A 56,360-nucleotide genomic window follows, 5' to 3' on the forward strand; every position below is an offset into this window, starting at 1 on the left:
AAGAGTTCCAGTCACCCCCCCATCCTCCCAGGAGACCGGGGGCTCCCTTCCGGGCGCCCGGTCGGCGAGGAGGAAACCGACCGTGTCCGGACCGGTACCGCACATGCACGGGACTCGCACAGAACGGTTCCCTACGATGGCGCGGTGACCAGTACCGCGTCCTCCATGGACCTCCGGCAGGGCCAGGCACCGCACGACCAGCGACCGTCGTGGCAGCAGCGGCTGCGCCGATTCGGGTACGCGCCGGCCAAGGACGCGCCCGCGGGCGACGTCCGCGACCGGCTGGTGCCGCCGTACGCGGAGCCGAGCCCCCGGCTGTGGCGGGCGCTCGGGGTGCCGCCGGTCCTCGCCGAGCGCATCACGCGCTGGTCGGGGTGGGGCGGGCCGCTGCTGGTGACGCTGATGGCGGGCGTGCTGCGGTTCTGGAACCTGGGCAGCCCGCGCGCGGTGATATTCGACGAGACGTACTACGCCAAGGACGCCTGGGCGCTCGTCCACCGCGGTTTCGAGGTCAGCTGGGACAAGTACGGCAAGAACGCCAACGACCTGGTCCTGCAGCAGCACGGCCATCTGTCGGTCCCGACGGACCCGGCGTACGTCGTGCACCCGCCGGTCGGCAAGTACGTGATCGGGCTCGGCGAGCTGATGTTCGGGTTCGACCCGTTCGGCTGGCGGTTCATGACGGCCCTGCTCGGGACGCTGAGCGTGCTGCTGCTGTGCCGGATCGGTCGCCGGATGTTCCGCTCGACGTTCCTGGGCTGTCTCGCGGGTGCCTTGATGGCGGTGGACGGCCTGCACTTCGTGATGAGCCGGACCTCGCTGCTCGACGGCGTGCTGATGTTCTTCGTGGTGGCCGCGTTCGGCTGTCTGGTCGTCGACCGGGACCGGGCGCGGGAGAGACTGGCCGCGGCGCTGCCGGTGGGGCCGGACGGGCGGGTCCGGCCGGACGCGCCCGTCGCCGACGCCTTCCGCTTCGGCTGGCGTCCCTGGCGCTGGGGCGCCGGGGTGATGCTGGGCCTGGCCGTCGGCACCAAGTGGAACGGCCTCTACATCCTGGCCGCGTTCTGTGTGATGACGGTCCTGTGGGACGTCGGCACCCGCCGGGTGGCCGGTGCCCGTCACCCGTATGCCGCAGCTCTCAAGTACGACACCGGCCTCGCCTTCGTGGCGACGATCCCGGTGGCGCTGGTGGTCTACGTGGCCTCCTGGACCGGCTGGATCCTCTCCGCGACCGACGGCACCGGCGGCTACTACCGCAACTGGGCGGCCGTCGACGGCAAGGGCGGCACCTGGTCGTTCCTGCCGGACTGGCTGCGCAGCCTGTGGCACTACGAGCACGAGGTGTACAAGTTCCACGTCCACCTCGACCAGCCGCACACGTACCAGTCCAACCCGTGGAGCTGGATCGTGCTGGGCCGTCCGGTGTCGTACTTCTACGAGTCCCCCTCGCCCGGCGTGGACGGCTGCCCGGCGGACGCGGGCCAGAAGTGCGCCCGGGAGGTGCTGGCGATCGGCACGCCGCTGCTGTGGTGGGCGGCCTGCTTCGCGATCGCCTTCGTGCTGTGGCGCTGGGCGTTCCGCCGGGACTGGCGGGCCGGTGCCATCGCGTGCGGGATCGCGGCCGGTTACCTGCCCTGGTTCCTCTACCAGGATCGGACGATCTTCCTCTTCTACGCGGTCGTCTTCCTGCCGTTCCTGTGTCTGGCGGTGGCGATGATGATCGGCGCGATCGTCGGCCCACCGGGCTCGGGCGACACACGCCGGGTGATCGGCGCGTCGGCGGCGGGCGTCCTGGTGCTGCTGATCGCCTGGAACTTCATCTACTTCTGGCCGCTCTACACGGGCCAGGCCATTCCGATCGACAGCTGGCGGTCGCGGATGTGGCTGGACACCTGGGTGTAGCCGGGCGGGCGGAGGGGCGCGCCCCCGCACGGGCGTCAGGGCCGCGTTCACCCCAACACCCGTGGACGCGGCCGGACTCCCGGTCCTGGTCACGGTTTCGACAACTGACGTCACAGCGGCCCCACAACCGCTTACAGTGCTCCCTGGACCTGTTTTGAACGCGTTCAACAGGCCGAACGGGAGGGAATCCGCGCCATGCGCAACGGGGTCAAGGCGGGCGTCATAGGCGGCGTGTGCGTCACGCTGCTCGGCGGGGCCGGTTACGGGCTCTACAACATCGCGTCCGCCCTGAACGGCGACGGCGGCACGGGGGGCGCCGCGGCCGTGAGGACGGGACCGCCCAGCGGCGCCGAGGTGAAGGACACGACCGGCGCGTTCTTCGCCGCCTGGGAGAAGGGCGACGCGGCCACCGCCGCCTCGTACACGAACTTCCCCGAGTCGGCACAGGAACTGCTGACGGCCTTTCACGGCGACGCGCACATCGGGAAGGTGCGGATCACGCCCGGCAGGGCCACCGGCGACACCGTGCCCTTCACGGTCAGCGCGACGGTGTCGTACGACGGCACGTCCCACCCCCTCTCCTACCGGAGCACGCTGACCGTCGTACGCGGCGAGACCTCGCACCGCGCGCTGGTCGACTGGCAGCCCTCCGTCGTCCACCCGCGCCTGCGCAAGGGGGACACGCTCGCCACCGGCGAGTCCGCCGCTCCGGAGATCGAGGCCGTGGACCGCGACGGGAAGGTGCTGACCCGGCAGAAGTACCCGTCCCTCGGCCCCCTCCTGGACGAGCTGCGCAAACGGTACGGCGCCAAGACCGGCGGCCGGCCCGGGGTGGAACTCGTGATCCGCCATCAGGACGCGGCCGACGGCACCCAGGCCGCCGACACCACGCTCCTCACCCTGGCCAAGGGCAAGCCCGGCAAGCTCCCCACGACGCTCAGCGCGAGCGCCCAGGCGGCGGCCGAGACGGCCGTGCAGAAGTACCGCGAGTCCTCGGTCGTGGCCGTCAAGCCGACCACCGGCGAGATCCTCGCCGTCGCCAACAACCGCATGGACGGCTTCGACGCGGCGCTGCTCGGCGAGCGCGCCCCCGGCTCCACCATGAAGATCATCAGTGCGGCGACCCTCATCGACAACGGTCTGACCACGGCGAACGGGCCCGCGCCCTGCCCGCCGTCGGCCGTCTGGCAGAGCCAGACCTTCCACAACCTCGCGGACATGAAGCCGAACGAACACGCCACTCTCGCCGAGAGCTTCGCCCGCTCCTGCAACACGGCGTTCGTGAAGTTCGCGGACGAGGTGAAGGTCGACTCCCTCACCCGGGAGGCCCAGGACCGGTTCGGACTGGGGCGGAACAACTGGCAGATCGGCGTACCGTCCTTCGACGGCCGGGTCCCCGCCTCCGGCGGTCCGGACACCGCGGCCGACATGATCGGCCAGGGCCAGGTCCAGATGAGTCCGCTGAACATGGCCTCCGTGACGGCGACCGCGATGACCGGCGCCTTCCGCCAGCCCGTGATCGTGCCGCTCACGCTGGACGGCCGCGAACCGGCACGCGCGCGTGGGCTGTCGTCGGCCACGGTCCAGCAGCTGCGCGCCATGATGAACCGCACCGCGCGCAGCGGCACCGCGGCGGGCGTGATGGCCGGGCTGGGCGAGGACGTCGGCGCGAAGACCGGCTCCGCGGAGGTCGACGGGGAGAGCAAGTCCGACAGCTGGTTCACCGGTTACCGGGGCGACGTGGCGGCGGCGGCCATGGTCCAGGACGGCGGACACGGCATCGACGCCGCCGGTCCTATTGTCGCAAGCGTGCTACGGAACGCGGGCTGACGTCACCCGCGGAGGCGGGGACTTTAAGGTGATTGCCGTCGTTGGGGATGGTGAGGGCCACGGGGACCCTGGGTGAAGGCGCGGAGGAACTGAGGCTGTGGGCAAGAGAAGGCGCGTCGCCGAGCGACGGAAGACCCGACCCGCCGTGCTCGGCGGGATGATCGCCGTGGTGGTCGGCGGTGCCGGGTTCGGCGTCTACGCGCTGTACGACGGCGGGGCCGCGGCCGACGAGGGAGCCGCCGCCTCCGCCGGCCACAAGACCGTCAGGACCGGCCCGCTCACCTCGGCCGAGGTCCATGCGGCCGCCACCCGCTTCCTCACCGCCTGGCAGCACGGCAAGGTCGGCGAGGCGGCGGCCGCCACGGACGACCCGTCGGCCGCCGGCAAGCTGCTCACCGGCTACGCCAAGGACGCCCGTCTGAAGGACGTCACGCTCACCCCGGGCGCGGCGAAGGGCGCGCGGGTGCCGTTCTCCGTGAAGGCGACGGTCGCCTACCGGGGCCTCGGCAAGCCGCTGGCGTACCGCAGTTCCTTCACCGTCGTACGCCGGACGAGCGACGGCAGTCCGCTCGTCGACTGGCACGCGGCCGTGCTCCACCCGGACCTGAAGGACGGCGACAGGCTCGTCACCGGCGCGTCCGGCACCCCGCCGGTCAAGGCGCTGGACCGCGACGGCGGCGAGGTGACGGCCGCCGCGTACCCGTCCCTGGGCACGGTGCTGGACGGACTGCGGGAGAAGTACGGCAAGCAGGCGGGCGGCACGGCGGGCGTCGAGCTGCGCGTGGTGCGCGGCAAGGCGGCCAAGGCCGCCAAGCTGTCCGACAAGACGCTGGTGGAGCTGAGCAAGGGCACTCCGGGCACGGTGAAGACGACGCTCAGCCCCACCCTGCAGGCGGCGGCCGAGCAGCAGGTGGCCAAGCGCACGCGCGCCTCGGTGGTCGTCCTGCGGCCGTCGACCGGGGAGATCCTCGCGGTCGCCAACAGCGGCCACGGATTCAACACGGCCTTCCAGGGCTCCCTCGCGCCCGGCTCCACGATGAAGATCATCACGTCGTCGCTGCTGATCGACAAGGGCCTGGCGTCGGTGGACAAGTCGCACCCCTGCCCGAAGACGGTCACCTACGGCGGCTGGAAGTTCCACAACGACGACGACTTCGAGATCAAGGGCGGCACGTTCAAGGCGAGCTTCGCCCGCTCCTGCAACACCGCGTTCATCAGCCAGGCGAAGAAGCTCGAGAACGACGACCTGACCCGGCAGGCCCAGCAGGTCTTCGGGCTGTCGCGGAACAACTGGGCGATCGGCGTGCCGACCTTCGACGGTTCCGTGCCGGTGCAGTCCGCGGCGCAGATGGCGGCCGCGCTGATCGGGCAGGGCGGGGTGCGGATGAACCCGCTGAACATGGCCTCGGTCGCGGCGACCGTGAAGGCGGGCTCCTTCCACCAGCCGTACCTGGTGTCGCCGTCCGTGGACCACCGCACGCTGGCCACCGCCTCGCGCACCCTGTCGGGCAAGACGCTGTCCCAGCTGCGCGAGCTGATGCGGTACACGGCCGGGTACGGCACGGCCGCCGAGGCGATGGCCGGGCTCGGCCCGGACTACGGCGCGAAGACCGGCTCGGCGGAGGTCGACGGACAGAAGAAGCCGAACGGCTGGTTCACCGCCTACCGCGGCGATCTCGCCGCCGCGGGCGTCGTCCAGGCGGGCGGGCACGGCGGTGACACGGCGGGCCCGATCGTGGCGAAGCTGCTCAAGCTGGGCGGCTGATCAGCTCCGTACGGGCGCGACGGTGTAGGTCCGGCGCAGAAATCTGACCAGCGCCTTCGACTCGAACTGCACCACCTCGACACCGTTGTCGGAGTGGAACTCGACGACCGCCTGGACCCGCCCGCAGGGCCACACCCGGACATGGCCGCTCTCGGCCGGTGCCCGCAGTCCCCGTTCGAGCAGCGCGCGGGAGAAGGTCCACTCGTGCGGCCCCGGCAGGCCGACCCGCACCGACCGTGGATCGCTGTCGGGGTCGTACCGCAGCACTACGGGTACGGCCCCCGGATCCTCCTCGTCCGTGACGATATGGGCGCGTGCGTACTGTTCGACTACAGACATCGGACCGCCCTCTCACGCTCAGTGACCTATGCGAAAGCTGTGCATCCGCTTCCACTCCAATGTCGCACATTTCCTGGTTCCCGCCCTCGGAGCCGCCCTCTTTCCCGAGCCGGACGACGACGAACTGGTTCTTGCGAATCCTTCGCAACAAGCCCCTAAAATTGAACGGTGCACGTACCTGACGGATTCATCGACGCCCCCACCTCCGCCGTCACCGGAGTGGTCGCCGCCGGCGCCCTCGCGGTGAGCCTGCGCGGCGCCCGCCGCGAACTCGACGAACGCACCGCCCCGCTGGCCGGTCTGGTGGCGGCGTTCATCTTCGCCGTACAGATGCTGAACTTCCCGGTCGCCGCCGGGACCAGCGGCCATCTGCTGGGCGGGGCGCTGGCCGCCATACTCGTCGGCCCGTACACGGCCGTGCTGTGCGTGTCGGTCGTGCTGCTCATGCAGGGGGTGCTGTTCGCCGACGGCGGGCTGACCGCGCTCGGCGTGAACATCACCGACATGGCCATCGTCACGACGGTCGTCTCGTACGCCGTCTTCCGCGGCCTGCTCGCCGTGCTGCCCCGCAAGCGGCGCTCGGTGACCGTCGCCTCCTTCGTCGCCGCGCTGGTCTCCGTGCCGGCCGCCGCGGTCGCCTTCACCCTGATCTACGCGATCGGCGGCACCACCGACGTCTCCATCGGCAAGGTGGCCACCGCGATGATCGGCGTGCATGTGCTGATCGGCATCGGCGAGGCGGTCATCACCGCGCTCACGGTCGGCGCCGTCATCGCCGTGCGCCCGGACCTGGTGCACGGCGCGCGCGGCCTGCGGCAGCGGCTCCGGCTGCGCGTGAACGGCGCACTGGTGGACGCCCCGGCTCCCACGGCGCCCGTGGCGGCGCGCACCTCGCGGCGCACGCTGTGGGTGACCGGCCTCGTCACCTCCCTCGTGCTCGCCGGCTTCGTCAGCTTCTACGCCTCCGCCGACCCCGACGGCCTGGAGAAGGTCGCGCACGACAAGGGGATCGACAAGAAGGCGGAGAAGCACGCCGCGTCCGACTCGCCGCTCGCCGACTACGGTGTCAAGGACGTCTCCGACGCCCGACTCTCCGGCGGCCTCGCGGGCGTGATCGGCGTCGGTGTCACGATCGTCGCGGGCAGCGCGGTGTTCTGGGTGCTGCGCAGGCGGCGCGACGCGGACGTGTCCCCCGTGAACACCGGCGTCTGACGTGGGAGCGGGCCACACGCACCGGCTCTACCGGCACGGGCACTCGCCCGTGCACGGCCTGCCGCCGCACACCAAGCTCGCCGCCGCGTTCCTGTTCGTGGTGGTCGTGGTGTCGACCCCGCGCGAGGCGATGTGGGCGTTCGCGGTGTACGCGGTGCTGCTCGCGGCCGTCGCGCGCCACGCGCGCGTGCCCGCCGGTTTCCTGCTCGGGCGGCTGCTGATCGAGGTGCCGTTCGTCGCGTTCGCGGTGCTCATGCCGTTCGTGGCGGAGGGCGAGCGGGTGCACGTGCTGGGGCTCTCGCTCAGCGTGAACGGGCTGTGGGGCGCCTGGAACGTGCTCGCCAAGGGCACACTCGGCGTCGCCGCCTCCGTACTGCTGGCCGCCACCACCGAGCTGCGCGAACTCCTCCTGGGGCTGCAACGGCTGAAGCTGCCGCCGCTGCTCGTGCAGATCGCGTCCTTCATGATCCGCTACGGTGACGTCATCGCCGACGAGATGCGCCGGATGCGGATCGCCCGGGAGTCGCGCGGCTTCGAGGCGAAGGGCGTGCGGCACTGGGGCGTGCTCGCCAAGTCCGCCGGCGCGCTGTTCATCCGCTCCTACGAGCGCGGGGAGCGCGTGCACCTGGCCATGGTGAGCCGGGGGTACGCCGGCGCGATGCCGGTCATCGACGAGGTGACCGCGTCCGGGGCGCAGTGGCGGCTCGCCCTCGCGCTCCCCTGTGCCGCTCTCGTCGTCTGTCTGCTGGGATGGGTCCTGTGAGTACTGCTGCGTCCGCACCTTCGCTGGAGGTCTCCGGCCTCGCCTTCGCCTACCCGGACGGGCACCAGGCCCTGTTCGGCGTGGACTTCTCCCTGGCCCGCGGTGAACGGGTCGCCCTCCTCGGCCCCAACGGCGCCGGCAAGACGACCCTGGTGCTGCACCTCAACGGCATCCTGGGCGGCGGCACCGGCACGGTGACCGTGGCCGGGCTGCCGGTGGGCAAGGAGCACATGGCGGCGATCCGGCAGAAGGTCGGCATCGTCTTCCAGGACCCCGACGACCAGCTGTTCATGCCGACCGTGCGGGAGGACGTGGCGTTCGGGCCGGCCGCCGCCGGGATCAGGGGAGCCGCGCTGGAGGAGCGGGTGCGCACCGCGCTGGAGCGGGTCGGGATGCAGGACTTCGCCGACCGGCCGCCGCACCACCTGTCCTTCGGGCAGCGCCGCCGTGTGGCGGTGGCCACCGTGCTCGCCATGGAGCCGGAGATCCTGGTCCTGGACGAGCCGTCCTCCAACCTGGACCCGGCCTCCCGCCGGGAGCTGGCCGACATCCTGCGCTCCCTGGACGTCACGGTCCTCATGGTCACGCACGACCTGCCGTACGCCCTGGAGCTGTGCCCGCGCTCGCTCGTCCTCAGCGACGGTGTGATCGCGGCGGACGGCCCGACCGGCGCTCTGCTCTCCGACGAGGAGTTGATGCGGGCGCACCGGCTGGAGCTGCCGTTCGGCTTCGACCCGAAGTCCGTGACAATGGGCGCGTGACGAACCAGGACCCTGCCGCCGAGGGCTCGCTGCTGCTGGACGACCAGCTGTGCTTCGCGCTGTACGCCGCGCAGCGCGCCGTGACCGCCGCGTACCGCCCGCTGCTGGACGACCTGGGGCTCACCTATCCGCAGTACCTCGTGCTGCTGGTCCTGTGGGAGCGCGGGGAGACCGGCGTGAAGGAGCTGGCGGGCGCGCTGCGGCTGGACTACGGCACCGTCTCGCCGCTGCTGAAGCGGCTGGAGGCGGCGGGTCTGGTGCGCAGGGAGCGTGCGGCCGAGGACGAGCGCTCGGTGCTCGTGGCGTGCACCGGGCGCGGGGAGGAACTCCGGGAGCGCGCGGCGCGCGTACCCGGCGCGCTGCTCACCGCCACGGCGCTCGACGCGTCGCAGGTGGCGAGGTTGCGCGAGGAGTTGCGGCAGCTCGCGGAGCGGGCGGAAGGCGCGGCGAAGCGCGCCCGCTGACCTCGCGCACCCCGAGCGCGTCCGGGGTCGTCCCCCGGCCCCGCCGACCCCGCGAGCCCCAGGCGCGTCCGGGGTTACCCCCGGTTGCTCCCCCCACTCCGCCCGGCATACCTACCAGCCAGTACCTTGTGCACGATGTACTTGTGCGCCACTTGTTCCGGGGGAGGCCGGCCATGACCGAGGGCACCGCTGCGGACACACGTCCGACGAAGATCGTGTACGTCGCCGAGGCCACCGCCCACGGCGGCCGGGACGGCTATGTCACCAGCCAGGACGGCCGGATCGAGCTGAAGGTCGCGATGCCTCCGGAGCTGGGCGGCGACGGCGACGGCACGAACCCGGAGCAGCTGTTCGCGGCCGGGTACAGCTCCTGCTTCCACAACGCGCTGATCCTGGTCGGCAACCGCGCGGGCTACGACCTGACCGGCTCCACCGTGGCCACGAAGGTCGGCATCGGCCCCAACAAGCACCGCGGCTACGGCCTCGCGGTCGCCCTCAGCGTCTCGCTGCCGATCCTCGACCCCGAGGTGGCGGCCGGGCTGGTCGACGCGGCGCACGAGGTGTGCCCGTACTCGAACGCGACCCGCGGCAACATCGACGTGACCATCGTGCTGGGCTGACCCGGGCCCTACCGCTGAGAGACAGGTCACTCCCGCCCCCGTTCCACCGAGGAATCGCAGGCGGGCAGCCGCTGTTGCACCCCCTGTCGCAGACGATCGGAAGGGACGGCGGGCGTGGACGTGAACGGCACTGTGGCCGAGGGCTTCGAGCCGGTCAGGGAGGCGTTCGCAGCGAACTTCGCGCTGCTCGGCGAGCGCGGCGCGGCCGTCGCCGTCTACCGCGACGGCCACCGGGTCGTCGACCTGTGGGCCGGCACCAGGGACGTGGACGGTACGGCGCCCTGGGAGCCCGGGACCGCGCAGATCGTGCGCTCCGCCACCAAGGGCGTCGCCGCCGCCGCGCTGCTGCTCCTGCACCAGCGCGGCGAGCTGGACCTGGACGCCCCGGTCGGCACGTACTGGCCGGAGTACAAGGCGGCCGGCAAGGAGCACACGCGCGTACGGGACCTGCTCGCGCACCGGGCGGGCGTGCCCGTGCTGGACCGGCCGCTGACCCCCGCCGAGGCCGCCGACCCCGACCTGGGCGCCGCTGCCGTCGCCGCCCAGGCACCGGTGTGGGAACCGGGCACGGACCACGGTTACCACGCCCAGACCTACAGCTGGCTCACCGGCGAACTGCTGCGCCGGATCACCGGCCGCCCGGTCGGCGCGTGGATAGCGGACGAGATCGCCGGGCCCGTCGGCGCCGACCTCTGGCTCGGCCTGCCGGAGTCCGAGCACGCGCGCGTGGGCCGCGTCGGCCCGGTGGACCCGCCCGAGAGCGCGGGCGGCCTGAAGACCCGCCCCAAGCGCGCGGTGGCCGAGGCGTACGCCGACCCGGACTCCCTGACCCGCCGCGCGTTCGCCGCGATCACCCCGCTCCCCGACGAGAACGACCCCGCCTACCGCGCCGCCGCCCTGCCCGCCTCCAACGGCATCGCCACGGCCGACGGACTGGCCCGCTTCTACGCGTCCCTCATCGGCGAGGTCGAGGGCGGCAGCCGCCTGTTCACCCCGCGGACCATGGAACTGGCCCGCACCGAGCGGTCCGCCGGGCCGGACCGGGTCCTGGTCGTCGGCACCCGCTTCGGCCTCGGCCCGATGCTGCACGGCGCCGCGTCCCCGCTGCTCTCCCCCGGCTCCTTCGGACACCCGGGCCGCGGCGGCGCCCTCGCCTTCGCCGACCCGGAGACCGGCATCGCCTTCGGCTACGTCACCAACGGCTTCCGGCAGAGCGTGACGGCGGACCCGAGGGCGCAGGCGCTGGTACGGGCGGTGCGCACGGCGCTCGCCTAGGCGCGGGCGCCCTCGGCACGCGCCGGTGAGGGTGTGTCACACGTTGATCGGATGCGAGATCCGCCCGGACTCCGCGTCGATCTCCCCATGGGCCTTGGTCAGCAGCTGCATGGCCAGTTCGTTGAGAGCACGGGCGCCGGCGATCTCCTCGCCCACCCGGGGCTGGTTCGCGTCGACGGTGTGCCTGCTGGCGCGGCCGTGCGCCCGGACCTCGGTGCCGTCGGGCAGACGCACCATGGCGACCGCGCGCGTGTGCTGATCGTCCTCCTCCTTGAACTCCAGCTCGACGTGCCATCCGACAGCGGTGTGCATCATGACGACCACCTCCGAGAATCGCTGCTTCCAGGGTGCGCCACGGCACCCCGGCCGTCATGTCGGCACCCGCGGCACCGCACGCGCTACCCCGCGCGCAGCATCAACCCGATCCCCACGACCACCAGCCCCGCCGCCACGATCCGGGACGCCCCGAACCGCTCCTTGAAGAACAGCGCGCCGATGGCCGCGCCGACGATGATGGACGATTCGCGCAGCGCCGCGACCGGAGCGAGCGGGGCCCGGGTCTGCGCCCACAGGACCAGGGCGTACGCGGCGACGGACAGGGCGGCGCCGAGGAGGCCGAGCACGGCGAACGGCCGGAGCAGCCGTACGGTCTCGCCCCGCGCGCGTGCGTACAGGAAGAGGGGGATGACGGCCCCCTGGACGACCATGAGCCAGGCGATGTACCCGAGCGGGGAGTGCGCGGCACGGACGCCCATGCCGTCGACGACCGTGTACGCGGCGATCGTCACGCCGGTCGCGAGGGCCGCGCCGATCGCCGCCCAGTCGGGCCGGTCGCCGCGCAGCCCCCACAGGCCGACACCGGTCAGGCCGAGGCAGGAGACGGCGATCCCGGCGCTCGCCCAGGCGCCGGGCACCTCGTGCGCGAAGACGGCGGCGAGCAGCGTGACGAGGAGCGGGGCGCTGCCGCGCGCGAGGGGGTACGCCTGGCCGAAGTCGCCCAGCCGGAACGAGGTCATCAGCAGGGCGTAGTAGGCGATGTGCACGGCGGCGGAGGCGCACAGGTACGGCCAGGCGGGCCCCGCCGGGAACGCCACGAACGGGATCGTCGCGAGCCCGATCAGCAGCCCGCCGCCGGATATCAGGGTGAAGCCGACGAGCTTGTCGGTGATGCGGTGCGCGATGGCGTTCCAGCCGGCGTGGGTGACGGCGGCGAACAGGACGGCCGCCGCGACGACCGGCGTCACGCGGTCTGCTCGCGCACGTCCACCAGTGCCGCGCCCGCGTGGGCGACGAGTTCCTTCGGTTCGACCGGGAAGACGGTGTACGGCGTTCCGGCCGCCGCCCACACCACGTCGTGCGCGAGCAGCGAGCGGTCGGCGAGGACTCGGGTGCGGGTGCGGTGCCCGAAGGGCGGCACGCCGCCGATGGCGTACCCGGTGGTCTCGCGGACGACGCCGGCGTCGGCGCGGGTGACCTTCCCGGCGCCCAGTTCCGCCCGCACCCGCTCCACGTCCACGCGGGAGGTGCCGTCCATCAGGACCAGCACCGGCACCCCGTCGGCGGCGAAGACCAGGGACTTGCAGATCTGGCTCAGCTCGCAGCCGATCGCGGCGGCGGCCTCGGCCGCGGTGCGAGTGGCCTCCGGGAACCGCCGGGTGCGGGCGAGGACCTCGTCCAGCCCGAGCGCCCGAAGCGCTTCGGCGAACCGGGGGTGGGCCCCGAACTCTTCGGCGTCGGTGGCGGCTGTCGTCGTCATGGTGAGCACGCTACGACATCGCCGGAGCCGTACTCATGGGGTTTTCACCCGTGCCGCCCATGACGGAAAGCAGAATGCCGGTGAGGGTGCAGCCCCGTCCCCACGGGCACCCTCACCGGCCGCTCTGTGTCAGGCGCGGTACGTCAGACGCGTACCAGCTCCTTCTCCTCGCCGAGGTCGGTGTGGGCGCGCAGCCCCTCGCCCTCGACGTCCACGTTGGGCAGGGCGCGGTCCAGCCACTTCGGCAGCCACCAGGCGCGCCGGCCCAGCAGGGCGAGCACCGCCGGGACGATGGCCATGCGGACGATGAACGCGTCGAAGAAGACGGCGATCGCGAGGCCGAAGCCGATCATCTTGACCATCGACTCGCTGGAGCCGATGAAGCCCGAGAAGACGGCGATCATGATGACCGCGGCGGCGGTCACGACCCGTGCGCCGTGCTTGAAGCCCGTCACCACCGCCTGGCTGGGCTTCTCGCCGTGGACGTAGGCCTCCCGCATGCGGGTCACGAGGAACACCTCGTAGTCCATCGCGAGGCCGAAGACGACGCCCACCATGAAGATCGGCATCATCGACATGACGGGGCCGGTCTCCTCGACGTTCATCAGGCCGGACAGCCAGCCCCACTGGAAGACCGCGACGACGGCGCCGAGCGCGGCGAGCACCGAGAGCAGGAAGCCGAGGGCCGCCTTCAGCGGGACCAGGATCGAGCGGAAGACCACGATCAGCAGCAGGAACGCCAGGCCGACCACCAGGGCGAGGTACGGCAGGAGCGCGTCGTTCAGCTTCTGCGAGACGTCGATGTTCATCGCCGTCGAGCCGGTGACCAGGAGCGTGGAGTCGGTCTCCGAGGCGATGTCCGCGCCCTTGTCACGGATGGCGTGGACCAGGTCCTCGGTCGTCGCGGACGACGGCTTGGAGTTCGGCACGACCGTGATGGTCGCGGTGTCGCCGGCCTTGTTCGGCGTGGCCGGCGTGACCGTGACGACGTCCTTCAGGCCCTTGATCTCGTCACCGACCTTGGTGAAGGCGGCCTTGGGGTCGGCGCTGCCCTTGGCGTCGACGACGACCATCAGCGGGCCGTTGAAGCCGGGGCCGAAGCCCTCGGACAGGAGGTCGTAGGCGCGGCGCTGGGTGGTGGAGGTGGGCTGGGAGCCGTCGTCGGGCAGGCCCAGTTCCAGGGAGGAGGCCGGGAGCGCCGCCGCGCCGAGGCCGAGCACGCCGAGCAGCAGGACGGCCACCGGGCGGCGGACGACGAAGCTGGCCCAGCGGGTGCCCATGTTGGCCCGGCCCGGGTTCTTCGGGGTACGGCCGCCGCCGAGCAGCTTGCTCTTCTCGCCGGTCGGCTTGACCTTGCGGCCGGCGTAGCCGAGGAGCGCGGGGATCATCGTCAGGGCGATCAGTACGGCGATGGCGACGGTGCCCGCCGCGGCGACGCCCATCTTCGTCAGCATCGGGATGTTGACGACGGAGAGTCCCACCAGGGCGATGACGACGGTCAGGCCGGCGAAGACCACGGCCGAGCCCGCCGTGCCGACGGCGCGGCCGGCGGCTTCCTCGCGCTCGCGTCCCTCGGCGAGTTCGGCGCGGTAGCGGGAGACGATGAACAGGGCGTAGTCGATGCCGACGGCGAGGCCGATCATCGTCGCCAGGGTGGAGGTGGTGGAGCCCAGGTCCAGGGTGGACGCGAGCGCGGTGATCGAGGAGACGCCGATGCCGACGCCGATGATCGCGGTCAGCAGCGGCAGCCCGGCGGCGAGCAGGGAGCCGAAGGTGATGACGAGGACGACGGCGGCGATGGCGATGCCGATGACCTCGCTGGAGCCGGTCTCCGGCGTCGCGCTGAGCGCGTCACCGCCGATCTCGACGGTCAGCCCGGCGTCCTGCGCATGCCGCGCGGCCTCCTTCAGGGCGTCCCGGGAGGAGTCCTCCAGTTCCATGCCGGAGACCTTGTACTTGACCGAGGCGTAGGCGACGGAACCGTTCTTGCTGACGGCGTGCCCGGTGTAGGGGTCGGCGACGGAGACGACCTCGGAGCCGCTCTTCAGCTCCTCGACGGTCTTGCGGACGGCGGCCTTGTTGTCCGCGTCGGTCATCTTCTCGCCGGTGGGCGCCTTGAAGACGACCCGGGCGGTGGCGCCGTCGGCGCTCATCCCGGGGAAGCGCTCTTCCAGCAGGTCGAAGGCTTTCTGCGCCTCGGTACCGGGGATGGAGAAGGACGTGTTGCCGGCGGGCGGCGCGGAGGCGGCGCCCACCCCGGCGAGGGTGAGCAGCGCGACCCATATGAGGGCGACGAAGTGGCGTCGCCGGAAGGCGAGCCGGCCGAGTTTGTAGAGGAACGTGGCCACGGAGGCGTACTCCCGGTCAGGTCGTGGGTTCATCAGGGCAGGGGTGATCAGCCCGACGACGTGAGCGGTGACGTCAGGTGGTGGGCTTGCCGGGGGAAGGCGTTCAGCTGGTGGGGACGCCGAGGGCGGGGAGGACCACGGCGTCGATGTACGACAGGAGGAAGGACTGCGTCGGGGGCTGCTCGTCGATGAGCGTGCGGGCGGCGAAGCCGCCGATCATCATGTGCATCACGTAGTCGATCGCGGGGTTGTCCGCACGGACCTCGCCCCGGTCGATCGCCCGTTGCAGCACGCGTCGGAACGCCGCCGTCTCCGGATCGATCAGATGGTCCCGGAACGCCCGCAGGAGGTCCGGGTTGCCGTGCATCGCCATGGCCAGGCCCCGCATCAGCGCGGAGTTCTGCTCCATCTCGCAGTCGTCCGAGCGCAGGGTGAGGGCGTGCAGGTCACCGCGGAGGGACCCGGTGTCGACCTCGTCGGCGGAGCCACCCGGCTTGTTGTGCCGCACGGCCTTCGCCACCAGCTCGGCCTTGCCGCCCCACTGGCGGTAGAGCGTGGCCTTGCTGGACCGGGTGCGGGCGGCCACGGCGTCCATGGTGAGGGCGTCGTAACCTACCTCGCGGAGCAGGTCGAGCACGGCCTCGTACAACTCGGCCTCACGCTCGGGCGTGATCCGACTGCGACGGGCCGCCGTGACGGCTTCGGCCATGTCAGTCACCTTCCCGCTCCGGATCCTTCTTCGTACCTCCATGAAGATACCCCGTCCGCTTGCGAAACGAAACAGTTTCGTACGTGTGTTGGGTCACGAAGGTGAAGGTCCCATAAGGCGCCCGTTCCCGACACCCAGAAGTTGCTGCCGCCGTTTGACCGGAAAAGCATGGGAAGGTGAGCTATCTCCGCCTTCCCCACCTCAACGGCGACCTGCTGTGCTTCGTGACCGAGGACGACCTCTGGGTGGCCCCGCTCGACACCCCGGGCCGCGCCTGGCGCCTCACGGCGGACCGCACGAAAGAGGGACACCCGCGCTTCTCCCCCGACGGCCGCCGCATCGCCTACACGAGCTGGCGCAGTCTCGTCCCCGAGATCCACCTCGCCGACGTCGACGGCGGACCCGCGCGGCAGCTGACGTACTGGGGCAGCACCGACACGCAGGTCTGCGGCTGGACCCCGGACGGCGACATCCTCGCGGTGGCCAGCCACGGGCAGCCGTTCTCGCACTTCACCTGGGGCTACAAGGTGCCCACCGACGGCGACCCGGGCGGACGCCTGCCCTGGGGCCCGGTCACCGACATCCAGGTCGCCGACATCGACGGTGAACGCAAGACCCTCCTGCTCACCGGCACCCCACCCCACGAACCGGCGTCCTGGAAGCGGTACCGGGGCGGCGCCATGGGCCGCCTGTGGCTGCACGGGCAGCGCCTGCTGCCGGACCTCGACGGCCATCTGGCCTCCCCGATGTTCGTCGCCGGCCGGGTCGCCTTCCTCTCCGACCACGAAGGCGTCGGCAACCTCTACTCCTGCGCCTACGACGGCACCGACCTGCGCCGCCACACCGACCACGACGCCTTCTACGCCCGGCACGCCTCCACCGACGGCGACCGGGTGGTCTACCAGTGCGCGGGCGACCTGTGGCTGGTGGACGACCTCTCCCCCGGCGGCGAACCCCGCCGGCTCGACATCCGGCTCGCCGGCCCGCGCACGGGACGCCGCCCCTACCAGGTGCCCGCCGCGCAGAACGTCGACGGCATCTCCGTGGACGAGACCGGCCGGGCCAGCGCGGTCGTCGTCCGCGGCAGTCTGTACTGGCTCACCCACCGCGACGGCCCGGCCCGTACGATCACCGACACGCCCGGCGTCCGGGTGCGGCTGCCCGAGATGCTGGGCTCGACCGGGCAGATCGCCTATGTCACGGACGCCGAGGGCGAGGACGCCGTCGAGATCGCCCAGCTCCCCCGCGCGAGCGGCGACCGCGCGCCCCGCCGGCTGGCCTCCGGCGCACTGGGGCGGGTCCTGGAGATGGTCGCCGACCCCCTGGGAGAACGGCTGGCGGTCGCGTCCCATGACGGACGGCTGCTGCTGATCGACGTGCCGGAGGAGGAACTCGCCGAGTCCGCCCCGGAGACCGGCACGGCCGAAGGGACGGGGGCCGACAGCTCCGGTGCCGAGGGGTCGGAGGCCGAGGGCCCAGGCACTGAGGGCCCAGGCACTGAGGGCTCAGGCGCCGAGGGCTCGGGGGCCGAAGAATCGGACGCCGAGGGCTCGGGGCCCGAAAGCCCGGGGCCCGAGGGGGCGGGCAGTGACGGGTCGGGCAGTGAGGGGGCGGGGGCCGACGGGCCGGGTACGGACAGCTCGCCTGCCGCTGAACCCGGTGCCGCGGCCGCCGGAGAACCCGGTGCCGACGGTGCGAACGGCGGGGTGACCGAGCTGATCCGGTCGCTCAACGGCCCCGTCCGCGACCTCGCCTTCTCCCCGGACGGCTCCTGGATCACCTGGTCGCACCCCGGTATCGGCCGCTCTCTGCGCCAGATCAAGCTGGCCCGCATCAAGGACCGCCTGGTCGTGGACGTGACGAACGGCCGCTTCGAGGACGAGAACCCGGTCTTCACCCGCGACGGCCGCTACCTCGCCTTCCTCTCCTGGCGCGGCTTCGACCCGGTCTACGACGTCCACACCGGCGACCTGTCCTTCCCCCTGGGCTGCCGCCCGTACCTCGTCCCGCTCTCCTCGGCGACCCCCTCCCCCTTCGCCCTCAACCCCGAGGGCCGCCCGGCCGCAGGCGGACTCGATCCGATGGAGGACGAGGAGCCCGGAGAGGCCGGCACGGTCATGGTCGAGGTGGAGGGACTGGCCAACCGGGTCACGCCGTTCCCGGTCATCGCCTCCAAGTACTCCGCGCTCCACCCGGTCGCGGGCGGCGGCCTGGTCTGGCTGCGCTGGCCGATCTCCGGCGCGCTCGGCGAGACCTTCGCCAACCCCGCCGACATCAGCGGCCGTCCGAGCCTCGAGTACTTCAACATCCCCAAGGCGAAGAAGTCCGAACTCGTCGACCACCTGGACTGGTTCGCGGTGAGCGGCGACGGCACCCGGCTGGTCGTCGTGGACGAGGGCGACCTGCGGGCGGTGCCGTCGACCGAGATCGGCGACGGCGACACGACCGCCTGGATCGACCTGCGCCGCATCCTGCACGTGGTCGACCCGCCCGCCGAGTGGCGCCAGGCGTACGACGAGGCCGGCCGTCTGATCCGCGCCTACTTCTGGGATCCGGGCATGTGCGGGATCGACTGGGACGCGGTGCTCACCCAGTACCGTCCGCTGGTCGAACGGGTCGCGTCCCCGGACGAGTTCGCCGACCTGCTCCGCGAGGTGCTCGGTGAACTCGGCACCTCCCACGCCTACGTCACCGCCGCCCGCCGCAACGAGGGCCCGCCCCACTACCAGCGCTGGCAGGGCCTCCTCGGCGCCAACCTGGTCCGCCGCGACGGCCACTGGACGGTCAAGCGCGTCCTGCCCGGCGACTCCTCCGACTCCAAGGCCCGCTCACCGCTGGCCGGCACGGGCATCCGCGAGGGCGCCGCCCTGACCCACGTGGACGGCCGCCCGGTCGACCCGCTCACCGGCCCCTATCCGCTGCTCGCCGGCTCGGGCGGGACGACCGTGGAGCTGACGTTCACCCCGGCGGAGGGCGGCAGCGGGCGGCCCCGGCGGGTCGCCGTCGTCCCGCTCGTCGACGAACGGCCGCTGCGCTACCAGGACTGGGTGGCCAAACGCCGCGAGGTCGTCCGCGAGTTGAGCGGCGGCAAGTGCGGCTACCTGCACATCCCCGACATGGGCGGCTCCGGCTGGGCCCAGTTCAACCGCGACCTGCGCATGGAGGTGTCCCGGCCCGCGCTCATCGTGGACGTGCGCGGCAACGCCGGCGGGCACATCAGCGAACTCGTCATCGAGAAGCTGACCCGCACGATCCTGGGCTGGGACCTGACCCGGGACGCGCAGCCGGTGTCGTACACCTCCAACGCGCCCCGCGGGCCGGTGGTGGCCCTGGCCGACGAGGCGACCTCGTCGGACGGCGACATGATCACCGCCGCGTTCAAGCTGCTGCGACTCGGCCCGGTCGTCGGCCAGCGCACCTGGGGCGGGGTCGTCGGCATGACCGGCCGGCACCGCCTCGGCGACGGCACGGTCATCACCGTCCCGATGAACGCGGCCTGGTTCGACGCCTACGGCTGGTCCGTCGAGAACCACGGCGTCTCCCCCGACCTGGAGGTCCTGCGCACCCCGCTGGACTGGGCGGAGGGCCGCCACGCCCAGCTCGACGACGCGGTCCGGCTCGCCCTGGACCTCCTGCGGTCCAACCCCGCGGCGATCCCGCCGGACTACAGCGAGGTACCGAACCGAGCACGCCCGAAGCTGCCCCCGAGACCCACGGGGCCGGCCTGACAACGCGGGCCAGTCCCGGAACGCGACGTGACCACACGACGCCGCTCCTGCCGCAGAGCGGCGCGGCCCGTCACCCGGAAATGCCACAGAGCGGCGCGGCCCGTCACCCGGAACGCGGCGCAGGGCGCCCTCCGCGAAGAAGGGCGCCCCACGTCATACCGGCCGAGGCCGAGCGCAGCGGTCAGGCGTCGTAGTCCTGATCGAACCGGTCCTCCATCTGCTGCTCCGTGTCCTCGATGTCGCGGTGGTTCTGACCGCCGCGCTGGGTCTGCTGCCCCTGGCGGCCCTGGCCGCCCTGGCCGCCCTGGCCGCCCTGGTGACCGCTCTGGCCGCCCTGGCCGCCCTGGCGGGTCTGCTGACCACGCTGGCCGGCCTTCTCGCGAGCCTGGTCCACCTTCTCCTTGGCCTGGCGCGACTTGTCCTGGAACTGGTCCTTCATACCCATGTGGGTTCACTCCCGTGGTGGGTGTGGGTGGGGATTCGGCCCCTCGGAGGGGCCTCGACCAGATTCACACGGGCGAACACCCTGCGCATGTCGATCAGTTACGGTGCGTAGCGCGAGCCGCCTCGTCGGCCGCACCCCCCGCGCCGACCAGCCCGGAACTCATCCCCTGGAGCCGGGGCGCGAACCGCTTCATCTCGCGCTGCCCGACCGTCCCGATGAGCGCCGGGAGACAGCCGCGCACGCCCTGCATACCGCGCAGCCACCACTGCCCGTACACATGCGCCGAGCGCCGCTCGATGCCGGCGACGATCCGGTCCACCGCGGGCCCCAGCGGGTACGTCTTGTTCGACGGCCAGGGCAGCCGCTGCCGCAACTCCCGCATCACGTCGTCCTGGTCGGCGCCGCGCACCATGTCGGTGTCGGTCCACGACAGGTACCCGACGCCCACGCGCACCCCCTGGTAGCCGACCTCGGCGCGCAGGCTGTGCGCGTACGCCTCCACACCCGACTTGGACGCGCAGTACGCCGTCATCATCGGCGCCGGCGTGATCGCGGCGAGCGAGGCGATCTGCAGCAGATAGCCCCGGCTCTCGACCAGCACCGGCAGGAACGCCCGCGCGGTCACGGCGGAACCGATCAGGTTCACCTCGATCACCCGCCGCCACGCCTGCGGATCGGAGTCGGCGAACGGACCGCCGGTCGCCACACCGGCGTTGGCGACCACGATGTCGACCTTCCCGAACCGCTCCTTCACCTCCTGCGCGACCCGGCTCATCGCCTCGTGGTCGGTGACATCGGCGTACCAGTGGTCGCTGTCGCTGTGCAGCCGCCCGGAGACCTCCTTGAGCGCCTCCTCCTCCAGCCCGACCAGCGCGACCTTCGCCCCGCGCGCGGACAGCTTGCGCGCCAGCAGTTCGCCGACGCCGCGCGCCGCTCCGGTGACGACCGCGACCTGTCCTTCGAGGCTGACCTTGCTCATGCGCCCTCCTTGATCTGCGCGGGGGTGGCACGGTGCTCGTGGTCCCGCTCGGGGCCGTCCCCCGTGACGTACGTGGTGACAAGCTCCCGGATCCTGCCGGTCACCGGCTCGGGAGCCTCGATCGGGGTCATGTGGCCGATGCCGGGCAGTTCGGTGAGACCGACACACTGCGGCAGCGCGGCGACCAGCGCGTGGGCGTGCACCGGGGGCGTGAGCCGGTCGGAAGCGCCGTGCAGCACCGCGGTGGGCGCCTGCAACTCCCGTACGCCGTGGTCGAGATCGAGCGCCTCCAGTACGGCCGCCCACGCATGGCGCACGGCGCGTGGACAGGCGTGCACGATCCGCGCGCACGCCTCCACCCGGTGCGGTGCGGAAGCGGCGCCCATGGTGGCGTACTTGAGGATGCTCTTCGCGACCGGCGTCACCGGACCGAGGGGGGCGCGTGAACCGAGAATGCGCCCGGTGATCCAGGTGCGTGCCCGACCGGCGCGCAACGGCACCACGCGCGCCTCGGCGACCAGCCGCGAACTGCCCGTGCTGCACAGCAGAACAGCGGCGGCGTGCTCCCGGAAGCGGGGGCGCCCGGCCGCGGCCATGACCGTCATGCCGCCCATGGAATGGCCGACGATCAGCGCCTTCTCCCCGTGCGCGAGTGTCTCCGCGAGTACCGCTTCGAGATCGTCCGCCAGCGCGTGGGTGGTACACGCCCGGCTCGCGGGAGAGCGCCCGTGCCCCCGCTGGTCGTAGGCGATCACCCGGTGATCGGCCGCCAGGTCCCGTATCTGGGCAGCCCAGAACGCCGTCGAGCAGGTCCAGCCGTGGGAGAGGACGACCGGGGGCGCGTCCTCGGGGCCGTGCACCTCGACGTGCAGTCGCGCGCCGTCGGCGGAGACCGCGGTCAGCGTGCGGGAGGGAACGGGCGGGGCGTACGGGCCGGAGGTGACGGAGGCGCCGCGGGGCACGGAGGGGCGCCGGCTCATGCGGTGGCCTCGCTGCGCTCGCGGGCCACCGAGGCCCCCGCCACCGGCTTGCGGACGACCTCGTACTCGCCGAGGTCCACCCGCCGGGTCGCGCGCCGGAACTCGGTCGTCGTACCGGGCCAGATGGTGGTGTTGCGACCGCTCGCGTCCAGGTACCAGCTCGTGCAGCCGCCGGTGTTCCACACGGTCCGCTTCATGCGCTCCTGGACCTCGTGGTTCCAGTTCTCCACGGCGGCGGGCCGGGCGTCGAGGGCGGTACGGCCGCCGAGGACGTCGAGCTGGCGCAGGTAGTCGGCCATGTAGTTCAGCTGGGACTCGATCATCAGGATCATGGAGGAGTTCCCGAGGCCGGTGTTGGGGCCGATGATCGTCATCCAGTTCGGGAACCCGGCCGCCGAGGCGCCGCGCAGCGCCTGCATGCCGTTCTTCCAGGACTCCGCGAGCGTGATGCCCTCGGTCCCGACCACGCGCTCGGCGATCGGCATGTCCGTGACGTGGAAGCCCGTACCGAAGATGATCGCGTCGACCTCGGCCTCGGTGCCGTCGGCGGCGACCACCGTCGACCCGCGGATCTCGGCGAGTCCGCTCGCCACGACGTCCACGTTGGGGCGGGCCAGCGCCGGGTAGTACGTGCTGGACAGCAGGATCCGCTTGCAGCCGATGCGGTAGTCCGGGGTGAGCTTGGCCCGCAGGGCGGGATCCTTGACGGAGCGGGCCATGTTGCGCTTGGCCAGCTGTTCGACGAGGCCGAGTTCGTCCGGGTGCTTGGTGAACGCCTGCACCTGCAGCTCCCGGATGCCCCACAGCAGTCCGCGCCGGGCCTGGGCGGTGAGGGGCAGCCGCCGGTGCAGCCACCGCTCGGCGCCGCTGATGGCGCGGTCGACGCGGGGCATCACCCACGGCGGGGTGCGCTGGAAGAGGGTGAGCCGGCCGACCTGCGGCTGGATGGCGGGCACGATCTGGATCGCGGACGCACCGGTGCCGACCATGGCGACCCGCTTGCCGCGCAGGTCGTAGTCGTGGTCCCAGCGGGCGGAGTGGAACACCTTGCCCGGGAAGGACTCCAGGCCCGGGATCTCGGGGATCTTCGGGTCGGACAGCGGCCCGGTGGCGGAGACGACGACGTCGGCGGTCAGCGAGCCGCGAGCGGTCTCGATGTTCCACCGCAGCTTGTCGTTGTCCCAGGTCATCAGCTTCACCTCGGAGTCGAGGCGGAGGTGCGGGCGCAGTCCGAACAGGTCGGTGACGTGCTCCAGGTAGGCGCGGATGTGCCGCTGCCCGGAGAAGGTGCGCGGCCAGTCCGGGTTGGGCGCGAAGGAGAAGGAGTAGAGGTGCGAGGGCACGTCGCAGGCGCACCCGGGGTAACTGTTGTCCCGCCAGGTGCCGCCGACGCTGTCGGCGCGCTCCAGAACGACGAAGTCGGTGATCCCCTCGCGGCGCAGCCGCACCGCGGCCCCCAGCCCGCCGAACCCGGACCCGATCACCGCCACCCGTACATGCTCGTGCTGGGCCATCCCGAAGCCTCCACGCATCGCCTAGGAACTCGTGCGAACTCTGCCAGTGATTACTGGCGCAATGGGACTGTAGAGCAGCCGCGTACCGAGCGGTAGGGGGCGCGAGGGGGAAGTTACCGGCGGTACACCTTAGGCTGCGGGCGTGGCAGAGGACGCAGAACGCACGGAGGCACACCCGGACCCGGCCGCCCCGCCCACGCGCCCGGAGCGGGCCGCCCCGCCGGCGCGCCCGGGGTCGGCACCACCCGAGGTCCCGCGCGAGTACCGCATGGAGGAACTGGCCCGGCTGGCCGGCATCACCGTGCGCACCCTGCGCTTCTACCGCGAGCGCAAGCTGCTCCCGCCGCCCCGCCGCGAGGGCCGCATCGCCTGGTACGACGACCACCACCTGGCCCGCCTGCGCACCATCGCGGCGCTCCTGGAGCGCGGCCACACCCTGAACGGCATCGCGGAGCTGGCCGAGGCCTTCGACCACGGCCGGGACGTCGCGGACGTGCTCGGCGTCGGCACGCCCACCGAGGAGGAACCGGTCCGCCTCACCCCCGAGGAACTCGCGGCCCGCTTCGAGGGCGAGGTCACCCCGGACAATCTCGCCGCCGCCATGGAACTGGGCTACCTCGGCACCGACGGCGACGAGATCGTCCACATCAGCCGGCGCCTGCTGGACGTCTCCTCGGCGCTGGTCCGCGAGGGCATCCCGCTCGCCGAGGTCCTCGCCTCCGCCGCCCGCGTCCGCGACCACGCCGAAGCCCTGGCCGCGCTCTTCACCGACCTGATCCTGCGCCACGCCCCCGAGGAAGACCTGCAGCGCCTGCGCCCCCTGGCCCGCAGCGTCGTGGAGGCGGAACTCTCCCTGGCCCTGGACCGGCGGCTGAACAAGGCCCGCTGAGAGCGGGCCGGATGCTCAGAGGTCGTAGACGACGGTGACCGGCGCGTGGTCCGACCACCGCTCGGCGTGCGTGGCCGCGCGCTCCACGAACCCCTTGACCGCCTTGCCGGCGAGCCCGGGCGTGGCGCCGTGGTAGTCGATCCTCCACCCCGAATCGTTGTCGAAAGCCCGCCCCCGGTAGGACCACCAGGTGTACGGCCCCTCGACGTCGGGGTGCAGGGCGCGGACGACGTCGACGTAGCCGCCCTCCTCGGGGGCGAACACCCGGCCGAGCCAGTCGCGCTCCTCGGGCAGGAAGCCGGAGTTCTTGGTGTTGGCGCGCCAGTTCTTGAGGTCGGCCTGCTGGTGGGCGATGTTCCAGTCGCCGCACACGAGGACCTCGCGCCCGTCGGCGGCGGCCCGCTCGCGCAGGTCCTTCAGGTGGGCGAGGAACTCGTCCATGAAGCGGATCTTCTCGTCCTGCCGCTCGGTGCCGACCTCGCCGGAGGGCAGATAGAGGGAGGCGACGGTGACGCCGGGCAGCTCCGCCTCGACGTAGCGCCCGCTGCCGTCGAACTCGGCGGAGCCGAAGCCGACGCGGACGCGGTCGGGCTCGCGCCGGGTGTAGAGGGAGACGCCCGCGCGGCCCTTGGCGGCGGCCGGGGCGTGCACGACGTGCCAGCCCTCGGGCTGCCGGACCTCCTCGGGCAGCTGGTGGGGCTCGGCGCGCACCTCCTGCAGGCAGACGACGTCCGCGTCGGTCCCGGCGAGCCACTCCACGAAGCCCTTCTTCGCGGCGGCCCGCAACCCGTTCACGTTCACCGAGGTCACCGTCAGCAAAGCACTCTCCTCGACCTCACAGTCGACCTCGTCGGCAGGACGCGTCGTCCGAGGCCCCAGTCAGCACCCAGGGCACGATACCGGCACACTGGTCGGGGTCCGCACCACCGGAAACCCGTCGCCTGCATAGAAGTACGATATCCCGCATGTTTATACGCCCTGTTCGCTTCGATCACCCCGACGCCGTGAAGCTCAACGACGAGGTCCAGGCCGAATACCACCTGCGCTACGGCGACGGGGGCGACGCCACGGTCCTGGACGCCGGTGACTTCACCCCGCCCCGGGGGGTGTACCTGATCGCGTACGACGAGCTCGACCGCCCCGTGGCCACCGGCGGCTGGCGCAGCCAGGACCGCAACCCCGAGGGCAACGAGGACGGGGACGCGGAGCTGAAGCGCATGTACGTCGTCGATGCGATGCGCGGCCGGGGCCTGGCGCGCCGCATGCTCGCGGCCCTGGAGGAGGACGCCCGCACGGCGGGCCGGATCCGCATGGTCCTGGAGACCGGCACCAAGCAGCCGGAGGCCATCGCCCTGTACACCTCCAGCGGTTACGCGCCCTGCAAGAAGTTCGGCTACTACCGCGACCACGAGGAAAGCCTCTGCTTCGCCAAGCGGCTCTGACCCGCCGCCACCGGCGTCACCGGGCCCCATCGACGGCTTCGATGGGGGCATCGGTTTCCTTGCCCAGCGGGCCGTGGACCGGGTCCCGCCCCAGCTCGTAGCGTCGTCTCGCGCCGGCCGCACACGGGCCGGCGCCGACCGGGCCTCGATCCGGCCGGACCGGGCTCGCGGAAGGGGAGGGGCGACATGAGTGCACCAGGGGGACGGGCGAGCGCATCGGGCGCGGGGGCCGGCCAGGAGACGCGCGGGGCGGTGGAACTGACGGCGGCCATGCTGCTGTCCGGCACCATCGGGGTCTTCGTCGTGGAGTCCGGCGCCTCACCGTTCAACGTGGTCTTCTACCGGTGCGTCTTCGGCGCCCTGTTCCTCGGCGCGTACTGCGCGCTCCGCGGCTTCTTCAGGAACCACGGCTTCACCCCGAAGAAGCTCGCCCTGGCCGCCCTCGGCGGCGTGTTCATCGTGTTCAACTGGGCGTTCCTCTTCGAGGCGTACGGCAGGACGTCCATCTCGGTGGCCACAGTCGTCTACCACACGCAGCCGTTCTTCGTGGTGCTGCTGGGCGCCCTGTTCTTCAAGGACCGCATCACGGGCCAGAAGGCGGGCTGGCTGCTCGTGGCCTTCCTCGGGCTCGTCCTCGTCGCCGGCGTCTCCGCCTCCGACCTCTCCGGCGACAGCGCCTACCTCGTGGGGCTGGGGTACGCCCTGCTGGCCGCCCTGTTCTACGGCCTGTCCACGATCATCACCAAGCGTGTGACCGGAGTGAAGCCCCATCTGATCGCGCTGGTGCAGGTCCTGCTCGGCATCCCGCTGCTGCTGCCCTTCACCCGCCTCGGCCAGAGCGCGCACCTCGGCGCCGGCTGGGGCTGGCTCGCCGGCCTCGGTCTCCTGCACACCGGCGTGATGTACGCCCTGATGTACTCCGCCTACCAGAAGCTGCCCACGCCGAAGATCGCCGTGCTCGCCTTCGTGTACCCGGCCGCCGCGCTGCTCTGCGACTGGGCGGTCTACGGCCACCACATCACCTGGACGCAGGCCCTGGGCGTGCCCCTGATCGTGGCGGCTTCCCTGGGCACCAACCTGGGGTGGGGCGCCGGCCGGCGCAGGGCGGGCGCGGTTCAGTCCGAGCCGTCCGGCGGCACGCCCTCCTCGTGCATCAGCCGCACCGCCTGATCGATGAACAGCTTCAGCTCCCGGGACAGCCGTCTGCCTCCGCGCCACGCCAGCTGGGTGCTGACGGAGAAGGGGGCGTCCCACGGCAGCGCCGTCATCTCGCCCTTCTCCAGCTCCGCGGCCGCGGTGACCCGGGGAAGCAGCGCGATCCCGAGTCCGGACACCACGCCCTTCTTGATCGCCTCGATGGTGCCGAACTCCAGGAACGGCGCCCTCGCCGTGTCGCGCAGCTCCGCCTCGAACAGATCGCGGTAGGCGCATCCGGCCTCGGTCGCCAGGACGGACACCGACCGCAGATCGTCCAGGGACAGCTCCGGCCGCCGTGCCAGCGGGTGGCCGGGGGCCGCGACGAGCACCAGCGGCTCCTCGGCCAGCACCACCGACTCCAGTCCCGGGTGCCGCGTCTCCTGCTCCATGAGGAAGCCGATGTCGAAGGCGCCCTGGCGGAGCGCGTGCCGGGTCTCGGCGCACAGGCTCGGCCGCAGCGAGAGCTGCACCTTGGGATAGCGGTGGTGGAAGAACTCCAGCAGCGGGGGCATGCGATAGGAGGTGACGCTCTCCATCGTGCCGATCACGAGCGTCCCCGACGGGCCGTCCCCGCCGGCCACGTCCGCGCGAGCCGCCTCGACCAGCGCCAGGATCTGGTCGGCGTACTCCAGCAGTTTCTCCCCGGCCGGGGTCAGCCGGATCCGTCCGCCGAGCCGGTCGAACAGTTCCGTGCCCAGCGAGGTCTCCAGCGCGCGGATCTGCGTCGTCACGCTCGACTGCGCGTAGCTGAGCTCCTCCGCGGCCCGTGTGAAACTCAGCAGCGCCGCGACCTTCTGGAACGTGACCAGGTGGCGCATCTCCACCGTCATCCCCCTGCGGTTCAACCCCCGGTGAAGAGATCGTCCGCGGAGACGCGCAGTGGCGCCAACCGGTGTGATCCCTGTCACCACCGACCTGGGCGCGACCTGGTGCCGCGCCTTCCTGCCCCGTAAACGACGAAGATCCCGACCGATCGTGATGATCGGCGGGATCTTCGTCCACCATTCCCGAGCTGACTCGGGAACAGTCGTGCGTGGACCTGAGGGGATTTGAACCCCTGGCCCCCTCGATGCGAACGAGGTGCGCTACCGGACTGCGCCACAGGCCCTTGCAACGAGTGAAACTCTAGCATCCCGATCGGGGTGCTTGGAAATCCGCTCCCTGACTGGTCAGAGGCCGGGTTGCCGACGGGGGCGGTCCGGGCGGGAGAGCGGGCTCGTCACTCGTTGGCGGCGCGCGGGCGCTCGCCGTCCTCGTACTGGTCGAAGAGCGGCGTGCGTCCGCGCTCACGTGCCCGGCGCGCCGAGGCCGCACCGGCGCTCCCGCCGCGCGAGCGCGTGCGGGCGCGCGGCGGGGTGTCGCCGCGGCCGTCCGCCGGCTTGCCCCCGGACGCCCGCTCCGGCTCGGCGGCCCCGCTCTCCGGCGCCTGGCCCGCCTCGTGCTCCGGCACGACCGCGCTGGACCGCGCCGAGCTCCATGTGTCGGGCGCCCCGAGGTCCACGTCGGAGGTCGCGCGCGGGGCGACGGGCGCGGTCACGTACGTCGGCAGCGGCACCGGCACCGGGTCCCAGCTGTCCCCGTGCCCGGGTCGCCGCTGCCGCTCGCGCTGCTGGTCGACCCACTCGGCGTGGTCGGTCTGCTCGACGAGGGCGCGCCGGTCGGCGGCGAGCGCGGAGAGCCCGGTGTCGGTCCCGGTGTCCTGGTCCTGGTCCGGCTCCTCGACGACGAGACCCTCGTCGAGGGGCGCGCGCCGGCGCGGCTGGCGCTCACGCAGGCGCTGGGCGGCGGCCTCGGCCTGCCGGCGGTCCATCTGGTAGGCGAAGCGCCGGCGCTCCTGCACCCGCAGGTGGGCGATGTACGCGCTGAGCAGCACGGCCGGCACGCCGGGCACCCACAGGAAGGTGAGGCCGCCCACGGCGGCGACGACCGCGCCGAGCGTGAAGCAGAGGAAGAGCATCACGGTGGTGCGCCGGCGGCGTGCCAGGACCTTCGTGCGGCGGGCACGCGCCGCGGCGGCCTGCGCCGAGGGAGCCCGCCGGGCGCCCGGTTCGCGCTGCTGCGCGGGTGTGGTCCCGGAGGGGTGCCCGGGCGCGGGGGCGGACTCGGGCGCCGGTGCGGCGTCCTGGTCACGCGCTGGTTCCGTGCCGTCGGGCGCCTCGGGCTCGGTTCCGACGCCGACCTGACGGCGGGTCGGAGGCATGGCGAAGGCCCGGACGTCCACCGAGTCGGTGACGGCGTCCGGATCGCCGGTTCCCGGCTCCCCCTCCTGGGCGGAGCGCGCCCGCAGGTCCCTGGCGTACCGGCGCTCCATGCCCGCCCGTCCGGAAAGCAGCCGGATGGCGGTGCTGAAGCGTTCCGTCGGACGGGCCTCGTTCAGCTCGTCCTGCCTACGGAGCCACATCGGCACCAAGTAGGCGGCCCAGGCCCCGACAATGACTGCGTAGATGAGGCCGCTGCTGCTCACGCCTCACACGGTAGAGGGGTTTGCGTGGGGCCATCCGCCAATTGGGCCGGTGTGTCGCACGATCTGGCTGATATTTCCAGCATTTTTTGCGACCGATGCGATCAGGGGACCGCCCTCAGGCGCGAATTCAGCGCTCTGAGACGGTCAGCACTCGATCAATTTCGAACACATATTCAATTTACGGCCGTTCGGCGGGATTCCCGGGCGCGTTCCCCGGATTCCTCGCCGTGCCCGGCGTGCCCGCCCCGCCCCCGTTGCCGGCGGGCCGCTCGGCCCGCCTCTGGGAGCGCGCCCGCCGCCACCGCGCGAGCAACCCGTCGGGCACCTCTTCCGCGGTGAGCGCGAAGACGAGATGGTCGCGCCAGGCGCCGTCGATGTGCAGATAACGCGGCCGGAGCCCCTCCTCGCGGAATCCGAGTTTCTCCACGACTCTCCGGCTCGGCCGGTTCTCGGGGCGAATGCAGACCTCGATCCGGTGCAGCCCGACGGTGCGGAAACAGTGGTCCACCACGAGCGCGACGGCCGTCGGCATCACTCCGCGCCCCGCCACCGACTCGTCCACCCAGTAGCCGACGTGGCCCGAGCACATCGATCCCCAGGTGATCCCGGCGACCGTCAACTGCCCGACCAGTTGCCCCTGGTACTCGATGACGAACGGCAGCATCCGGCCCGCGCCCGCCTCGGAGCGCAGATGCCGGACCATCTGGCGGTACGTCGGCCGGTGCGCGATCGGTCCGCTCGGCGTGGGCGGCGGGATCGTCGCCTCCCAGGGGCGCAGCCAGTCGCGGTTGCGCCGGTTCACCTCGCGCCAGGCCCGCTGGTCGCGCAGTTTTATCGGCCGGAGAACGACATCGCCGTCCGCCAGCACGACGGGCCAGGAAGGGCTGTTCAGCTCGCACCCCCACTACCGGGTCTGGGGTGGTCACCGCCGCGGATCTGGTCCACGGTGTGGATCAGCAGGGGCTCCAGGACGGCGAGGCCGTCCCGCACACCGCCGGTCGATCCCGGCAGGTTGACGATCAGCGTCCCCTTGGCGACTCCCGCCAGGCCCCGGGACAGCGCGGCGGTCGGCACCTTCTCCCGTCCGTACGCGCGGACGGCCTCCGCGATGCCCGGCACCTCGTAGTCGATCACCGCGCGGGTCGCCTCGGGCGTGCGGTCGGTGGGCGAGACGCCGGTGCCGCCGGTGGTGACGACGACGTCGTACGCCGCCTCCACGGCCGCCCGCAGCGCCGCTTCCACCGGATCCCCGTCCGGCACCACCCGCGGCCCGTCCACGGCGAAGCCGAGGTCCCGCAGGCCCTTCACGATCAGCGGGCCGCCCTTGTCCTCGTAGACACCGGCGGCGGCCCGGTTGGAGGCGGTGACGACCAGCGCGGCGTACGGTGCCCGCAGCGCGCCCCCGATGCTGTCGTCGAATGTCATGCCCGGCTCCAGTCGCCCGACTTGCCGCCCGTCTTCTCCTCCACCCGCACGTCCGTGATGACCGCTCCCTTGTCGACCGCCTTGACCATGTCGATCACGGTGAGCGCGGCGACCGTCACGGCGGTGAGGGCCTCCATCTCGACACCCGTGCGGTCCGTCGTCCTCACGGTGGCCAGGATCTCCACGGCGTCGTCCGCGACCGACAGATCCAGTTTCACACCGGACACCGACAACGGGTGACACAGCGGGATCAGATCCGGAGTGCGCTTGGCGCCCATGATCCCGGCGATGCGCGCGGTGGCCAGGGCGTCTCCCTTGGGCATCCCCTCACCGCGCAGCAGTTCGACCACGCGCGGTGAGACCAGGACCCGGCCGCTGGCACGGGCGGTGCGCGCGGTCACGTCCTTCTCCGACACATCGACCATGCGGGCCGCACCCGCCTCGTCGATGTGGGTCAGCCGTTCCGGCACAGAGGATCCGGGGGTCTCCCCCCGGGAAGGCACAGTCATGGTGTGTGACGCTCCCGGTCCGGGCCCGTCGCGGTGCGGAGCGCGGGCCTGCTGTGCGCGACACGCTACCGCCAAGCCGGCCCGTCCACCGGACCAGGACCGTCCTGTGGACGGGGCCCGCGCGCACGTCAGCCGAGCAGGACGACCTCCACCTCGCCGCCGGGCTCGGCGGCCTCCACGTCCTCGGGGAGGACGATCAGCGCATCGGCCCGGGCCAGCGCCGCGATCAGGTGGGAACCGGCTCCGCCCACCGGGGCCACCTCCCCGTCGGTGTACGTCCCGCGCAGGAACTGGCGGCGTCCCTTGGGCGAGCGGAGCGCCGCGTCCGCCTTCAGGACGGCCCGCGTGCGGGGCCGGTGGAGATCGGCGAGGCCCATCAGCGCGCGGATGGCGGGGCGGACGAACAGCTCGAAGGAGACGTACGACGACACGGGGTTGCCGGGCAGCGCCAGCAGCGGGGTGTGGTCGGGGCCGATCGACCCGAAGCCCTGGGGTTTGCCGGGCTGCATGGCGAGCCTGCGGAACTCCACGCCGCTGCCGGCCTCGTCCTCGTCACCGACGTAGGACAGCGCCTCCTTGACCACGTCGTACGCCCCCACGCTCACCCCGCCCGTGGTCACCAGCAGGTCCGCGCGGATGAGCTGGTCCTCGATGGTGGAGCGGAGGGTCTCGGCGTCGTCGGCGACGGCGCCCACCCGGTAGGCGATGGCGCCCGCGTCACGGGCGGCGGCGGTGAGGGCGAAGCTGTTGGAGTCGTAGATCTGGCCGGTGGCCAGTTCCTCGCCGGGCTGGACGAGTTCGCTTCCGGTGGACAGGACGACCACGCGCGGGCGCGGACGCACGCGTACCGTGCCGCGGCCGATCGCGGCGAGCAGGGCGATCTGCGGCGGGCCGAGGATCGTCCCGGCCTCCAGGGCCCGGTCGCCTGCGCGCACGTCGCTGCCCCGGTCGCGCACGTGCGCGCGTGCCTCGACGGGGCGGTACACGTGCACGTGCCCCTCGGCGCCCTCGGGAGCCAGGCTGCGCGCCCGCATGCCGCTCACCGGGCCTTCGCCGAGCCCTCCGTCGGTCCACTCGACGGGGACGACGGCCTCGGCGCCGGGCGGCAGCGGCGCGCCGGTCATGATGCGCGCGGCCTGCCCGGGCCCGACCCGCACCGGATCGGTCGCGCCCGCCGCGACGTCCCCGACGACCTCCAGGACGGCCGGGAACTCCTCGCCGGCGCCCGCGACGTCCGCGACCCGCACCGCGTACCCGTCCATGGAGCTGTTGTCGAACGGCGGCAGGGACACCGGCACCGTGACGTCGTCGACCAGGACACAGCCCTGGGCGTCGAGCAGTTGCAGCTCGATGGGTTCGAGGGGGCGGACGGTCGAGAGGATGTCCTCCAGATGCTCGTCCACCGACCACAGGTCGTCCGGGCCGGCGGAACGGGTCGCGGCGCTGCTCAAGATTGCTGCATCTCCTCGGCTACGTAACTGCGAAGCCAGGTCCGGAAGTCCGGTCCCAGGTCTTCACGTTCGCACGCGAGTCTGACAATGGCACGCAGGTAGTCGCCACGGTCGCCGGTGTCATAACGGCGGCCCGTGAAGACGACGCCGTGCACGGGGCCGCCGACCTTCTCGTCCTGCGCGAGCTGCTGGAGGGCGTCGGTGAGCTGGATCTCGCCGCCGCGGCCCGGCTCGGTCTTGCGCAGTATGTCGAAGATGTGCGGATCGAGGACATAGCGGCCGATGACCGCGTAGTTCGACGGGGCGTCCACCGGGTCCGGCTTCTCGACCAGGCCGGTCACCTTCACGACGTCACCGTCGGTGGTGGCCTCGACGGCCGCGCAGCCGTAGAGGTGGATCTGCTCGGGCGCGACCTCCATGAGGGCGATCACGCTGCCGCCGTGCTGCTCCTGGACCTCGATCATGCGCCGCAGCAGCGGGTCCCTGAGGTCGATCAGGTCGTCACCGAGGAGGACGGCGAAGGGCTCGTGGCCCACGTGCGGAGCAGCGCACAGCACGGCGTGACCGAGACCCCGGGGATCGCCCTGGCGCACGTAGTGCATGGTGGCCAGGTCGCTGGACTCCTGCACCTTCGCGAGCCGTTCGGCGTCGCCCTTCTTCTCGAGCGCCGACTCCAGCTCGTAGTTGCGGTCGAAGTGGTCCTCGAGGGGACGCTTGTTGCGTCCGGTGATCATGAGGACGTCGTCGAGCCCCGCCGACACGGCCTCCTCGACCACGTACTGGATCGCCGGCTTGTCTACGACCGGCAGCATCTCCTTGGGAGTGGCTTTGGTAGCCGGCAGGAACCGGGTGCCGAGGCCGGCTGCGGGAATGACAGCCTTGCTGATCCTGGGGTGGGACTGAGTCATGCCCGCAACCCTATCCGGTGCCTTTGTAGGGAATCTGTGGCTCCGGATGCTTGACCCTCATATGACCTGCATTAAGAAGGGTGCGCGAACGACCAGTGGTACACGTGGGACCTGCGGGCGAGCCTGACAAGCGCATGTTGCGGCGAGAGTTCCTCACGGTGAGGAACAGGTTGACGGAGGATGACGTCCGGGAGGCGGGGCGGGCGCTGGCGGAGCGCGCCCTGGACCTGCCCGAGCTGACGCGCGGGCGCACGGTGGCGGCGTACGTCTCGGTCGGGAACGAGCCCGGCACGCTCGCCCTGCTGGACGCGCTGCGCGCGCGGGACGTACGCGTCCTGCTCCCCGCCCTGCTGCCCGACAACGACTTGGACTGGGGCGAGTACACCGGCCCGGACTCCGTCGCCCGGGTGCGACACGGCGGGAGGATGGCGCTGTTCGAGCCCTCCGGCGCGCGACTCGGCCCGGACGCCGTGACGGCCGCGGACGTCGTCCTGCTGCCCGGTCTCGCGGTGGACGCGCGCGGGATGCGCCTGGGCCGCGGCGGAGGTTCGTACGACCGCGTGCTGGCCCGTCTGGAGCGTGCGGGCGCGCGGCCCCGGCTCGTGGTGCTGCTGTACGACACGGAGGTGGTCGCGCACGTCCCGGCGGAGGCGCACGACAAACCGGTGCACGCGGTGGTGACGCCCTCCGGCGTGCGCCGCTTCGCGCATCCCTGATCGGCACCCGGACCTCCCCGGGGTCCCGGCCTGCCGCCCGGCGGGCCGGGAAGGCTCCCTCGGAGAACGGGAAAGGGCCCTCCACGCGCGCGTGGAGGGCCCTTTCCCGCAGTACACCGTCAGCGGCTCACGGCTGGAGGACGAGCGTGTCGCTGGTGCTCTTGTCCACCGCCTTGCCCGTGAAGGACCAGGGCAGCAGCTCGCCCTTGACCCACTTGCCGGTCTGGTCCGTGTAGTGGGCGCTGAAGGCGTGCCCGGAGGCGCCCGTCAGGTTGATCCACTTGGACTTGTCGAGGTCGGCGAGGTTGACCACCATCCGCATGGACGGCACCCAGACCACGTTGTAGCCGCCGGCGGCGTTCCAGCCGGTCGCGTTCACCGTCGCCTCGCCGCCACCGAGCTTCCAGGGGCCGCGGTTGAGGAGGTACTGCAGGACCTTGGGCCCCTCGGTGCCGAGCGTCTGGTTCTTCAGGAACAGCCGGTGCAGGCGGCCCCAGCTCCAGGTGTCGATGTCCTTGCCGAGCTTGGCGGTCAGCTCCCAGCGGGCGTCGATCATGGCGCGGGCGAACAGCTGGTCACGGTTCTCGGCCTTGGGACGGGTGCCCGACGCGGGAGCCTTCCACCAGTCGCTGTCCGGCTTCTCCATCAGGGTGCGCACGACCTCGAACCAGCGGTCGCCGCCGTCCGGCTGCGCCCGGTCGGCAGCGCGCTGGCCGCACTCGCGCACCTTGGTGTCGTCGTCCACGGGGCCGGTGTTGTCGATCTTGTCGACCCACAGGCACTGCCCCTTGGCGCGCAGCTCCTTGGGCATCTTGTTGCCGAAGGCGAGCTTGAGGATGTTGCGCCAGACGGCGTTGAAGTACGCCGCCGCCGCGGAGTCGGCGTCCTGGGTGTAGTCCCAGCCCTCCAGCAGCTTCTGCGCCTGGCGGACGTCCGGGTCGTCGAGGTTGAGCTTCAGCAGCTTGGGCACCAGGAGCTTGGCGATCTCGCTGCTGTTGTCCAGCTGCATCTGCCGCATGTCGTCGGTGGAGATCTTGCCGCCGTCCTTGATCTTGGACTCGATCAGGTCGGTGATGCGCTGGCTGCGGGTGCCGTAGCCCCAGTCGGCGGTCAGCGTGTACGGGTACTTGTCCTGGTCGACCACGGCCTGGTTGGCGGTCACGATGTAGCCGCGCTCGGGGTCGTACTCGTAGGGCAGCTCGTCCTTCTTGATGAAGCCCGTCCAGCTGTACTTCGAGTCCCAGCCCGGCGCCGGGATGGTGCCGTCGTCCTTGGCGGAACGCGTGGGGATCTTGCCCGGCAGGGTGTAGCCGATGTGGTTGTCCGTGCTGGCGTAGACCAGGTTCTGCGAGGGCACGTCGAACAGGGCCGCCGCCGCGCGGAAGTCCTTCCAGTCGGCCGCCCTGTCGAGGGCGAACACCGCGTCCATGGAGGTGCCCGGGTCGAGCGCGGTCCACCTCAGGGCGATGCCGTAGCCGTCGCCCCGGTCGGGCGCGGCGGTGTTCACGGTGGCCTTCCTGCCGACCTGGACGAGTTCGTCGTCGCGGTCGGACAGCAGCGGCATCCCGTCCTGGGTCTGGCGGACGACGATCGTCTTGGCCTTGCCGCCGGCGACCTCGATCGTCTCCTCACGGGTCTTGAAGGGCCGGACCTTGCCGTCGTACAGGTAGCCGTTCGCGCTCACCTTCTCCAGGTAGAGATCGGTGACGTCGACGCCGGAGTTGGTCATGCCCCAGGCGATCTTCGCGTTGTGGCCGATGATCACACCGGGCATGCCGGCAAACGTGTAGCCCGTGACGTCGTAGCGGCACTTGTCGGAGACGGTCCGGCAGTGCAGGCCCATCTGGTACCAGACGGAGGGCAGGGACGCCGACAGGTGCGGGTCGTTGGCGAGCAGGGGCTTGCCGGAGATGGTGTACTGCCCGCCTACCACCCAGGAGTTGGAGCCGATGCCCTGGCCGTTCACACCGACGGCCGTGGGGAGGTCGTCCAGGACCTCGTGAAGGCCGCCCAGCTGGCCCGTGAGCGTCGAACCCGTGCCCGTCGGGGTCGAGGAGCCGGTCGTGCCCGTCGCGCCCTGGGAGGAGCCCGTGGTGCCCGTGGTGCCGGTGGCGCCCGTGGTGCCCCCCGTGCCCTGCGAGGAGCCGGTGGTGCCGGTGGTGCCCGTCGTGCCCGACGCGCCCGTCGTGCCCTGCGAGGTGCCGGTGGCGCCGCCCTGCTGGAAGGCGTTGGTCAGCTCGTCGTACTGGCCCTCCTGGACGATCGGCTTGTTGCGGCCGTAGGGGTACGCCGGGTACAGGTCCTGGATCTGCTGCGGGCCCAGGCGGCTGGTCATCAGGGCGCGGTCGACCTCGTCCTGCATGTTGCCGCGCAGGTCCCAGGCCATCGCCTTCAGCCAGGAGACGGAGTCGACCGGGGTCCACTTCGCCGGCTTGTAGTCGTTGGAGAAGCCCAGGGCCGCGTACTCCAGCGAGATGTCCTCGCCGTCCTTGCCCTGGAGGTAGGCGTTGACACCCTTGGCGTACGCCTGGAGGTACTTCTTGGTGGAGGCCGACAGCTTGTGGTCGTACTCCTGCTCGGCGATCCGGTCCCAGCCGAGGGTGCGCAGGAACTCGTCGTTCTCGACCTGGCTCTTGCCGAACATCTCCGACAGGCGCCCGGAGGTCATGTGCCGGCGCACGTCCATCTCGTAGAACCGGTCCTGCGCCTGGACGAAGCCCTGTGCCATGAACAGGTCCTCGTCCGAGGAGGCGTAGATCTGCGGGATGCCGTAGCCGTCCCGCTTCACGTCGACCGGGCCGGAGAGGCCGTCGAGCTTGATCGAACCGGTGGTCTGCGGGAAGGAGGCGCGGACCGTGCTGATCGACCAGTACGCCCCGTAGGCGATGCCTCCGATGATGGCCAGTACCAGCACAAGCACGACGAGTCGGGCTTTGCGCCCCCTCTTCCTGCCGGACTTGGCGGGCTTGTCACCCGTTGTGGCGGTGGTGTTGGGGGGCATCGCTGTCCTTGCTGTCCTAACGCGAGCGGCAGGTCGGGCTGTGACTTTGAATGAGCGCTGGAGCAACCATAGGCGCAGGGTCCTGTCCCGCTTGACGCGGAGTCGGGAACCAGCGCGCACGAGCGTTCGATCTTGCCTCGGCGAACGTCAAGAAAGCGTCAAGAGTTAGGTAAGGTAACGAAGTAACCGGAGATCTCAGAGGAGGCGCCCGCTGACTGTCCACCACCTCAACCAGCTCCTGCTCGTCTGTTCCGTCGTTCTGCTGGTCGCCGTCGCGGCCGTCCGGATCTCCTCACGCAGCGGGCTCCCCAGCCTGCTCGTCTACCTGGGAATCGGCGTCCTCATGGGCCAGGACGGCATCGGGGACATCCACTTCAACAGCGCCGAAGTGACCCAGGTCATGGGATACGCGGCCCTGGTCGTGATCCTCGCCGAGGGCGGCCTGGGCACGAAGTGGAAGGAAATCCGGCCGGTTCTGTCCTCCGCCTCGGTCCTGGCGACGGTGGGAGTCGCGGTCAGTGTCGGGGTGACCGCGGCGGGCGCGCACTATCTGGTCGGGCTGGAGTGGCGGCAGGCGCTCATCATCGGCGCGGTGGTCTCGTCGACGGACGCGGCGGCGGTCTTCTCGGTGCTCCGGAGAATCCCGCTCCCCGCGCGCGTGACGGGCACGCTGGAGGCGGAGTCCGGCTTCAACGACGCCCCGGTGGTCATCCTGGTCGTCGCCTTCTCCACGGCCGGCCCGATCGAGCACTGGTACGTCCTGCTGGGCGAGATCGCCCTGGAGCTGGCCATCGGCGCGGCCATGGGGATCGCCGTGGGCTGGTTCGGCTCCTGGGGGCTCAGGCATGTGGCGCTGCCGGCGTCCGGCCTCTACCCGATCGCCGTGCTCGCGATCGCCGTCACCGCGTACGCCGCCGGCGCCCTGGGGCACGGCAGCGGCTTCCTGGCCGTCTACCTCGCCTCGATGATGCTCGGCAACGCCAAGCTCCCCCACTGGCCCGCCACGCGCGGCTTCGCCGAGGGGCTCGGCTGGATCGCCCAGATCGGCATGTTCGTCGTCCTCGGCCTGCTGGTCACCCCGCACGAACTGGGCGACGACGTCTGGCCCGCCCTGGTCATCGGACTGGCCCTGACCATGGTGGCCCGACCGCTGAGCGTGATCCTCAGCCTGGCCCCGTTCCGGGTGCCGTGGCGGGAGCAGGCCCTGATGTCGTGGGCGGGCCTGCGCGGCGCCGTGCCCATCATCCTGGCGACGATCCCCATGGTGAACGGCGTAACCGGCAGCCACCGCATCTTCAACATCGTCTTCGTCCTGGTCGTCGTCTACACCCTCGTCCAGGGACCGACACTGCCCTGGCTGGCGCGCACCCTGCGCCTGGGCGAGGAGGGCGAGGCCTCCGACCTCGGCATCGAGTCGGCACCCCTGGAACGGCTGCGCGGGCACCTGCTGTCCGTCGCGATCCCCGAGGGGTCCCGGATGCACGGCGTGGAGGTCAGCGAGCTGCGGCTGCCGCCCGGCGCGGCCGTCACCCTGGTCGTCCGCGAGGAGAAGTCGTTCGTGCCGCTGCCCTCGACGGTGCTGCGGCGCGGCGACGAACTGCTGGTGGTCGCCACCGATCCGGTGCGCGACGCGGCCGAACGGCGGCTGCGCGCGGTCGCCCACGGCGGCAAGCTGGCGGGCTGGCTGGGCGCGGACGGGGCGGGCACCGGGCGGTGAGGTCGCCTCGCCGGTGACACGGGCGGGGCGGGCGCCGGGCGGTGAGGTCGCCTCGCCGGTGACAGGGCGAGCACCGGGTGACGGCGCGGCCGGGGGTGCGTGCGAGCTGGGAACGCGCGCATTACGGGGGTGTTTCGTCCGATTCACACCCGCACCAATCGCAGGTGAACGGCCCTGACGGTGCTCGGTTTCACAGGTGCACAAGGCCTTGATCCCTGTACGATAAAGGCACCTGATCGAACCAACTCTGCCTGATGCAGAGCTGGCGCGACCGTATGGCGGCCGGAACGCCCTCCCCGGAGGCGCCGGTATCTACCGCAGTTCTGCGCAAGAGGACAGCTCTCGGCGCCCCCGCACGGGCGCGCTACCAGGCGAAGAAAGGCACGGGCCGTGGCGTCCACGGTCACCACCGACCCGGCGGAGAACTCGCCGGCGTCGTCCCGCCCCGGATACGGACAGCTGCTGCACACCCGCGGCGCCTGGACGTTCCTGCTCCCCGGCTTCGCGGCACGTCAGCCCTTCGCGATGCTCACCCTCTCGATCGTGCTGCTCGTCCAGCACACCACCGGCTCGTACGGCGCGGCAGGCGCCGCTGCTGCCGCCACCGGGGTCTCCATGGCGCTCTTCGCGCCGTACAGCGGCCGTCTGGCCGACCGCTACGGCCAGCGCGCCGTACTGATCCCCGGTGTGCTGGTGCACACGGTCTCCGGCCTCTCGCTGACGGCGCTCGCGCTGGCGCACGCCCCTCTGTGGGTGCTGTTCCTGGCGGCCGTCCCGACCGGCGCCTCCGTGCCGCAGGTCGGCCCGATGGTCAGGGCGCGGTGGGGTGTGAAGCTGCAGGGGTCGCCCCTGATGACCACCGCGGCGGCGTTCGAGTCGGTCACGGACGAGCTGACCTTCGTCTTCGGTCCCCTGCTGGCGACCGCGCTGTGCACCACCGTGACGCCGGCGGCGGGCCTGGTCACGGAGGCCGCGCTGACCCTCGTCGGCGGCCTGCTGTTCGCCGCGCAGAAGAGCACGCAGCCGTCGGTGACCGGCGAGAGCGGGCACGCGCGCGTGAAGCACGCGTCGGCCCTGCGCGTCCCGGGTGTGCGCGTCCTGGTCGTGACCTTCCTCGGCATCGGCTCGGTCTTCGGCGGCATGCAGGTGTCGCTGGCGGCCTTCACGGAGTCGATCGGCGAGCCCGGTCTGAACGGCGTCCTGTACGGCGTCTTCGCCGCCGGGAACATGCTGTCCGGCGTCGCCTGCGGCGCGATCGCCTGGAAGGTGGCCCCCCAGAAGCGCCTGGTCGTCGGTTACGCGGCGCTCGCGCTGGCGGCGTCCGCCCTGTGGACGGCGCACTCCGTGCTGCTGCTGGCCGCGCTCGGCCTGCTGGTCGGCATGTGCATCGCACCGGCGCTCATCACGGGCTACACGCTGGTCGACGGCCTGGTCCCGGCCGGCGCCCGCACCGAGGCCTTCACCTGGCTGACCGGCGCGGTCGCGCTCGGCCAGGCCGCCGCCGTCACGGTCGCGGGCCAGCTGGAGGACCGGCTGTGGGAGGGCGCGGGATTCCTGGTGCCCATGGCCGGCACGGTGCTCGCGCTGGTGACCCTGGTGACCCTGCGCTCGCGGCTCGTCGCCCCGCAGCGGAACCGCACGGTCGCACGTGGCGTCGGTCACCGCGTCCCGGTGACGGTGGACTGATCCCCGGGAATACGTCACTATGGATCGTCGTTAGCACTCATTGAGTGAGAGTGCCAGGAGGAAGACAGTGCCGACCTACCAGTACCAGTGCACCGAGTGCGGCGAGGGCCTCGAGGCGGTGCAGAAGTTCACCGACGACGCTCTGACCGAGTGCCCCAACTGCCAGGGCCGCCTGAAGAAGGTGTTCTCCGCGGTCGGCATCGTTTTCAAGGGCTCCGGGTTCTACCGCAACGACTCCCGCGGCTCCACGTCGAGCAGCACCCCGGCGTCGAAGCCGTCCGGCTCGTCGTCCGACGCGAAGTCTTCGTCGACGTCCTCGACGTCGTCGTCCTCGTCTTCCTCGTCGAGCTCCACCAGCAGCTCCGCGGCCTGAGCTCTCCCACCCTCGGACCCTGCCGTCGTACGACGGCAGGGTCCTCGGCGTAGCCAGGGTCCTCGGCGGGGACGGGCTCCGGCTGCCCCGCGGTTTCGTGGCCCGCTAGTGTGCTGGTCATGGCGAACGCAGAGATCGGCGTAATCGGCGGCTCGGGTTTCTACTCCTTCCTGGACGACGTGACCGAGGTCCAGGTGGACACCCCTTACGGGGCGCCCAGCGACTCCCTGTTCCTCGGCGAGGTCGCCGGCCGGCGGGTCGCCTTCCTGCCCCGGCACGGCCGCGGTCACCACCTGCCGCCGCACCGCATCAACTACCGCGCCAACCTGTGGGCCCTGCGCTCGGTCGGCGTGCGGCAGGTCCTCGGCCCGTGCGCGGTGGGCGGGCTGCGTCCGGAGTACGGCCCGGGCACCCTGCTCGTACCGGACCAGTTCGCGGACCGGACGAAGTCCCGGGCGCAGACCTACTTCGACGGGCTGCCGCTGCCCGACGGCACCGTGCCGAACGTCGTGCACGTGTCCATGGCCGACCCCTACTGCCCCACCGGCCGGGCCGCCGCGCTGAAGGCGGCCCGTGGACGGGACTGGGAGCCGGTGGACGGCGGCACGCTGGTCGTGGTCGAGGGCCCGCGTTTCTCGACGCGCGCCGAATCTCTGTGGCACCAGGCGCAGGGCTGGTCGGTGGTGGGCATGACGGGCCATCCCGAGGCGGCGCTCGCCCGGGAGCTGGAGCTGTGCTACACCTCGCTGACCCTGGTCACCGACCTCGACGCGGGCGCCGAGACCGGGGAGGGCGTCTCGCACGAAGAGGTGCTGCGGGTGTTCGCCGCCAATGTGGACCGGCTGCGCGGCGTGCTGTTCGACGCGGTGGCGGCACTGCCGGAGACCGCAGCCCGGGACTGCCTGTGCGGGAACGCGCTCGGCGGGATGGATCCGGGGTTCGCGCTGCCGTAGGGGTCCGTGACCCGGTGGGGGGCCAGAGGTCCGCAGGGGTCTGTGACCCGACGTGGGTGGATCCGAGGTTCGTGCTGCCGTACGGCGGCCCGTAGCCGGTGGGACGGCTCGGGGTTCGCGCCGCCGCCGGAGGGCCTGGGAGGCCGGCCGGAGGGAGCGGAACTCCCCGTTCGGGTGGGCGGGTTGTCCACAATCCGTCCGTGGTCCACCGGCTCCGGCGGGCTCCGGCGCGAGGCGTCATCGTGGCATCGCAAGCCGAATTCCTCGTCGCAGGCGGTGATCCTCATGCCCTCGCCCTCCTCGCCCCCGAGCCCGACTCCGCCCTCCTTCTCCCCCGGTCCCTCCATCTCCCCCGGCCCCTCCTTCCCGCCTCCCTTCCGGCTGCCGCGCCCGCTGGGCTCGGACGTCCCGGCGACCTGCGAGGTGCCCTCGTTCGGTCCCGTACGGGTGCGCGGCGGGCGGTACCGGTGGCAGCGGCTGGCGCGGCACCGTGGGCGGGCCGTCGCCGCCGGGCTCGCCATGACCGCCGCGGCGCTGGTGGCCGCGGGGCCCCGGACCGGGGCGGAACCGCACGGCGTGCAGAGTGCGCAGGAGCATAGGCCGGCGGACCCCGTGCGCCGGCACACCCCCCTGGACCTGGTGTCGGCACCGGTGCGCATCGCCGACGCCGCCACCGCGCAGCTGCTGCGCCCCGGCGACCGGGTCGACGTCATCGCCGCGGCGGACCCGTCGACCGGGGGCGGCGTCCGGGTGCTCGCCCGCGCGGTGCGGGTGACGAAGGTGCCGGAGCCGTCGGCCGGTGCGGCCGAGAGCGGGGCGCTGGTCGTGCTGTCGGTGCCGCGCGCCACGGCGGCAGGGCTGGTCGGTGCCGGTGCCACCGCCCGCCTGGCGGTGACGCTGTGCTGAAGCAGCGGGTACTCACCGTCGACGGTTCGCTGTCAAGCCCCTCGACCGTGCTCCGGAATTGGACACCATGGCCGCACCGTGCCGTAGGTTGCGGAGCGTTTTGTTCCACACCCTGTGCATGCGAGGAGAGTCTCCCAGGTGAGCGCGAAGAAGGAACCGAGCGTCTGGCACGGCTTCAAGGCCTTCCTGATGCGCGGCAATGTCGTCGATCTTGCAGTCGCGGTGGTCATCGGCGCGGCCTTCACGAACATCGTCAACGCGGTGGTGAAGGGGCTCATCAATCCACTGGTCGGAGCGATCGGCACACAGAACCTCGACAACTACAGCTCCTGCCTGAAGGACCCGTGCGAGGTGGGGGCCGACGGCACGGTCAAGAGCGGTGTGCCGATCATGTGGGGCTCCGTCCTGGGGGCCACGCTCACCTTCGTGATCACCGCCGCGGTGGTGTACTTCCTGATGGTCCTGCCGATGTCGAAGTACCTGGCCCGGCAGGCGGCCCGGAAGGCAGCGCGGGAGGGCACCAAGGAGATCATCGAGGTGAGCGAGCTGGAGGTGCTCAAGGAGATCCGCGACGCGCTGGTCGCGCAGCGCGCATCCGCGCCCGACGAGCGCTAGCGGCGCTCCCGCGGAGGACTCGGAGGCCCCCGCGGACGACTCGGAGGCTCCCGCGGACGACTCAGAGGCTCCCGCGGACGACTCAGAGGTGGTGGGGCGGCTTCTCGTCGAGGAAGCGCCTCAGGTCGGCGACGCTGTCCCCGTCCGAGCGCTCACCCCACCCGCGGTCGGTGTCGTCCGAGGTCTGCTGGTCCAGCGGGTCGTCGAAGACCAGCGCGGGCTTCGGTGCGCGCGGCTCGGGTTCGGGGGCGGTGCTCATGCCACAAGGGTACGGCTCCCGTGGGGACGGCCCGGCGGAGCGCCCGCCCCCTGCACCGGCAGGCCCTCCTCCCGCTTGTGAATCCGTGCACAAGACTTCCTGGCCGATTTCTGCTGTGCTGGGAACCATGACGTCGAGTCCCACTCCGGCTCCCGCCCCCTCGGGCGCACCACGGCCCTCCCGCCCCTTGCGACGCCTCACCGCGCGCGGACGCGACGAGGCGCATCGCGTGGCGTCCCCGCTGGAGCTCTTCTTCGACCTGTGCTTCGTCGTGGCGATCGCGCAGGCGGGCGTGCAACTGGTGCACGCCGTGGCGGGAGGACACCCGGGCGAGGGCATCCTCAACTACGCGATGGCCTTCTTCGCCATCTGGTGGGCGTGGATGAACTTCAGCTGGTTCGCCTCGGCGTACGACAACGACGACGCCCTCTACCGGCTCGTCACCCTGGTGCAGATCGCCGGTGTGCTCGTGCTGGCCGCCGGCATCTCCCGGGCCTTCACCCACCATGACTTCCTGCTGGTCTGGCTCGGCTATGTGATCATGCGGCTGGCGATGGCCGGGCAGTGGCTGAGAGCCGCGAGGTCGGCCGGGGGCGCGGAGAGAGCGATGGCGCTGCGGTACGCGTGCGGCGTGCTGCTGTGCCAGGTGGGCTGGCTCGGACTGCTGCTGCTGCCGGAGCCGGCACGGCCCTGGGTGTTCCTCGTGATGGCGGTCGCGGAGCTGTGCGTCCCGCTCCTCGCCGAGAGGAACCACGAGACCGCCTGGCATCCGCATCACATCGCCGAGCGGTACGGACTGTTCACGATCATCGTGCTCGGCGAGACGATCGCCGCGGCCACGGTCGCCGTGAAGTCGGCCGTGGACGAGCACGACGTGCTGGCCGAGCTGTTGCCCATCGCCGCGGGCGGGCTGCTGATCGTGTTCTCCGCCTGGTGGATCTACTTCGTGGTCCCGATCCACGGCCACCTGCGCTCCAGCAAGCGGGCGTTCATCTGGGGCTACGGCCACTACCTGGTCTTCTCCTCGGCGGCGGCGATCGGCGCCGGCCTGGAGGTGGCCGTGGAACAGGCGGTCGGCACGGCGCACATCTCCACCCTGTCCGCCTCGGCCGCCGTCACCCTGCCGACCGCGCTGTACCTGCTGACCGTGTGGGCGCTGCACTCCCGCCACTTCAAGGTGGGCCTCAACCAGCAACTGGTGCTGCCGGTCACGGCCCTGCTGGTGATCTGCTGCACCTTCCTGGGCGAGTGGGCGGTGCTCGCGGCGGGTCTGGTCTCCTCTGCCGCGGTGGCGACCGGCGTGGTCCTCACGGCACGCATGACCAGACGGGAACGGGCGGCGGACGCCGCCGCACCGGCCGGCTGAACCCTCGAAGGGCCACCCGGACTGCGCCAGACTGGCCACCATGACAGCTGACGCATTGACGGACGTCGCCGGGCTGCGGGTGGGGCACGCCACCCGCACCGGCGACGGCTGGCTCACCGGCACCACGGTCGTCCTCGCACCCGAGGGAGGCGCCGTCGCCGCCGTGGACGTGCGCGGCGGCGGCCCCGGCACCAAGGAGACCGACGCGCTCGACCCGCGCAACGTGGTGCAGAAGGTCGACGCGATCGTGCTGACCGGAGGCAGCGCGTACGGGCTCGACGCGGCGTCCGGGGTGATGGCCTGGCTGGAGGAGCGGGGGCGCGGAGTGCGCGTGGGGGCGGACCCGGCGCACGTGGTGCCGGTGGTGCCCGCCGCGTGCGTCTTCGACCTGGGGCGCGGTGGCGACTTCCGCGCCCGTCCGGACGCCGCGACGGGACGTGCGGCGGTGGAGGCCGCCGCGGCGACCGCTCCGGGTGCGCGGGTGCCCGAAGGATGCGTCGGCGCCGGCACGGGCGCCGTCACCGGACGGCTCAAGGGGGGAGTGGGCACCGCGAGCACGGTGCTGGACTCGGGCATCACCGTGGCGGCGCTGGTGGTCGCGAACGCCGCGGGAGCGGTGCTGGATCCCGGAACGGGCGTGCTCTACGGGGAGTTGTTCCAGGGCCGGGTGGAGTATCCGCAGGAGCGTGTCCACGAGGCCGCTCGCCGGCTCCTGGACGAGGCCGCCGCCAAGAACCCGCGGCCGCCGCTCAACACCACGCTGGCGGTGGTCGCGACGGACGCGGACCTCTCCAAGGCTCAGGCGCAGAAGCTGGCGGGTACGGCGCACGACGGGATCGCACGTGCCGTGCGTCCGGTGCATCTCCTGCACGACGGTGACACGGTGTTCGCCCTGGCGACCGGTGCACACCCGCTCGGCGCGCACCCCTTGGCGCTCAACGACGTCCTGGCCGCCGGCGCGGATCTCGTGACGCGGGCGATCGTTCGGGCCGTGCGTGCCGCCGGCTCGGTCGAGGGACCGGGTGGAATGTGGCCGTCGTACCGGGAGTTGTACGGGACGGGATAGAAGGGCCGCCCCGGGGGGGCGGAGGGCGGGGGCCCGGGGGGTGATTGTCGCGGTTCTGTCACGTGATGGCGTTCACCGGGTGCCGGAGGGAACCTCCCCCGGTGCCGACTCCCTCTTTCCTCACGACTGGAAGAGATCACGCACATCACATGAACCTGGAGCAGCCCGTGACAACGCCGGACATTGCAGCGCGGCGCGCACTCGGGGCCTGTGCCGCCCTGATGGTCGGCGCCCTCACCCTGACCGCCTGCGGCGGCAGCGCCAACGCGAACAACGACGACGGCAAGGGCGGCAAGGACTCCCCGAAGACGTCGACCGCGGCGATAGCGATCTCGGCCAAGGACGGTTCGACCGGGGCGTCCATCAACGCCACCGGGGTGAAGGTCAGCGACGGCAAGCTGACCGAGGTGAAGATGTCCGTGTCGGGCTCGGGACAGGCCGTGCCGGGGACGATATCGGCGGACGGCAGCACCTGGAAGCCGAAGCAGCAGCTGGAGCGCGGGACGAAGTACGAGATAAACGCGACGGCCAAGGACGCCGAGGGGCGTACGGCGGCGGCCAACTCCATCTTCACCACCGTCACCTCGGGGAACAGCTTCATCGGCACCTACACGCCGGACGACGGCGCCACGGTCGGGGTGGGCATGCCGGTCTCCTTCACCTTCGACAAGTCGATCACCGACAAGAAGGCCGTGCAGTCGCACATCACGGTCAACTCCAGCAGCGGTCAGCAGGTGGCCGGTCACTGGTTCGGGGACCGGCGGCTCGACTTCCGGCCGCAGGACTACTGGAAGGCCGGGTCCAAGGTCACGATGAACATCGACCTGGACGGCGTCCAGGGCGCCAAGGGCGTCTACGGGGTGCAGAAGAAGTCCGTCTCCTTCACGATCGGGCGGTCGCAGGTCTCCACGGTCGACGTCGACGCGCAGACGATGACGGTCGTACGGGACGGCAAGACCCTCAAGTCGGTGCCGATCTCGGCGGGCAGCCCGCAGCACACCACGTACAACGGGCAGATGGTGATCTCCGAGAAGTTCGTGCAGACCCGCATGAACGGCTCGACGGTGGGCTTCGGCGGGGAGTACGACATCCCGGACGTGCCGCACGCGATGCGGCTGACGTCGTCGGGGACGTTCATCCACGGCAACTACTGGTACAACAAGGGCAACCCGCCGTTCGGGCGTGAGGGCACCAGCCACGGCTGTGTCGGCCTCGCGGACGTGCAGGGGGCACAGGGCGCCACGTCGGCCAAGTGGTTCTACGACAACTCGCTCATCGGGGACGTCGTGGTCGTGAAGAACTCCCCCGACACCACGGTCGCCCCCGACAACGGTCTCAACGGCTGGAACATGTCGTGGAGCGCCTGGACGGCGGGGAGTGCCGCCTGAGCGGCCAGTTTTGACGGAACGGCGGGCCGCGCGGGAACTTTTCGCGCGGCCGGCGCGTTTTTCCGGCGTACGTTTTCTCGGTTCCCGGACACGATGTCCGACCGAGGGGCTACGGTATGCACCCACAAGGTGACATGCAGCAACGCCGGGAGATGTCTTGAGCGTTCCGTACGAGACCGCAGCGTACGAACCAGCCGAGTCGCCCGAGTCTCCGGAGGAGCATCTCGCGCGACTCCTCGGCCGTGCCCTGAACTCCTTCGAGCTGCCCGACGAGGTGATAAGGCACCTCGACTGCGCGCTGGCGCACGACAGTTCGCTGCACTCCGCGTACCACAGTGCGGGGCTGCACCGGGAGACGTACCGGCACACCTGGCTGCTCGCCGACGGCTCGGCGGTCACGCTGTGGGAGCTCGCGCACAACCACACGCCCGGCGGCGCCCCGGAGCACGAGGTGTACGTCGACGAGGAGGAGCTCCAGGCCGCCACGGCACAGCTCGGGCTGCTGCCGGACACGCGGGACTTCGAACTTCCGGCGCTCATGCGGCTGTGGGCGATCCCCGAACCCCGGCACGTGTTCGACTCCGGCGACTCGGCGGACCACGCGCGCCGGCTCCTGCGCCGCGCGGAGAACCCCGACCGGCCCGGCGCGGAGACGGCGGCGCTGCTGGCGACGGCGACCGCGCACGAGATCACACAGGCGTTCGGCCGCCCCGGGCGGGCCGGACGGGCGGGGCTCAGCTACGCGCTGTACGAGCACGCTTTCCTGCTGCCCGACGAAACCGAGATCTCCCTGTGGGAGGTCGAGCACACGGCGACGCCGGACGGGCGGCACATGTGCGAGGTGTACATGTCGGAGGACGCGGCCCGGGACGCGATGGAACGGCGCGCGGCACGGCAGGGTTGACGGCGGAGGCACGCGTCAGGGGCGCGTCCGCGGCCCGCGCCGTCAGCCGCCGGCGAGTCGGCGTACCAGGCCCGCGAACGCGTCCTGTTCCGCGGGGGTCAGCTCGACGGACTCCTGCGGGGGGCCGACCCGGTTCTGCCGCGGCAGGGCCGGGAGCGGCATCGTGGGGCGCCGGCCGGCGGTCTGTATCCCGGCACGGCGCAGCAGGCGCAGCAGGACGGCGGCCCACGCGACCGCCGCAACAGTGAGGACGGCCACGCCGATCAGCTGAAGAGTCGGGGCGTGCTCAGGCATGAGCCCCAGTACACACCACGGTCCGGGACTTTGGCCCCGGACCGTGACGTATCTCGCAGGTGCCGTGAACAACTCACAGCGAACCAAAGGGACAAGACGCCGTCGAGTGGTGGGTGCGGCGGTCAGGCCGCTATCGGGTGCTTGGACTCCTTCGTGGCGGCCGGGTTCCCGGCGCGGCCGGCGGCCGTGGGCTCGGACGCCTGCCCGCGCATCCCCTTGAGGAGGACCACCAGGGCCGTGGTGACACAGACGCCGGCCGCGACGGCCACGAGGTAGAGGAACGGGTTGCCGATCAGCGGGACCACGAAGATGCCGCCGTGCGGGGCGCGCAGGGTGGCACCGAAGCCCATCGAGAGGGCGCCGGTGAGCGCGCCGCCCACCATGGAGGACGGGATGACCCGCAGCGGGTCGGCCGCCGCGAACGGGATCGCGCCCTCGGAGATGAAGGAGGCGCCCAGCACCCAGGCGGCCTTGCCGTTCTCCCGCTCGGTCGGGGTGAAGAGCCTGCCGCGCACGGTGGTGGCCAGGGCCATCGCCAGCGGCGGGACCATGCCGGCCGCCATCACGGCGGCCATGATCTTCATGGCGGAGTCGCTGGGGGTGGCGACGGCGATGCCGGCGGTGGCGAAGGTGTAGGCGACCTTGTTGACCGGGCCGCCCAGGTCGAAGCACATCATCAGGCCGAGCAGGGCGCCGAGCAGGATGGCGTTGGTGCCGGTGAGTCCGTTCAGCCAGTCGGTCAGGCCCTTCTGGGCGGCGGCGATGGGCTTGCCGATCACGACGAACATCAGGAATCCGACGATCAGCGTGGAGATCAGCGGGATCACCACCACCGGCATGATGCCGCGCAACGCCGCCGGGATGTCGATCTTCTGGATCGCCAGCACCACACCACCGGCGACCAGACCGGCCGCCAGGCCGCCGAGGAAACCCGCGTTGATGGTCAGCGAGACGGAGCCGCCCACGAAGCCGGGGACGAGGCCGGGCCGGTCCGCCATGCCGTACGCGATGTAGCCGGCGAGGACCGGGACGAGGAACCCGAAGGCCACGCCGCCGATCTGGAAGAGCAGGGCGCCCCAGCTGTCGGCCTGGGTCCACACGAAGTGGTCCATCACCGAGGGCGCCTTCTTGATCTCGTAGCCGCCGATCGCGAAGCCCAGGGCGATGAGGAGGCCACCCGCGGCGACGAACGGGACCATGTAGCTGACGCCGGACATCAACCACTTGCGGAGCTTGGTGCCGTAGCCCTCGGTGGAGTCGCCCGCGCGCTCGACCGGCGTGCCGGCCGGCGCGTGCGCCGGGGCACTCGCCTCGCCGCGCGCCGCCTTCTCACGGACGTCCGCGATGAGTTCGGCGGGGCGGTTGATGCCGGCCTTCACGCCGACGTCGACGGTGGGCTTGCCCGCGAAGCGGTCCTTGTCGCGTACGGGGACGTCGTGCGCGAAGATCACGCCGTCCGCCGCCGCGATCACCGCCGGGTCCAGCCGGGAGAAACCGGCCGAGCCCTGTGTCTCGACGACCAGTTCGACGCCCGCGTCGCGGCCGGCGTTCTCCAGGGACTCGGCCGCCATGTAGGTGTGGGCGATGCCGGTCGGGCAGGAGGTGACGGCGACGATACGGAAGGGGCGCTCGCCCGCGTCGGCGGTGGTACCGGTGCCGGCGGTCGCGGGCGTGCCGGCCGCTGCGGCGCCGGTGGAGGCCGCCACCGGCGCCGCAGCGGTGTCTTCGGAGGAGTCCCCGGCATCTCCGGACTCCCCGGTGTCCCCGGACTCCCTGGCATCCCCGGTTTCCCCGGCTTCCATGGCATCCCCGGAACTCACGGCGCTCTGGACAGTGCCTTGGGCGGCGTCCGAATCCGCGCCCTCGGCACTCGCGCCCGCATCCCCGGCGCCCGCGCCCGTACTTCCGGCGCTCGCCGAGCCGTTCGCGCCCTTCGGCTGCGCCTCACCACCGGCGCCCGCGACAGCGCCCCGCGCTTCCTCGCCCGAGGGAACCTCCTCCCCCCGGATCAGCGCCGCCGCCGTATCCGCATCGTCCACCGCCCGCAGCGCGGAGGTGAACTCGGCGTTCATCAGCTGACGGGCGAGGGAGGAGAGGATCGTCAGGTGGGCGTCGTCGGCACCGGCGGGCGCCGCGATCAGGAAGATCAGGTCGGCCGGACCGTCCGCCGCGCCGAAGTCGATACCGGCGGCGCTGCGGCCGAAGGCGAGGGTCGGTTCGGTGACGTGGGCGCTACGGCAGTGCGGGATGCCGATGCCGCCGTCGAGCCCCGTCGGCATCTGGGCCTCGCGGGCGGCCACGTCGGCGAGGAAGCCCTCCAGGTCGGTCACCCGGCCCAGGGCCACCATGCGCTCGGCGAGGGCACGGGCCGCCGCTTCCTTGGTGTCGGCGGACAGGTCGAGGTCGACCAGATCCGCGGTGATCATGTCGCTCATCACGGGCTCCCATGCACGCGTATCGCCCGGGGAGTGGGGTGGGCGGAGGAGGGGACGGGGGTGGGGACGGGGGTGGGGACGGGGGTGGGGTGGGCTGAGGGAGGAACGGGGCGGGGGAAGGAACGGGGGTGGGGCGGCGGGGCTGAAGCGGTCGTGCGGGGCGCAGCCGGGGCCGTCATGGCGCCGGCTCCGTCAGTTCGCGGTCCAGGGGGATGTCCGTGGTGACGGTCACCGCCGTGGGGTCGAGGTCGGCGGGGGTCGGCATCACGCTGCCGGGGAGCCGGACGGCGGCGGCGCCATGGGCGACGGCGGAGGCGAGGGCCTCGGGGCCGGCGCCGCCCGCGATGAGGAAGCCGGCCAGGGAGGCGTCGCCGGCACCGACGTTGCTGCGGACGGCGGACACGCGCGCGCTGCCGAACCACGCGCCGGTGCCGGACACCAGGAGCTGACCGTCGGCCCCCAGACTCGCGAGCACGGCGCGTGCGCCCATCGAGCGCAGCTCCTCGGCCGCCTTGAGCGCGTCGCCCACGGTCGCCAAGGGGCGCGCGACGGCTTCCGCCAGCTCCTCGGCGTTCGGCTTCACCACGTCGGGCCGCGCGCGCAGCGCCTCCTGGAGCGCACGCCCCGAGGTGTCCAGCGCGATGCGCGCGCCCCCGGCGTGCGCCCGTGTGACGACATCGGCGTACCACGAGGGCGCGAGCCCCCGGGGGAGGCTGCCGCAGCATGCGATCCAGTCGGCGTCGCGCGACTGCTCGCGGACCGTGTCCAGGAGCAGTTCCTGTTCCTCCGCGGACAGTTCCGGACCCGGTGCGTTGATCTTCGTGAGGACCCCGTCCGCCTCCGCGAGCGCGATGTTCGAGCGGGTGGCGCCGGCGACCGGGACCGGTGCGACCTCGATGCCCTGCGCGTCGAGCAGATCGGCGACGAGCGCGCCCGGCGCGCCGCCCAGGGGCAGGACGGCGACCGTGCGCCGGCCCGCGGCGGCGACGGCCCGCGAGACGTTCACGCCCTTGCCGCCGGGGTCCATGCGCTCGCCGTCGGCGCGGATGACCTCGCCGCGCTCCAGAGCGGGGACCTCGTAGGTGCGGTCGAGGGAGGGATTGGGGGTGACGGTGAGGATCATGCGCGCACTACTTCCGTGCCGCCGCGCTCGATGACGGTGGCGTCTTCCGGGCTCAGCCCGCTGTCGGTGATCAGCAGGTCCACGTCGCTCACACCGCCGAAGCGGGCGAAGTGCTCCTGGCCGTGCTTGGCGGAGTCGGCCAGCAGCACCACGCGGCGGGCGGCGGCGACCGCGGCCCGCTTGACCGCGGCCTCGGCGAGGTCCGGGGTGGTCAGACCGTGCGCGGGGGAGAAGCCGTTCGCGGCGACGAACAGCACGTCGGCGCGGATCTCGCCGTACGCGCGCAGCGCCCAGGCGTCCACGGCGGCGCGTGTGCGGTGCCGGACGCGCCCGCCGACCAGGTGGAGCTGGATGCCCGGGTGGTCGGCGAGGCGGGCGGCGATGGGCAGGCTGTGCGTGACGACGGTGAGCGAGGCCTCCAGCGGGATCGCCGCGGCGAGGCGGGCCACCGTCGTACCGGCGTCGAGGATCACGGTGCCCTCGGCCGGCAGTTCGGCGAGGGCGGCCTTGGCGATGCGGTCCTTCTCGTCGGCGGCGGTGGACTCGCGTTCGGCGAGGTCCGGCTCGAAGTCGAGACGGCCGACCGGGATGGCGCCGCCGTGCACCCGGCGGACGAGGCCGGCGCGGTCGAGGGCCTTCAGGTCCCGGCGGATCGTTTCCGCGGTGACCTGGAACTCCTCGGCCAGCGACAGCACGTCCACCCGGCCGCCGTCACGGGCGAGCCGGAGGATCTCCTGCTGCCGTTCCGGTGCGTACATGTCCGTCTCGCCTCCGCGTGCCGCCGTCGGGCCCCGGCCACCCGGGAGGCGTTCGCTTCCGAACGGTTCCGAGTGATGCCCGAACGTGTGGTTTCAGCGGCAGGCTACGCCCGGATTTCCGGAAAGTAAACAGACTCGGGCACGGTCCAGGCATGAACGGACTTCTGCTGTCCGGGCGGCGAAGGCTCCGATCCGGCCCGGAAAGCGGCGAGCCCGGCACCGTCCGGTGCCGGGCTCGCCGTCGTGGCTGGTCAGGCCACCAGCTCGGGCTCCTTCGCCACCGGAGTCTCCTCCGCGGCGCCCTCCACATGCTGGGCCGGACGCTTCGGCAGCGCGCACATCAGCAGGAAGATCACCCCCATGATCCCGGCGACCCACCACAGCGCGTACTGGAAGGCGTCGACGAAGGCCGGGCCGATCCGGGGCGGGGCCAGCCGGTCGCCGATCCGTCCGAAGAAGACCACCGAGACCAGCCCCAGACCGAGCGCGTTGCCCATCTGCTGCACGGTGTTGATCAGGCCGGACGCGGAACCGGCGTGCTCGCGCGGCACCTCCGAGAGCACCGCGTCCGTCAGCGGGGCGACGATCAGCCCCATGCCGGCACCCATCACGACCAGCGGCAGGGCCATCTGCCAGGGGGCGATGGCGAGACCGTAGTGGTGGGCCTCCCACAGGTAGAGAAGGACGCCCACGCCCATCACCAGCGCGCCCGCCTGGAGCACCTTCCGGCCGAACCGCGGGACCAGCTGCTGCACCGACAGACCGGCCGCGGTGGACACCGCGAGCGAGAACGGCACCCCGGTCAGCCCGGCCCGCAGCGGGCTCCAGCCCAGGCCGATCTGCATGTACAGCGTCCAGACCAGGAAGAAGATGCCGAGCGCGACCCCGAAGACGGTCTGTACGGCGATACCGGCGGCGAAGCTCTTCACCCGGAACAGCGACAGCTCGACCAGCGGGGACCCGTCCCGGAGCGCCTTGCGCCGCTCGTACGCCACCAGCGCCGCGAAGACGACGAAGGCACCGGCCATCGAGACGTACCCCCACAGCGGCCAGTGCAGCTCGCGTCCGCGGGTGAGCGGGTAGAGCAGCATCAGCAGGCCCAGCGTCACCAGGGCGACGCCGACCAGGTCCAGCTTCAGTGCCTTCGGGGCCTTCGACTCGGTGATGAAGCGGCGGCCCAGGAACCAGGCCACGACCCCGACGGGCAGGTTGATGAGGAAGATGGGGCGCCATTCGAGGCCGAACAGGTTCCACTCCGTCAGCAGCGCGCCGAGCAGCGGGCCGGAGACCGCGCCGAGTCCGACGATCGCGCCGAACAGGCCGAAGACCTTGCCGCGCTCGTGGGCCGGGAAGGTGGCGTGCACGATCGACAGCACCTGCGGCACCATCAGCGCGGCCATGCCGCCCTGCAGGATGCGGGAGGCGACCAGCATCTCCGGGTTCGCGGCGAAGCCGCACAGGGCGGAGGCGACCGTGAAGCCCGCGATGCCGACGAGGAACAGCCGCTTGCGGCCGTGGATGTCGCCGAGCCGGCCGCCGGTGATCAGACCGGCGGCGAAGGCGAGGGCATAGCCGGCGGTTATCCACTGGATCTGGCTGACCGAGGCGTGGGCGGTCCGCTGGATGGACGGGATGGCGATGTTGACGATCGTGACGTCGACCAGGTCCATGAAGGCGGCGGTCATGACGATCGCCAGGGCCAGCCAGCGGGTTCGGTCGGGAAGCGGTGCGGAGGGCGTCGCGGCGGTCGCCGCCGATGTCCGGGTGTTCGTCGTGCCTGGCTGGTCGCGCAGTTCCCCGCGCCCCTTCAGGGCGTTGGTGTCCGTGGAGGTCATGTCATCAAGGTAGAGGTCCTTTAGGTCAGATCGTGTCCTATAGCTGCGGCATTCTCGTACGCATGACTACGGACACTCCGGCACGGCTGCTGCAGCTCCTCTCCCTCCTCCAGACGCCCCGCGAGTGGCCCGGCGGTGAGCTGGCCGACCGGCTCGGGGTCTCCCGGCGGACCGTGCGCCGGGACGTCGACCGGCTGCGGGAGCTGGGCTATCCGGTGCAGGCGACGAAGGGGTCGGACGGCGGGTACCGGCTGGTCGCCGGCAAGGCGATGCCGCCGCTGGTGCTGGACGACGAGGAGGCGGTCGCGATCGCGGTGGGACTGCGGGCCGGCGCCGGGCACGCGGTCGAAGGGGTGGACGAGGCGTCCGTACGGGCCCTGGCCAAGCTGGAGCAGGTGCTGCCCTCCCGGCTGCGCCACCGGGTGTCCACGCTGCAGGCCGCGACCACGCCGCTGACCAGCGGGGACGGACCGAGCATCGCACCGGAGACGCTGACCGTGATGGCGTCGACGGTGGCGGGACAGGAACGGCTGCGGTTCGCCTACCGCGACAAGGACGGCAGCGCCTCCCGACGGCTGACCGAGCCGCACCGGCTGGTCTCGACGGGGCGCCGCTGGTACCTGGTCGCCTATGACCTCGACCGGGCGGACTGGCGCACCTTCCGGGTCGACCGGGTGAGCGAGCCGTTCGCGACCGGGGTCCGGTTCACGCCGCGGGAGCTGCCGACGGGGAGCGCCGCCGAGTACTTGCGGCAGTCGATCCACCGGCAGCAGGAGACGTACGTGTTCGAGGTGCGGTTCGCCGCGTCGGCGGAACAGGTCTCCGCTCGGCTGCCGAAGTGGCTCGGGGTGCCCGAGGACGACGGCGCGGGCGGCTGCGTGCTACGGGGCACCACCGGCGATCCCATGGACTGGCTGGCGGTGCGGCTGGCCATGGCGGGGTACGCGTTCGCGGTGCGGCGGCCGGGGGGACTGGTGGAGTCGGCACGGGAGCTGGGGGGCCGGCTGAGCAGGGCGGCGGGGGCCGGAGCGGCTGTTCCGGGCCCGGAGGTGCCCGGGTAGACGCCGGAGGTGCCGAACGCCGGAGGTGCCCGGGTAGACGCCGGAGGTGTCGGGGTAGACGCCGGAGGTGTCGGGGTAGACGCCGGGACTGCCGGAGGCTTGGAGTTCTACTCGCTTCCGCCCCATGCGAAGTCCCGCAGGGCGCGCAGGTTGCGCAGTGCCTGGGCCGCCGGGCCTTCGGGGCCGGTGGGCGGCGTCGTCGTGGCGGCCCAGGACTCCACGGCCACGC

At 72.0% G+C, this 56,360-nt stretch carries 52 protein-coding genes and 1 tRNA gene (2 of these 53 cut by a window edge); 25 read left to right on the forward strand and 28 right to left on the reverse strand.

What is annotated here, in order from left to right; translation table 11 throughout:
* Positions 1–15: the beginning of a 16S rRNA (cytidine(1402)-2'-O)-methyltransferase gene (gene rsmI, locus ACZ7KF_RS03245; RefSeq protein ID WP_471068937.1), read on the reverse strand. It extends 834 nt beyond the left edge of the window; 15 of the gene's 849 nt are visible here — the first part of the coding sequence; its start codon is at positions 13–15; its stop codon lies beyond the left edge, outside the window.
* 129 nt (positions 16–144) lie between these two features.
* Here rsmI and ACZ7KF_RS03250 point away from each other — a divergent pair, with 129 nt between their 5' ends.
* From ACZ7KF_RS03250 to ACZ7KF_RS03260, 3 genes are all read left to right on the forward strand, one after another.
* The gene (locus ACZ7KF_RS03250) at positions 145–1,902 is read left to right on the forward strand and encodes a dolichyl-phosphate-mannose--protein mannosyltransferase (RefSeq protein ID WP_471068939.1); all 1,758 of its coding nucleotides are present in this window, start codon (positions 145–147) and stop codon (positions 1,900–1,902) included.
* Between the two features lie 195 nt (positions 1,903–2,097).
* Positions 2,098–3,732: a penicillin-binding transpeptidase domain-containing protein gene (locus tag ACZ7KF_RS03255; RefSeq protein ID WP_471068941.1), complete on the forward strand. Its 1,635-nt coding sequence runs from the start codon at positions 2,098–2,100 to the stop codon at positions 3,730–3,732.
* 97 nt (positions 3,733–3,829) lie between these two features.
* Positions 3,830–5,497 carry a penicillin-binding transpeptidase domain-containing protein gene (locus ACZ7KF_RS03260; RefSeq protein WP_471068943.1) on the forward strand — a complete coding sequence of 556 codons (1,668 nt, stop codon included), beginning with the start codon at positions 3,830–3,832 and terminating at the stop codon, positions 5,495–5,497.
* On the opposite strand, the gene ACZ7KF_RS03265 is transcribed toward ACZ7KF_RS03260, so the two are convergent.
* On the reverse strand, positions 5,498–5,836 hold the full coding sequence (locus tag ACZ7KF_RS03265; RefSeq protein WP_471068945.1) for an SsgA family sporulation/cell division regulator: 339 nt from the start codon (positions 5,834–5,836) through the stop codon (positions 5,498–5,500).
* A gap of 168 nt (positions 5,837–6,004) precedes the next feature.
* On the opposite strand from ACZ7KF_RS03265, the gene ACZ7KF_RS03270 reads away from it, so the two are divergent.
* The 6 genes from ACZ7KF_RS03270 to ACZ7KF_RS03295 all read left to right on the forward strand — a co-directional run bounded on the left by ACZ7KF_RS03270 (position 6,005) and on the right by ACZ7KF_RS03295 (position 10,931).
* Positions 6,005–7,048 (forward strand): energy-coupling factor ABC transporter permease, encoded by a 1,044-nt coding sequence (locus tag ACZ7KF_RS03270; protein ID WP_471068947.1) that lies wholly within the window; start codon positions 6,005–6,007, stop codon positions 7,046–7,048.
* 1 nt (position 7,049) lies between these two features.
* Positions 7,050–7,811, forward strand: a complete 762-nt coding sequence (gene cbiQ, locus ACZ7KF_RS03275) for a cobalt ECF transporter T component CbiQ (RefSeq protein WP_471068949.1) — start codon at positions 7,050–7,052, stop codon at positions 7,809–7,811.
* Complete coding sequence (locus tag ACZ7KF_RS03280) at positions 7,799–8,572, forward strand: energy-coupling factor ABC transporter ATP-binding protein (protein ID WP_471068951.1); 774 nt, start codon at positions 7,799–7,801, stop codon at positions 8,570–8,572. Before cbiQ ends, ACZ7KF_RS03280 begins: the two co-directional genes overlap by 13 nt.
* On the forward strand, positions 8,569–9,036 hold the full coding sequence (locus ACZ7KF_RS03285; RefSeq protein ID WP_471068953.1) for a MarR family winged helix-turn-helix transcriptional regulator: 468 nt from the start codon (positions 8,569–8,571) through the stop codon (positions 9,034–9,036). The genes ACZ7KF_RS03280 and ACZ7KF_RS03285 overlap by 4 nt, the downstream gene beginning before the upstream one ends.
* Before the next feature lie 173 nt (positions 9,037–9,209).
* Positions 9,210–9,656, forward strand: coding sequence for an organic hydroperoxide resistance protein (locus ACZ7KF_RS03290; protein ID WP_471068955.1), 447 nt, complete (start codon positions 9,210–9,212; stop codon positions 9,654–9,656).
* Between the two features lie 114 nt (positions 9,657–9,770).
* Complete coding sequence (locus tag ACZ7KF_RS03295; protein ID WP_471068957.1) at positions 9,771–10,931, forward strand: serine hydrolase domain-containing protein; 1,161 nt, start codon at positions 9,771–9,773, stop codon at positions 10,929–10,931.
* Positions 10,932–10,967: 36 nt separating this feature from the next.
* Here the strand turns inward: ACZ7KF_RS03295 and ACZ7KF_RS03300 are convergent, their stop codons facing one another.
* From ACZ7KF_RS03300 to ACZ7KF_RS03320, 5 genes are all read right to left on the reverse strand, one after another.
* On the reverse strand, positions 10,968–11,246 hold the full coding sequence (locus ACZ7KF_RS03300) for a DUF1876 domain-containing protein (protein WP_471068959.1): 279 nt from the start codon (positions 11,244–11,246) through the stop codon (positions 10,968–10,970).
* 83 nt (positions 11,247–11,329) lie between these two features.
* On the reverse strand, positions 11,330–12,175 hold the full coding sequence (locus tag ACZ7KF_RS03305) for an EamA family transporter (RefSeq protein WP_471068960.1): 846 nt from the start codon (positions 12,173–12,175) through the stop codon (positions 11,330–11,332).
* The gene (locus tag ACZ7KF_RS03310; protein ID WP_471068962.1) at positions 12,172–12,687 is read right to left on the reverse strand and encodes a YbaK/EbsC family protein; all 516 of its coding nucleotides are present in this window, start codon (positions 12,685–12,687) and stop codon (positions 12,172–12,174) included. Before ACZ7KF_RS03310 ends, ACZ7KF_RS03305 begins: the two co-directional genes overlap by 4 nt.
* Positions 12,688–12,830: 143 nt before the next feature.
* Positions 12,831–15,035, reverse strand: coding sequence for an MMPL family transporter (locus tag ACZ7KF_RS03315; RefSeq protein ID WP_471069566.1), 2,205 nt, complete (start codon positions 15,033–15,035; stop codon positions 12,831–12,833).
* Between the two features lie 103 nt (positions 15,036–15,138).
* Positions 15,139–15,744 (reverse strand): TetR/AcrR family transcriptional regulator, encoded by a 606-nt coding sequence (locus ACZ7KF_RS03320; protein WP_471068964.1) that lies wholly within the window; start codon positions 15,742–15,744, stop codon positions 15,139–15,141.
* A gap of 176 nt (positions 15,745–15,920) precedes the next feature.
* Here ACZ7KF_RS03320 and ACZ7KF_RS03325 point away from each other — a divergent pair, with 176 nt between their 5' ends.
* Entirely contained in the window at positions 15,921–19,472 is a 3,552-nt protein-coding gene (locus ACZ7KF_RS03325) for a S41 family peptidase (RefSeq protein WP_471068966.1), read from the forward strand.
* A 181-nt stretch (positions 19,473–19,653) separates the two neighbouring features.
* Here the strand turns inward: ACZ7KF_RS03325 and ACZ7KF_RS03330 are convergent, their stop codons facing one another.
* From ACZ7KF_RS03330 to ACZ7KF_RS03345, 4 genes are all read right to left on the reverse strand, one after another.
* Positions 19,654–19,917 carry a hypothetical protein gene (locus ACZ7KF_RS03330; RefSeq protein WP_471068967.1) on the reverse strand — a complete coding sequence of 88 codons (264 nt, stop codon included), beginning with the start codon at positions 19,915–19,917 and terminating at the stop codon, positions 19,654–19,656.
* A 94-nt stretch (positions 19,918–20,011) separates the two neighbouring features.
* A complete protein-coding gene (locus ACZ7KF_RS03335; RefSeq protein WP_471068968.1) occupies positions 20,012–20,896 on the reverse strand; it encodes an SDR family oxidoreductase in 885 nt (294 codons plus the stop codon).
* Positions 20,893–21,876 (reverse strand): alpha/beta fold hydrolase, encoded by a 984-nt coding sequence (locus ACZ7KF_RS03340; RefSeq protein WP_471068969.1) that lies wholly within the window; start codon positions 21,874–21,876, stop codon positions 20,893–20,895. Before ACZ7KF_RS03340 ends, ACZ7KF_RS03335 begins: the two co-directional genes overlap by 4 nt.
* The gene (locus ACZ7KF_RS03345; RefSeq protein WP_471068971.1) at positions 21,873–23,390 is read right to left on the reverse strand and encodes a flavin-containing monooxygenase; all 1,518 of its coding nucleotides are present in this window, start codon (positions 23,388–23,390) and stop codon (positions 21,873–21,875) included. The genes ACZ7KF_RS03340 and ACZ7KF_RS03345 overlap by 4 nt, the downstream gene beginning before the upstream one ends.
* Positions 23,391–23,658: 268 nt before the next feature.
* Here ACZ7KF_RS03345 and ACZ7KF_RS03350 point away from each other — a divergent pair, with 268 nt between their 5' ends.
* Entirely contained in the window at positions 23,659–24,279 is a 621-nt protein-coding gene (locus tag ACZ7KF_RS03350) for a MerR family transcriptional regulator (protein ID WP_471069567.1), read from the forward strand.
* 15 nt (positions 24,280–24,294) lie between these two features.
* Here the strand turns inward: ACZ7KF_RS03350 and ACZ7KF_RS03355 are convergent, their stop codons facing one another.
* Complete coding sequence (locus tag ACZ7KF_RS03355; RefSeq protein ID WP_471068973.1) at positions 24,295–25,098, reverse strand: exodeoxyribonuclease III; 804 nt, start codon at positions 25,096–25,098, stop codon at positions 24,295–24,297.
* A 146-nt stretch (positions 25,099–25,244) separates the two neighbouring features.
* Here ACZ7KF_RS03355 and ACZ7KF_RS03360 point away from each other — a divergent pair, with 146 nt between their 5' ends.
* A complete protein-coding gene (locus ACZ7KF_RS03360) occupies positions 25,245–25,721 on the forward strand; it encodes a GNAT family N-acetyltransferase (RefSeq protein ID WP_471068974.1) in 477 nt (158 codons plus the stop codon).
* 186 nt (positions 25,722–25,907) lie between these two features.
* A complete protein-coding gene (locus ACZ7KF_RS03365; protein ID WP_471068976.1) occupies positions 25,908–26,891 on the forward strand; it encodes a DMT family transporter in 984 nt (327 codons plus the stop codon).
* On the opposite strand, the gene ACZ7KF_RS03370 is transcribed toward ACZ7KF_RS03365, so the two are convergent.
* From ACZ7KF_RS03370 to galU, 8 genes are all read right to left on the reverse strand, one after another.
* Positions 26,837–27,748 (reverse strand): LysR family transcriptional regulator, encoded by a 912-nt coding sequence (locus tag ACZ7KF_RS03370; RefSeq protein WP_471068978.1) that lies wholly within the window; start codon positions 27,746–27,748, stop codon positions 26,837–26,839. The two genes, ACZ7KF_RS03365 and ACZ7KF_RS03370, sit on opposite strands and share 55 nt — an antisense overlap.
* A 204-nt stretch (positions 27,749–27,952) precedes the next feature.
* Positions 27,953–28,026 (reverse strand) — tRNA-Ala (locus ACZ7KF_RS03375).
* Between the two features lie 111 nt (positions 28,027–28,137).
* Positions 28,138–29,382 carry a divisome protein SepX/GlpR gene (gene sepX, locus ACZ7KF_RS03380; RefSeq protein ID WP_471068980.1) on the reverse strand — a complete coding sequence of 415 codons (1,245 nt, stop codon included), beginning with the start codon at positions 29,380–29,382 and terminating at the stop codon, positions 28,138–28,140.
* A gap of 178 nt (positions 29,383–29,560) precedes the next feature.
* The gene (locus ACZ7KF_RS03385; RefSeq protein WP_471068981.1) at positions 29,561–30,250 is read right to left on the reverse strand and encodes a GNAT family N-acetyltransferase; all 690 of its coding nucleotides are present in this window, start codon (positions 30,248–30,250) and stop codon (positions 29,561–29,563) included.
* Positions 30,251–30,270: 20 nt separating this feature from the next.
* Positions 30,271–30,807 carry a MogA/MoaB family molybdenum cofactor biosynthesis protein gene (locus ACZ7KF_RS03390; RefSeq protein ID WP_471068982.1) on the reverse strand — a complete coding sequence of 179 codons (537 nt, stop codon included), beginning with the start codon at positions 30,805–30,807 and terminating at the stop codon, positions 30,271–30,273.
* Positions 30,804–31,316 (reverse strand): cyclic pyranopterin monophosphate synthase MoaC, encoded by a 513-nt coding sequence (gene moaC, locus ACZ7KF_RS03395; protein WP_471068984.1) that lies wholly within the window; start codon positions 31,314–31,316, stop codon positions 30,804–30,806. Before moaC ends, ACZ7KF_RS03390 begins: the two co-directional genes overlap by 4 nt.
* Before the next feature lie 128 nt (positions 31,317–31,444).
* Positions 31,445–32,767 (reverse strand): molybdotransferase-like divisome protein Glp, encoded by a 1,323-nt coding sequence (glp, locus tag ACZ7KF_RS03400; RefSeq protein ID WP_471068986.1) that lies wholly within the window; start codon positions 32,765–32,767, stop codon positions 31,445–31,447.
* Positions 32,764–33,675 (reverse strand): UTP--glucose-1-phosphate uridylyltransferase GalU, encoded by a 912-nt coding sequence (gene galU / locus ACZ7KF_RS03405; RefSeq protein WP_471068988.1) that lies wholly within the window; start codon positions 33,673–33,675, stop codon positions 32,764–32,766. Before galU ends, glp begins: the two co-directional genes overlap by 4 nt.
* 134 nt (positions 33,676–33,809) lie before the next feature.
* On the opposite strand from galU, the gene ACZ7KF_RS03410 reads away from it, so the two are divergent.
* Positions 33,810–34,391: a 5-formyltetrahydrofolate cyclo-ligase gene (locus ACZ7KF_RS03410; RefSeq protein WP_471068990.1), complete on the forward strand. Its 582-nt coding sequence runs from the start codon at positions 33,810–33,812 to the stop codon at positions 34,389–34,391.
* Between the two features lie 127 nt (positions 34,392–34,518).
* On the opposite strand, the gene ACZ7KF_RS03415 is transcribed toward ACZ7KF_RS03410, so the two are convergent.
* Positions 34,519–37,392 (reverse strand): penicillin acylase family protein, encoded by a 2,874-nt coding sequence (locus ACZ7KF_RS03415; RefSeq protein ID WP_471068992.1) that lies wholly within the window; start codon positions 37,390–37,392, stop codon positions 34,519–34,521.
* Positions 37,393–37,603: 211 nt separating this feature from the next.
* Between ACZ7KF_RS03415 and ACZ7KF_RS03420 the strand changes: the two genes are divergently transcribed.
* The 6 genes from ACZ7KF_RS03420 (at position 37,604) to mscL (ending at position 43,642) form a co-directional block, all read left to right on the forward strand.
* Entirely contained in the window at positions 37,604–39,109 is a 1,506-nt protein-coding gene (locus ACZ7KF_RS03420) for a potassium/proton antiporter (RefSeq protein ID WP_471069568.1), read from the forward strand.
* Positions 39,110–39,499: 390 nt separating this feature from the next.
* A complete protein-coding gene (locus tag ACZ7KF_RS03425) occupies positions 39,500–40,795 on the forward strand; it encodes an MFS transporter (RefSeq protein ID WP_471068993.1) in 1,296 nt (431 codons plus the stop codon).
* Positions 40,796–40,862: 67 nt separating this feature from the next.
* Positions 40,863–41,168: an FmdB family zinc ribbon protein gene (locus tag ACZ7KF_RS03430; RefSeq protein WP_471068995.1), complete on the forward strand. Its 306-nt coding sequence runs from the start codon at positions 40,863–40,865 to the stop codon at positions 41,166–41,168.
* Between the two features lie 119 nt (positions 41,169–41,287).
* Positions 41,288–42,121, forward strand: a complete 834-nt coding sequence (locus ACZ7KF_RS03435; RefSeq protein WP_471068996.1) for an S-methyl-5'-thioadenosine phosphorylase — start codon at positions 41,288–41,290, stop codon at positions 42,119–42,121.
* 285 nt (positions 42,122–42,406) lie between these two features.
* Positions 42,407–43,027 (forward strand): hypothetical protein, encoded by a 621-nt coding sequence (locus tag ACZ7KF_RS03440; protein ID WP_471068997.1) that lies wholly within the window; start codon positions 42,407–42,409, stop codon positions 43,025–43,027.
* A gap of 138 nt (positions 43,028–43,165) precedes the next feature.
* A complete protein-coding gene (gene mscL, locus ACZ7KF_RS03445) occupies positions 43,166–43,642 on the forward strand; it encodes a large conductance mechanosensitive channel protein MscL (RefSeq protein WP_471068999.1) in 477 nt (158 codons plus the stop codon).
* Positions 43,643–43,724: 82 nt separating this feature from the next.
* Here mscL and ACZ7KF_RS03450 read toward each other — a convergent pair whose 3' ends face one another.
* Positions 43,725–43,901: a hypothetical protein gene (locus ACZ7KF_RS03450; protein WP_471069001.1), complete on the reverse strand. Its 177-nt coding sequence runs from the start codon at positions 43,899–43,901 to the stop codon at positions 43,725–43,727.
* 127 nt (positions 43,902–44,028) lie between these two features.
* On the opposite strand from ACZ7KF_RS03450, the gene ACZ7KF_RS03455 reads away from it, so the two are divergent.
* The 4 genes from ACZ7KF_RS03455 to ACZ7KF_RS03470 all read left to right on the forward strand — a co-directional run bounded on the left by ACZ7KF_RS03455 (position 44,029) and on the right by ACZ7KF_RS03470 (position 48,625).
* Positions 44,029–45,267, forward strand: coding sequence for a low temperature requirement protein A (locus ACZ7KF_RS03455; RefSeq protein WP_471069003.1), 1,239 nt, complete (start codon positions 44,029–44,031; stop codon positions 45,265–45,267).
* Positions 45,268–45,307: 40 nt separating this feature from the next.
* Positions 45,308–46,333, forward strand: a complete 1,026-nt coding sequence (locus ACZ7KF_RS03460; RefSeq protein WP_471069004.1) for a P1 family peptidase — start codon at positions 45,308–45,310, stop codon at positions 46,331–46,333.
* Between the two features lie 167 nt (positions 46,334–46,500).
* On the forward strand, positions 46,501–47,721 hold the full coding sequence (locus ACZ7KF_RS03465) for a L,D-transpeptidase (RefSeq protein WP_471069005.1): 1,221 nt from the start codon (positions 46,501–46,503) through the stop codon (positions 47,719–47,721).
* Positions 47,722–47,878: 157 nt separating this feature from the next.
* On the forward strand, positions 47,879–48,625 hold the full coding sequence (locus ACZ7KF_RS03470; RefSeq protein WP_471069007.1) for a DUF6227 family protein: 747 nt from the start codon (positions 47,879–47,881) through the stop codon (positions 48,623–48,625).
* 42 nt (positions 48,626–48,667) lie between these two features.
* On the opposite strand, the gene ACZ7KF_RS03475 is transcribed toward ACZ7KF_RS03470, so the two are convergent.
* The 5 genes from ACZ7KF_RS03475 to ACZ7KF_RS03495 all read right to left on the reverse strand — a co-directional run bounded on the left by ACZ7KF_RS03475 (position 48,668) and on the right by ACZ7KF_RS03495 (position 55,070).
* A complete protein-coding gene (locus tag ACZ7KF_RS03475) occupies positions 48,668–48,919 on the reverse strand; it encodes a hypothetical protein (protein ID WP_471069008.1) in 252 nt (83 codons plus the stop codon).
* Positions 48,920–49,041: 122 nt separating this feature from the next.
* Complete coding sequence (locus ACZ7KF_RS03480; RefSeq protein WP_471069010.1) at positions 49,042–51,354, reverse strand: PTS fructose transporter subunit IIABC; 2,313 nt, start codon at positions 51,352–51,354, stop codon at positions 49,042–49,044.
* A gap of 175 nt (positions 51,355–51,529) precedes the next feature.
* Entirely contained in the window at positions 51,530–52,477 is a 948-nt protein-coding gene (gene pfkB, locus ACZ7KF_RS03485) for a 1-phosphofructokinase (protein ID WP_471069011.1), read from the reverse strand.
* Entirely contained in the window at positions 52,474–53,235 is a 762-nt protein-coding gene (locus ACZ7KF_RS03490) for a DeoR/GlpR family DNA-binding transcription regulator (protein ID WP_471069013.1), read from the reverse strand. The genes pfkB and ACZ7KF_RS03490 overlap by 4 nt, the downstream gene beginning before the upstream one ends.
* Before the next feature lie 251 nt (positions 53,236–53,486).
* Positions 53,487–55,070 carry an MFS transporter gene (locus tag ACZ7KF_RS03495; RefSeq protein ID WP_471069015.1) on the reverse strand — a complete coding sequence of 528 codons (1,584 nt, stop codon included), beginning with the start codon at positions 55,068–55,070 and terminating at the stop codon, positions 53,487–53,489.
* A gap of 62 nt (positions 55,071–55,132) precedes the next feature.
* Between ACZ7KF_RS03495 and ACZ7KF_RS03500 the strand changes: the two genes are divergently transcribed.
* Entirely contained in the window at positions 55,133–56,131 is a 999-nt protein-coding gene (locus ACZ7KF_RS03500; RefSeq protein ID WP_471069017.1) for a helix-turn-helix transcriptional regulator, read from the forward strand.
* A gap of 107 nt (positions 56,132–56,238) precedes the next feature.
* Here the strand turns inward: ACZ7KF_RS03500 and ACZ7KF_RS03505 are convergent, their stop codons facing one another.
* Positions 56,239–56,360 carry the end of a TetR/AcrR family transcriptional regulator gene (locus tag ACZ7KF_RS03505; protein ID WP_471069569.1) on the reverse strand. It continues 538 nt past the right edge of the window, so only the last 122 of its 660 coding nucleotides appear in the window; the start codon falls outside the window, past its right edge; the stop codon is at positions 56,239–56,241.

Source organism: Streptomyces sp. NPDC038200, from assembly GCF_055600785.1.

Excerpts from the sequence above, each read along its gene's own strand:
- ACZ7KF_RS03290 (WP_471068955.1), top strand. The coding sequence starts at position 9,210 with ATGACCGAGGGCACCGCTGCGGACACACGTCCGACGAAGATCGTGTAC.
- galU (WP_471068988.1), bottom strand. The coding sequence starts at position 33,675 with ATGACTCAGTCCCACCCCAGGATCAGCAAGGCTGTCATTCCCGCAGCC.
- ACZ7KF_RS03370 (WP_471068978.1), bottom strand. The coding sequence starts at position 27,748 with ATGACGGTGGAGATGCGCCACCTGGTCACGTTCCAGAAGGTCGCGGCG.
- ACZ7KF_RS03450 (WP_471069001.1), bottom strand. The coding sequence starts at position 43,901 with ATGAGCACCGCCCCCGAACCCGAGCCGCGCGCACCGAAGCCCGCGCTG.
- ACZ7KF_RS03490 (WP_471069013.1), bottom strand. The coding sequence starts at position 53,235 with ATGTACGCACCGGAACGGCAGCAGGAGATCCTCCGGCTCGCCCGTGAC.
- ACZ7KF_RS03495 (WP_471069015.1), bottom strand. The coding sequence starts at position 55,070 with ATGACCTCCACGGACACCAACGCCCTGAAGGGGCGCGGGGAACTGCGC.
- ACZ7KF_RS03320 (WP_471068964.1), bottom strand. The coding sequence starts at position 15,744 with ATGGCCGAAGCCGTCACGGCGGCCCGTCGCAGTCGGATCACGCCCGAG.
- ACZ7KF_RS03435 (WP_471068996.1), top strand. The coding sequence starts at position 41,288 with ATGGCGAACGCAGAGATCGGCGTAATCGGCGGCTCGGGTTTCTACTCC.
- ACZ7KF_RS03415 (WP_471068992.1), bottom strand. The coding sequence starts at position 37,392 with ATGCCCCCCAACACCACCGCCACAACGGGTGACAAGCCCGCCAAGTCC.
- ACZ7KF_RS03360 (WP_471068974.1), top strand. The coding sequence starts at position 25,245 with ATGTTTATACGCCCTGTTCGCTTCGATCACCCCGACGCCGTGAAGCTC.
- ACZ7KF_RS03480 (WP_471069010.1), bottom strand. The coding sequence starts at position 51,354 with ATGAGCGACATGATCACCGCGGATCTGGTCGACCTCGACCTGTCCGCC.
- ACZ7KF_RS03280 (WP_471068951.1), top strand. The coding sequence starts at position 7,799 with ATGGGTCCTGTGAGTACTGCTGCGTCCGCACCTTCGCTGGAGGTCTCC.
- ACZ7KF_RS03475 (WP_471069008.1), bottom strand. The coding sequence starts at position 48,919 with ATGCCTGAGCACGCCCCGACTCTTCAGCTGATCGGCGTGGCCGTCCTC.
- ACZ7KF_RS03300 (WP_471068959.1), bottom strand. The coding sequence starts at position 11,246 with ATGATGCACACCGCTGTCGGATGGCACGTCGAGCTGGAGTTCAAGGAG.
- ACZ7KF_RS03330 (WP_471068967.1), bottom strand. The coding sequence starts at position 19,917 with ATGGGTATGAAGGACCAGTTCCAGGACAAGTCGCGCCAGGCCAAGGAG.
- ACZ7KF_RS03410 (WP_471068990.1), top strand. The coding sequence starts at position 33,810 with ATGTTGCGGCGAGAGTTCCTCACGGTGAGGAACAGGTTGACGGAGGAT.
- ACZ7KF_RS03265 (WP_471068945.1), bottom strand. The coding sequence starts at position 5,836 with ATGTCTGTAGTCGAACAGTACGCACGCGCCCATATCGTCACGGACGAG.
- ACZ7KF_RS03460 (WP_471069004.1), top strand. The coding sequence starts at position 45,308 with ATGACAGCTGACGCATTGACGGACGTCGCCGGGCTGCGGGTGGGGCAC.
- ACZ7KF_RS03500 (WP_471069017.1), top strand. The coding sequence starts at position 55,133 with ATGACTACGGACACTCCGGCACGGCTGCTGCAGCTCCTCTCCCTCCTC.
- ACZ7KF_RS03310 (WP_471068962.1), bottom strand. The coding sequence starts at position 12,687 with ATGACGACGACAGCCGCCACCGACGCCGAAGAGTTCGGGGCCCACCCC.
- ACZ7KF_RS03335 (WP_471068968.1), bottom strand. The coding sequence starts at position 20,896 with ATGAGCAAGGTCAGCCTCGAAGGACAGGTCGCGGTCGTCACCGGAGCG.
- pfkB (WP_471069011.1), bottom strand. The coding sequence starts at position 52,477 with ATGATCCTCACCGTCACCCCCAATCCCTCCCTCGACCGCACCTACGAG.
- ACZ7KF_RS03455 (WP_471069003.1), top strand. The coding sequence starts at position 44,029 with ATGACGTCGAGTCCCACTCCGGCTCCCGCCCCCTCGGGCGCACCACGG.
- ACZ7KF_RS03440 (WP_471068997.1), top strand. The coding sequence starts at position 42,407 with ATGCCCTCGCCCTCCTCGCCCCCGAGCCCGACTCCGCCCTCCTTCTCC.
- moaC (WP_471068984.1), bottom strand. The coding sequence starts at position 31,316 with ATGACTGTGCCTTCCCGGGGGGAGACCCCCGGATCCTCTGTGCCGGAA.
- ACZ7KF_RS03350 (WP_471069567.1), top strand. The coding sequence starts at position 23,659 with ATGGAGGAACTGGCCCGGCTGGCCGGCATCACCGTGCGCACCCTGCGC.
- ACZ7KF_RS03390 (WP_471068982.1), bottom strand. The coding sequence starts at position 30,807 with ATGACATTCGACGACAGCATCGGGGGCGCGCTGCGGGCACCGTACGCC.
- ACZ7KF_RS03345 (WP_471068971.1), bottom strand. The coding sequence starts at position 23,390 with ATGGCCCAGCACGAGCATGTACGGGTGGCGGTGATCGGGTCCGGGTTC.
- ACZ7KF_RS03255 (WP_471068941.1), top strand. The coding sequence starts at position 2,098 with ATGCGCAACGGGGTCAAGGCGGGCGTCATAGGCGGCGTGTGCGTCACG.
- ACZ7KF_RS03340 (WP_471068969.1), bottom strand. The coding sequence starts at position 21,876 with ATGAGCCGGCGCCCCTCCGTGCCCCGCGGCGCCTCCGTCACCTCCGGC.
- ACZ7KF_RS03365 (WP_471068976.1), top strand. The coding sequence starts at position 25,908 with ATGAGTGCACCAGGGGGACGGGCGAGCGCATCGGGCGCGGGGGCCGGC.